Raw genomic sequence first — 56893 nt, forward strand, 5'->3', positions numbered from 1 at the left:
GTGAATCGGCGTCGGTCTCTCCAGGGCCAGGAGAGGCCGGGGCGGGTGCGCCGGAGTCGGATGGCGGCGCGCGGTGCCGTGCCCGGGGAGGAAGGGGCATCTCCCGTTCGGGCGCGGCCGGAGGTCGGGGGAACCGCGCCGCCAACCGGCATCGCCGGACCTCAGAGCACCGCCACGGGTGCGACCGGTGTCCCCGTGCCGCCGACGAAGGGCTCCGGCATCGCCGACAGCAGGAACGCGTAGCGGCCTTCTTGTCCACAGGCTGTGGACAACTCTTCGAGGCTCCAGTTCTGCCCCTGGAGCATCCCCATCTCCACGAGGTCGAGGGCGTGCACGGGCAGCCACAGGTCCTCTGTCTCGGGCGGAAATATCTCGAACGTGAGGGTGTCGTTGGCCACGGCCGCCACATCGCGCGCGTGGAACCACTCCGGCGTACGGATCGACAGACCGGGCGAGGGATAGCCGTACGCGTGCTTGTCGCCGGCGAGAAGGACCTGGATCTGCCCCGTCCTCACGAGCACGATGTCGCCCGCGCGCACGCGCGTGCCCGCGAGTTCCTCGGCCGCCTCCAGGTCCTCCGGGGTGACCGCGTGCCCGCCGTCGAGCCGGGCGACGCCACGCGCGCGTGCCACGTCCAGCAGCACCCCGCGCGAGACGATGTGCCGCGCCTTGTCGATGCCGCTGAACTCGGCGCCGCCGTGCGCGGTGATGGTGCCGGCGGGGCGGCCGTTGTAGAGCCGGCCCGAGTGCGAGACATGGGTGAGCGCGTCCCAGTGGGTGGCCGCCTGGAGGCCCATGGTCACGGCGTCGTCGCTGCACGCCACGGTTCCGGGGCCGAACAGCTCCTGGTTGATCTGCACCATCGTGTGCAGGGGGTTGATGCGCCCGGGGATCATCCCGGTCTGCACGCCGTCCTCCTTCAGGGGCAGCGCGAGCGGGACGCGGCGGCCGGTGCGGACGCAGGCCGCCGCCTCGCGGACGACGTCGTCGGTGATGAGGTTCAGGGTGCCGATCTCGTCGTCGGCGCCCCAACGCCCCCAGTTGTTCACGCGCTTGGCGATCTCGTGGAACGCGTCCGGCAGTGACATGAGTCCCTCCCCGGGGCTTGTCTCCGCGTATCTGACGGGTCGTAGAATCAAGTCGAATCTAACGGACCGTCAGAAACTGCGGGAAGGGGCCGGGGCGTGGGGAACTTCTTGGCAGGCAAGGTCGTCGCCGTGACGGGCGCCGGGCGGGGCATCGGACGGGCGGTGGCGCTCGCCGCCGCGGCCGAGGGCGCGCGCGTGGTCGTCAACGACTACGGGGTGTCCATGGACGGGGCCTCGCCCACGAGCGAGGTCGCCCAGGCCGTGGTCAAGGAGATCGAGGCGGCGGGCGGGGAAGCGGTCGCCGTGGCCGACGACGTCTCCACCATGGCCGGCGGACAGCGGATCGTGGACACGGCACTGTCGTCGTACGGACGCCTCGACGGAGTCGTGTGCGTCGCCGGGATCCTGCGCGAGCGGATGCTGTTCAACATGTCCGAGGAGGAGTGGGACCCGGTGGTCGCCACCCATCTGAAGGGGACGTTCACCGTGTTCCGCGCCGCGTCGGCCGTGATGCGCAAGGCGCGGGCGGGGACGTTGATCGGATTCACCAGCGGCAACCACCAGGGGTCGGTCTCGCAGGCCAACTACAGCGCCGCGAAGGGCGGGATCATCTCCCTCGTGCGCAGCGCGGCGCTCGGCCTGCACAAGTACGGGGTGACCGCGAACGCCGTCGCGCCGGTCGCCCGTACGCGCATGTCCGCCAACGTGCCCATGGAGCTCGCGGAGATCGGGGAGCCGGAGGACGTGGCCGCGCTGGTGGTGTACCTGCTGTCGGACGCGGCGCGGGAGCACGGGGTGACCGGGCAGGTGTACACCGTCGCCGGGCCGAAGATCGCGGTGTGGGCGCAGCCGCGGGAGCTGCGCTCCGCGTATGCCTCCGGCGGGTGGACGCCGGAGTCGATCGCGCAGGCGTTGCCCGGGTCCGTGGGGGTGGATCCGATGCCGATGCTGGCCCGGGTGGAGGCGATGGAGAGGGCCGCGCGGAGCGGGGGCCGACCGAACGCCTAATGGCTCGGGGGGCGTTCGGGGTCGGCGGCCGCGGGTCGTCCGTGGCCGGTCGCGCAGTTCCCCGCGGCCCTGAGGTGGGACATCCGACCGTCGCTTGGGAGGTTGCCGTGGACTTTGGATTCACCGCCGGGGATGAGGAGTTCCGCGCGGACGCGCGGGCGTGGCTCTGTGAGCACGGTGGGGGTGCGCAGGAACGTCGTGCCTGGGAGCGTGCGCTCGGGAAGGCCGGGTGGATCGGGCTCGGGTGGGGGGAGGGCGGGTTCGGGAACCGGGTCGCCACGCTCACTCAGCAGGTCGTGTGGGCCGAGGAGTACGCGCGGTCGGGGGCACCTGCGCGGTCCGGGCACATCGGGGAGAAGCTGCTCGCACCGACGCTGCTCGCGCACGGGAGCGAGGAGCAGAAGGCGCGGTTCCTTCCGCCGGTCGCGCTCGGCGAGGAGCTGTGGTGCCAGGGGTACAGCGAGCCCGGGGCCGGGTCGGACCTCGCCGGGGTGCGTACGAAGGCCGAGCGGGCCTCGGACGGGACGTACCGCGTCACCGGGCAGAAGATCTGGACCTCCCTCGCCCATGAGGCGGACTGGTGCTTCGTGCTGGCCCGCACCGAGCCGGACTCCCGGCGCCACCGCGGACTGAGCTTCCTGCTCGTCCCGATGGACCAGCCGGGGCGTATCGAGGTGCGGCCGATCCGGCAGATGACCGGCACCAGCGAGTTCAACGAGGTCTACTTCGACGGTGCGCGCGCCGAGCACGTCGTCGGCGGTGAGGGCGCCGGATGGCAGGTTGCGATGAGTCTGCTCGGGTTCGAGCGCGGGGTCTCCACGCTCGCCCAGCAGATCGGCTTCGCCGGCGAGTTGGCGCGGGTCGTGGGAGCTGCCGTGCGGTCCGGTGCCGTGGAGGATCCCGTCGTACGGGACCGGCTGGTGCGGCAGTGGGCCGAGTTGCGGGTGATGCGGTGGAACGCCCTGCGGACGCTGGGGAGTTCGGGCGACGCGGGCGCGCCGAGCGTGGCCAAACTGCTGTGGGGCGGCTGGCACCAGCGGCTCGGGGAACTGGCGATGCAGGTGCGCGGGGCGTCGGCGAGCGCCGGGCCGCGGGAGTGGGCGCCCTCGACTCCGTACGAACTCGACGACGCCCAGCATCTGTTCCTGTTCTCCCGCGCCGACACCATCTACGGCGGTTCCGACCAGGTTCAGCGCACGATCATCGCCGAGCGGGTGCTCGGTCTGCCCAGGGAGCCCAAGGGGGTCGTCTGATGCGCGCAGTGATGTTCGACGGCAAGCGGGTCGAGGTCGTGGACGACCTGGAGGTACGGGATCCGGGGCCGGGTGAGGTGCTGGTCGCCGTCTCGGCGGCCGGGTTGTGCCACAGCGACCTGTCGGTGGTGGACGGGACCATACCCTTCCCCGTTCCTGTGGTGCTGGGCCATGAGGGCGCGGGGGTGGTGGAGGCCGTCGGTGTGGGGGTCACCCATGTCGAACCCGGGGACCATGTGGCGCTGTCCACGCTCGCCAACTGCGGTGCGTGCGCCGAGTGCGACCGGGGGCGGCCGACCATGTGCCGGCAGGCCATAGGGCGGCCGGGAAGGCCGTTCCGGCGGGGCGAGCAGGCCGTGTTCCAGTTCGCGTCCAACTCCGCCTTCGCCGAACGGACCGTGGTGAAGGCCGTGCAGGTGGTGCGGATCCCGAAGGACATTCCGCTGCCGTCCGCCGCGTTGATCGGGTGCGGGGTGCTGACCGGGGTGGGCGCCGTGCTGAACCGGGCGCGGGTCGACCGCGGGGACCGGGTCGTCGTGATCGGCGCCGGCGGGATCGGGCTCAACGTCATCCAGGGGGCGCGGATCGCCGGCGCGCTGCGGATCGTGGCGGTCGACGCCAACCCGGCGAAGGAGGCGGTGGCGCGGCAGTTCGGGGCGACGGACTTCCTGACGTCGGTGGAGGGCGTGCGGGACCTGCTGCCGACGGGCGCCGACCACACCTTCGAGTGCGTGGGGCGCGTCGAGCTGATCCGGGCCGCCGTCGATCTGCTGGACCGGCACGGGCAGGCCGTACTGCTCGGGGTGCCGGCCGCCACCGCCGAGGCGTCCTTCCTGGTGTCCTCGATGTACCTGGACAAGTCGATCCTGGGCTGCCGCTACGGGTCGTCGAGGCCGCAGCGGGACATCGCGCTGTACGCCGAGCTGTACCGGGCCGGGCGGCTCATGCTGGACGAGCTCGTGACTCAGACGTACCCGGTGGAGGAGTTCGAAAGGGCGGCGGCGGACGCGGAGGCGGGGAAGGTGGCGCGCGGGGTGCTGACGTTCTGACGCTCCGAGGTCCCGGGGACCACGCGGCGGGGTTTTCCACAGGCCCGGAAAACGGCTGCCGTGTTGTCGGCGGCGGCACTTACCGTCATCTTCATGACCTATCGAGACGTCGCCACCAAGCAGGTGCTGATCTGGGCCTTGACCGCCGTCGCCGCTCGTATGCCGGTCGCCATGACGCCGCTCGCGCTGGTGTTCCTGGTGCGGGAGCGGCCCGGCGGCTACACCCTGGGCGCGACGCTCGCGGCGGCCTATGTGCTCGGCGAGATCATCGGCGCCCCGGTCCTCGGGATGCGGCTGGACCCGGCCCGCGGCCGGCGTCATCTGGTCGTCGGACTCGCGGGCGGGGCGCTGGGGTTCACCGGACTCGGGATATTCGCCGATTCGCACCCCGTGGTGCTGGGGGCGTTCGCGTTCCTGGCCGGGGCCGCCCCCTCGGCGGCCGCCGGCGGACAGCGCGCGCTGCTCACGTCCCTGGTCCCGGAGCGCGCCGTGGCACAGGCGCTGTCCGCCGAGTCGATGCTGATGTCCGGCGTGTGGGCCGTCTCCCCGGTCGCCGTCGCCGGACTGGCCCTCGCGGTGGCGCCGCGGGTGCCGCTGCTCCTCGCGGCGGTCTGCATGGCGTCGTCGATCGCGGGCCACTGGCTGCTGCCGGCGGGCTGGGCCGGCGGCGACCAGGACGGCGACACGGGCCGGGCGAAGACCCGCGTACTGCTGCACGCCTGGCCGGTGTACGTCACCGGCGCGGCCAGCATCACCCTGCTCGGCCTGACCGAACTCACCCTCCCCGCACTGCTGGAGCAGCGCGGCATCGGCGTGGGCTGGTCCGGTCCGATGCTGGCCGGCATGGCCGTGGGGGCGGGACTCGGTGCGTTCCTGTACGGCCTGCGATCCTGGCCGGGGCGGCTGCGCTCGCGCAGTGCGGTGCTGATCAGCGGCATGGCGGTGTTCGTGGCGCTGGTCGCGCTGATACCGGGCGCCGCGGGGATCACGGTCGCCCTCGTCCTCGCCGGCGTGCTCCAGTCGGGCGCGCTGATCACCCGCAACCTGTCCCTGCGCGAGGCCCTGCCACAGAGCGCCCTGGCCGCCGGGTACTCCGTGCTGTACGCGGCCGCCGGCGCCGGCTACGCGGCGACGGGATCCCTCGCGGGCGGCCTGCTCCAGGTGGTCGCGCCGTCCACGGCCGTCCTGGCCGGTGTGTCGCTGACCTTGCTGCTCACCGTGCTCGGCTGGTGGGGCGAGGCCCGGCGGGACGTCTCAGGTGCGCCCGGTGACCTGGCGGTCGGCCTTGCCGGCGGCGCGGAAGGTGCGCCGATAGCTGGTGGGCGTGACCCCGAGTGCCGTCTGTAGGTGCTGCCGCATCGACTGGGCCGTACCGAAGCCCGCGGCGTCCGCGACCTGGTCGACCGAGAGGTCGGTGGACTCCAGGAGGTGCCGGGCGCGTTCCACGCGCTGCTGGGTGAGCCACTGGCCGGGGCTGCTGCCGACCTCCTCGCGGAAACGGCGGGTGAAGGTGCGCACCGACATGGACTCCTGGTCGGCCATGTCCCGCAGCTGGATGGGCTCGTGGAGCCGCCCCAGGGCCCAGGCGCGGGCCGTGGTCGTGGACGACTGCTGCGGGTCGGGGACCGGGCGGTGGATGTACTGCGCCTGGCCGCCGTCGCGATGGGGCGGTACGACCGTGCGGCGGGCCACCTCGGTGGCGATCGCCGTGCCGTGGTCGCGGCGCACCATGTGCAGGCACAGGTCGATCCCGGCCGCGACCCCGGCCGACGTCAGCACGTCGCCGTCGTCGATGAAGAGCACGTCCGCGTCGACCTCGATGCGCGGGAACAGCCGCTGGAAGCGCTCGGCGTCGGCCCAGTGGGTGGTCGCCGGGCGCCCGTCGAGCAGGCCGGCCGCGGCGAGGACGTACACGCCGGTGCAGATGGAGGCGAGCCGGGTGCCGGGACGGATGCGGGCGAACGCGGCGGCGAGCTCGTCGGTCAGCACGCCCTCCTCGAAGACGGGGCCGAGCTCGTACGACGCCGGGATGATCACGGTGTCGGCGGTGGCCAGCGCCTCGGGGCCGTGCTCGACCTGGATGGCGAAGTCGGCGTCGGTCCGCACGGTGCCCGGCGGCCGGATCGAGCAGGTCACGACCTCGTACAGGTGCCGCCCGCGGGCGTCCTTGGGGCGGCCGAAGATGCGGTGCGGGATGCCCAGCTCGAAGGGGAGCAGTCCGTCCAGCGCGAGGACGACCACGCGGTGCGGGCGGAAATCCGACGGCGTACGGTGCTCCGGCTCACTGCTCATGGCTCGATCCTAACGAATGCTGTCCTTCGGGCCAATGGCTCCGGGGTGGCGCAGGCCCGAAGCTCGTTGTCGTGACGCAGACAACCCCCGCCACCGCCGCCAACGCGGCCACGTCCCCGACGAGGCCGCGTCGTCCCCGTATCCACCGCGCCTGGTTCGTCGCCGCCGTCGCCTTCGTGACGATCCTCGGCGCGGCCGCCTTCCGCTCCCTGCCGGGACTGCTCATCGACCCGCTGAACGAGCAGTTGGGCTGGTCACGCGGCACGATCGGGGCTGCCGTCTCCATCAACCTGGCCCTGTACGGCCTGACCGCCCCCTTCGCCGCCGCACTGATGGACCGTTTCGGCATCCGGAGGGTCGTCGCGGCCGCCCTGACCCTGATCGCGGTCGGCTCGGGACTGACGTACTGGGTGACGGCGGCCTGGCAGTTGCTGCTGTGCTGGGGCCTGCTGGTGGGACTCGGCACCGGTTCGATGGCGCTGGCCTTCGCCGCCACGGTCACCAACCGCTGGTTCACCGAGCGGCGCGGCCTGGTCACCGGCATCCTCACCGCCGCCTCGGCCTCCGGCCAGCTGATCTTCCTGCCGGTGCTGGCCCTGATGGTCGACGCGGGCAACTGGCGCCCGGCCGCCGTCACGGTCGCCCTCGCCGCCCTCACGGTCGTCCCCTTCGTCTGGCTGCTGCTGCGCGACCACCCCGCCGACGTGGGCCTTGCGCCGTACGGCTCGCAGGAGTTCGTGCCGAAGCCGCCGCCCGCGCAGGGCGCCGCCCGCCGGGCCGTCACGGTCCTCTTCTCGGCCGCCCGCACCGGCCCCTTCTGGCTGCTGGCCGGCACGTTCGCGATCTGCGGCGCCTCCACCAACGGCCTCATCCAGACCCACTTCGTGCCCGCCGCCCACGACCACGGCATGCCCGTCACGGCCGCCGCCTCGCTGCTCGCGGTCATCGGCGTCTTCGATGTCGTCGGCACGATCTTCTCCGGCTGGCTCACCGACCGCTTCGAACCGCGCCGCCTGCTCGCGGTCTACTACGCCCTGCGCGGCATCTCCCTGCTCTTCCTGCCGATGCTGCTCGCGCCGAGCGTCCACCCGCCGATGCTGTTCTTCATCGTCTTCTACGGCCTCGACTGGGTCGCCACGGTCCCGCCGACCGTCGCCCTGTGCCGTGAGCAGTACGGCGAGGACAGCGCGATCGTCTTCGGCTGGGTCCTCGCCTCCCACCAGGTGGGCGCCGCACTGGTCGCCTTCGTCGGCGGCGTCGCGCGGGACGTCTTCGGCACGTACGACATGGTCTGGTACGCGTCCGGGGCGCTGTGCGCGGCGGCGGCACTGATGGCGCTGGTGATCAGGCGGAAGCCGGTGGCGGTGGGGATGGCGGCTTAGGAACCGGACGGGGCTAAAGGAACCGCCCCTTGTGGAACAGCAGCGGTGGTTCGTCCCCGTCGCTCACCCCGAGGGCGTCCACCCGTCCTACGACGATGAGGTGGTCGCCGCCCGTGTGCACCGCGTGGATCGTGCAGTCGATCCACGCGAGCGTGTCCGCGAGGCGGGGGGAGCCGGACACGGGGGCGGCGTCGTAGGTCACCCCGGCGAACTTGTCCGCCCCGCTCACCGCGAAGGCGCGGCACAGCCCGCCCTGGCCGGCGCTCAGCACGTTAACGCAGAACACGCCCGCGCGGGCGATGCGCGGCCATGTCGCCGACGTACGGCCGACCATGAAGGCGACCAGCGGCGGGTCGAGGGAGAGCGACGAGAAGGACTGGCAGGCGAAGCCCGCGGGAGCGTGCGGGGCCTCGGTGCCGGCCGGGGCCGTCACGACGACCACGCCGGTCGCGAAGCTGCCGAGCACCCGCCGGAACTCGTCCTGCGGGATCGGCGCGCGTTCGTCCTCGCCGACACAGCGCAACGCCGGGCGCGGCAGCGCCTGCACGGGCGGTGCGTCGGCCGACCTCAGATAGCGGACGGCGGCGGCCGCCATCCCTGCGTGTCCCATCACGAGACCCATTGAAACTGACGACTCGTCAGATTGGAAGGGGTGTGCGGGGGTGCGGGAACACCGTGCTCGCGCTGCGCACATGGGGTGGGGGGCACGGCCGACGCTCCGGAGGGCGACAGGCCGGGTGAGAGCGAATCGGCGTCAACGTCCCTTGAACTCGGGGCTCCTGCGCTCCACGAAGCTCGCCACGCCCTCCCGTGCGTCCCGCGTCGTCATGTTGATCTCCTGTGCGGCCGCCTCCGCGGCGAAGGCCGAGACGCGGTCGGATTCCAGGGAGGCGTTGACGAGCTGCTTGGTGAGGGCGAGCGCGCGGGTCGGGCCGGCGGCGAGGCGGTCCGCCCACTCGCGGGCCGTCTTGTCCAGCTCCCCGTCCGGGACGACCCGGTTGACCAGGCCCAGCCGCTCCGCGTCCGCGGCGGTGAGCGCGTCGCCGAAGAACATCAGTTCCTTGGCGCGGTGGGTGCCGGCCAGGCGCGGGAGGAGGTAGGCGCCGCCGCCGTCGGGGACGAGGCCGCGCCGTACGAACACCTCGATGAACCGTGCGGACTCCGCGGCCAGTACGAGGTCGCAGGCGAACGCCAGATGCGCGCCGATGCCGGCCGCGGTGCCGTTGACGGCGGCGATCACCGGCTTCTCGCAGTCCAGCACGGCCGCGATCAGCCGCTGGGCGCCGAGCCGGATCGTACGGGCGACGTCACCGGCGACCCGCTCCGTGCCGGCCGGCGTCCCGCGCAGGTCGGCGCCCGCGCAGAAGCCGCGGCCCGTGCCCGTCAGCACCACCGCCCGCACGTCCGGGTCCGCGGAGGCGCCGGCGAGCAGCTCGATGATGCGGTCGCGCTGGCCGGGGGTGATGGCGTTGAGGGCGTCGGGCCGGTTGAGGGTGATGCGGCAGACCTGACTGTCAGTGGCGTGGTGTACCAACGAATCGACGGAATTTACGGACGCACGGGGGGAATCGGGCATGCTCATCTCACGGTCGGTAGTCATGTCAGCGGCACACCACCAGCGCGTCCAGCGCCACCGCGCCCTGGCCCCTGGGCAGCACCATCAGCGGGTTGATGTCGAGCTCCGCGAGCTCGTCCCCGAGTTCCAGTGCCATGCGCTGCACCCGCAGGACGACTTCCACGAGCGCGTCGAGATCCGCCGGGGGCCGCCCCCTGACCCCGTCGAAGAGGGCCCGCCCGCGCAGCTCGGCACACATGTCGCGGGCCTGCTCCTCCCCGAAGGGCGGCACGCGTACGGCCGTGTCGTTCAGCACCTCTACCAGCACCCCGCCCAGCCCGACCGTCACGGTCGGCCCGAACAGCTCGTCGTGCGTGGCGCCCACGACCATCTCGACGCCCCGCTCGACCATCTGGCAGACCAGGACGCCGTCCAGGGAGACGTCCTCGTAGCGAGCGATGTCGGTCAGTTCGCGGTAGGCGTCGCGGACCTGGCTTGCGGAGGTCAGCCCGATCTTGACCAGGCCGAGCTCGGTCTTGTGGGCGATCCGCGCGCCGGACGCCTTCATCACCACGGGGTAGCCGACCAGCCCCGCAGCCCGTACGGCAGCCGCCGCGCTGGTCACCAACTGCTCGCGCGGAACCCGGATCCCGTACGCCCGCAGCAGCTGCTTCGCCGCGTGCTCGCTCAGCTGCTGTCCCGGGCGCATCAGTGCCTGCGCCTTGCGGCAGGACGGCGAGGGGGTGCGCGCGGCCTCGTCGAAGGGGGAGCGGTAGCCGCTGACGAAGCGGTGGTGGTCGAGGTAGGCGCGCACGGCGGTGATGCAGTTCGCCACCGTGCGGAAGGTCGCCACGCGCGAGGAGCCGAGCAGGACCTCGCGGTAGGCGGGCTCGGTGCCGACCGGCGATCCCCACACCACGCAGACCAGCTTGTCCGTGCGTTCGGCGGCGTCCACCAGGTCCTGGACGAGCCGGTCGCTGAGGGGCGGGAAGGGCCCGGTGATCGGGCAGATCAGCACCCCCACTGCGGGGTCGTCGAGGATGGCGTCGATGATCTTCCGGCCGCGCCAGTCGCCCACTGGGTGGCCGCCGTTGTCGACGGGGTTGGCCACGCTCAGGTACTCGGGTATCCACTGGTGCAGCTCGGCCTGCTTGGCCTCCGACAGCGCCGGCAGCCGCAGTCCCGCCTCGGTCGCCAGGTCGGCGAAGTGCGCGCCCGTGCCGCCGGAGATGGAGTAGACGACGACGCCGTCGGCGCGGGGCGGCCTGGCGCGGGCCAACAGGGCGGCGGTGTCCTGGAGTTCGTCGAGGCCGTCGACGCGGATCACGCCGTACTGCCGCATCGCCGCGTCCACCACCGCGTCCGCGCCGGTCAGCTTGCCGGTGTGCGAGGCGGCCGTGCGGGCGCCGGTCTCGGTGCGGCCCACCTTGACCGCGACGACCGGCACACCGCGGCGGGCGGCGCGGTCGGCGGCCAGCAGGAAGGCGCGGCCGTCCTTGAGGCCCTCGACATAGGCGGCGATGGCGCCGACCTCGGGCCGCTCGGCGAAGTAGGAGATGAAGTCGGCGCACTCCAGGTCGGCCTCGTTGCCGGTCGGCGCCCAGTGGGACAGGCGGATGCCGAGCTCCTGGAGGGCGAAGACGGGACGGCCCTGGTGGCCGGACTGGGTGATGAGGGCGATCGCGGGACCGTCGAGGTCGTCGCGGAACCGCTCGAAGGCGTTGAGGTTGGTGTTGGGGCCGAGGAGCCGCATCCCGGACCGCTCGACGGCGGCGGTGAGCCGGTCCTGCGCCGCGGCGCCCTCCTCGCCGGTCTCGGCGAACCCGGAGGCGAAGACGACGGCGAACTTCACCTTGGTCTCGGCCAGTTCCTCGATCACCGGCAGGGGGTCGGCGACCAGCAGCACGGCGAGATCGACCTGCTCGGGCAGGTCGGCGACGGCAGCGGAGCACGGGATGCCGAAGACGGACGTACGGCTCGGGTGCACCGGGTGGAGCCGGGCGCCGACCCGCTCGGACCAGGCGATCAGCTGGCGGGTGACACCGGTGTTCGGCCGGCCCTCGGCGTCGGAGGCGCCGATCACGGCGACCGACTCGGGCCGGAAGAGACGGTCCAGTTCGGGCACGTCGCAGTACAGGGGACGGCCGCTGACGTCGAGATCGTCGACCTCGGCGGGCCGGCCGTGGACGGCGGGCCCGGGTTGCTCGCCACAGGCGATGACCCGGGCCCGGCGGGAGTCGGTGGTGAGGGTGCCGTGGGTTGATCCAAGCATCGGTCCGCCCGCTCCTGTGTGACAGCGATTAACTGACGCAGTGTCAGATTAAAGGAACTGACACTCAGTCAGGAACGGCTGTGCACGCAAAGTTGAGCGGAACAGCACTCCGCGCCCGGCGGAGCAGGTGCCAGGAGGAGCCCCGGCGGCGCACTCACAGCACCGCCAGCACCTCCTTCGCCACCCGCTCGCCCGACCGCACCGCCCCGTCCATGAAGCCCATCCAGTACGTGGAGGTCTCCGTCCCGGCCCAGTGGATGCCGCCGACCGGCTCGCGCAGGGCGGGGCCGTACCGGGTCAGGACGCCGGGTGCGGCGATGGAGACGGGGCCGCCGCGGGTGTAGGCCTCGTTGTTCCAGCGTTGCAGGACGAAGGAGGTGGGGGAGGCCGCTTTCGCGCCGAAGTACGTCGTGTAGTCCTTCAGCACCGCCGCCCGCACCTCGGCCTCGCTCGCCGCGTCCAGCTTGCGGGCCTCGTCGGCCTCGATGAAGCCCATCAGGGCGCCGAAGGAGGCGTCGGGCGGGGAGTTGTCGAAGGTGGAGCTGATCACGCCGGTGTCGCTGACGACCTGGCCGTTGAGGCCGTCGGCACGCCAGAAGGGGGTGTCGTAGATGGCGATGGCCTTGCCCACCGAGGCCATCGGCAGTCGCTGGGTGAGCTGGTCGCGGGCGGCCGGCAGGAGGGGGTCGTAGGTGATGCGGGCGGCGATGGGCGGGGGCACGGCCACGACGACCTTCCCCGCGGTGACCGTGATGCCGTCGGCCGTCACGACGTAACTGGCGCCGGACCTGGCGATCGTGCGCACCGGGGCGCCGAGCACCACCCGGTCGCCGAGCGTGGCGGCGAGCTTGATCGGCACCAGCTGGGAGCCGCCGACGAAGCGCAGTTCCTGGGCGCCGCCCGCGGTCTCGGTGAGGCGTTCCAGGGTGCCGGGGTTGGCGGAGTTGCCGGCGGCGGCGATGTAGAAGAGCACGAACAGGAAGGAGAGTTCGCTGGGTTCGGCCGAGAAGATCGACGTGCAGGCCACGTCGAAGAGGAACTTGGCGGACGGGATCACGGCGTTGGCGCGCAGCCACGTTTCGAAGGTCTGCCGGTCCCATTCGTCGGCCTTCGCGGCGGTCCAGGGCGCGTCGACCGGGATCTGCTTGGCCAGGTCGTCGAGCTTGGCCTGCACGATCGCGGCGTTGGCGAGCCCGGCCGCGTCGATGGGCGGGACGGAGCCGAGGATGCCGTCGGTGGCGTACGGGGTCCTCCTGCCGTCCTTGTAGAGGAGGTTGTTCCCCGTGTTGTAGGTGGTGAAGGTCTGTACGCCTAGAGAGTCGGCGAGGGCCCGGATGCGGTCCTGGGTGGGGCCGATGAACTCGCCGCCGCCCTCGGTGACGCCGCCGCCCGCCAGGTTCAGGCCCAGCACCCGGCCGCCGACCCGGTCGCGCGCCTCCAGGACGACGACGGACCTGCCGGCGGCCACCAGGTCGCGGGCGGCGGTGAGTCCGGCGAGGCCGGCGCCGACGATCGCGACGTCGGCCTGGCGATGCGCCCCGGCGGCCGAGGCCGGGCCGGCGGCGGTGAGGGCCGCGGCGCCGGCGGTGGCGGCGGCGCCGCCCAGCAGGGAGCGGCGGGAGAGTTGTCTTTCGCGTGCCACGTGCGTCCTCCGTCGTAGCGAGAGGGAGTGGAGCTGGAAAGTGGAGCCGAAAAGCTGAACAGGGCTCACATTCTGGCTCCGCACGAGGGCGCGGTACAGAGATCTCCCGCAACTTATGACTCACAAGTAACAGGAGATCTGCGTAGGAGAGTTGAGGGCGGCTATGTCACCGGCAGCCGGGAGGCCCGTCGGCGGTCGTCGCGGTCACCGGCGATGGCCTTGGCGATCTTCTGGGCGTCGATCGCCATCTCGCGGAGGTTGCCGCTGATGGGGTTGGTGAAGCCGGTGAAGTACAGGCCGGGGGCGTCGGCGGGGGTGCGGCGGCCCCGGACGACCGGTCTGCCGTGCTCGTCGAGGACGCCGAGGTGGCCGACGAGGTCCTCCAGGGCGCGGACGTATCCGGTGGCCGCGACGACGACGTCCGGCGAGACGCGGGTGCCGTCGGCGAGGACGACCTTCTCGCCCTCGAAGCCGTCGACGGCGGCCACGATCTCTATCCGGCCCTTGCGCACGGCGTCGATGAGGCCGACGTCGAGAACCGGGATCGCCCCTTCCCGGACCCGGCTGTAGAGCCCGCTGTCGGGGCGCGGCAGGCCCTGCTCGGCCAGGTCCGGCACGCTCAGCTTCGCCATGGGCCGGGCGAGCCGGTCGACGAGGCGGACCGGCAGCCGCCGTACGAGAATGCTGGTGAACTGGGCCGCCCAGCCGGCGGTGGAGCGGCGGACGATGTGCGGCACGGTCCGTACCGCCAGCCGTACCCGGGAGGCGCCGCCCTCGACCAGGTCCACGGCTATCTCGGCGCCGGTGTTGCCGATGCCGACGACGAGGACGTCGCGGCCGGTGTACGGGGCCGGGTTGCGGTACTCGCCGGCGTGCAGGAACTCGCCGGTGTAGGTGTCGCGGCCGGGCCAGTGCGGAATGCGCGGGGTGTGGTTGTGGCCGGTGGCCACGACGACGGCGGCGCCGGTCAGTTCACGTCCGCCGGTGGCGCGCAGCAGCCAGCCGGAGCCGTCGGGCGCGGGCTCGACGCGGGAGACCTCGACGCCGGTGACGATCTCCAGGTCGTGGTGCTCGGCGTACTTCTCCAGGTACCGCACGACGTCGTCGCGGGTCACCCAGCGTCCGAACCGGCGCGGCATCGGCAGCCCGGGCAGGGCCGACAGCCGCCGGGTGGTGTGCAGTCGCAGGCGGTCGTAGTGCCGCCGCCAGGAGGCCCCGACCCGGTCCGACTTCTCCAGCACGACGGCACGCAGTCCCCGGGCGCGCAGGGCGTGTGCGACGGAGAGTCCGCCGGGTCCGCCGCCTATGACATAGACGGGGCGGTCGGTGACGGGGGGCTCCGTGGCGGGGCGCTCAGCTGCGGGACTGTCCGGGGGTGGGACGTGTCGGGGGGTGTCGGCCATGGTCCGGAGCGTAATCACGTGGGGGGTTGATGGGTCTCGGTCAAGCCCGGAATTGGTTGCGGATCGATCACGGCTGTGGGAGGCGTGGGTGAGATGTGTGACGTAGGTCTCCTGGTTGTGGGGTTGGGGTGGACTTGGCGCGAGTCCGGACATGGCGCCCTGATGCGGTCGGCGGTGGTGGAGTTAGGATCCGGCGTCATGGCCCTGACCACGAACGACGTCGACCGGTTCGAAGCGTCCAGGCCCCGCCTGGAGGCCATCGCCTATCGCCTGCTCGGCTCGGCGAGCGAGGCGGAGGACGCCGTGCAGGAGACGTTCCTGCGCTGGCAGTCCGCCGACGTCGGACGGATCGAGGTCCCCGAGGCGTGGCTGACCAAGGTGCTCACCAACCTGTGCCTCAACCAGCTCACTTCGGCCCGCGCGCGGCGCGAGACCTATGTGGGCCAGTGGCTGCCCGAGCCGCTGCTCGCCGGGGACCCGATGCTCGGCCCGGCCGACACCGCCGAACAGCGCGAGTCGGTGTCGTACGCCGTACTCGTCCTGCTGGAGCGGCTGTCGCCCAACGAGCGGGCGGTGTACGTGCTGCGGGAGGCCTTCGAGTACCGGCACGCGGAGATCGCCGAGATCCTCGACATCACCGAGGCGGCCAGCCAGCAGATCTTCCATCGCGCGAAGAAGCATGTCGCGGAGGGCAGGGCCCGTACCGAGGTGGACGAGGCCACCGCGCGGCGGATCGTGGACGAGTTCCTCGCGGCCGCCACCAGCGGCCGGACCGAGCCGCTCGTCCGGCTGCTCACCCAGGACTCCATCGCGATCGGCGACGGCGGCGGGAAGATCCCGGCCCGCGCGAAGGCGTTCGAGGGGGCGCTCGCGGTCGCCAAGTTCATGCGGGGTCTGTTCAAGCCGAGCGAGGCGAAGCGTGCGCTGACCGGTGGCTCGCCGCAGATCTACGGCTCGTTCGCCAACGGCGACCCGGCGATCCTGGCGGTGCTCGACGGCCGGGTCATCGGCGTCATCTGCCTGGAGGTGACGCCCGAGGGCATCGCCGCGTTCCGCAACCAGGTCAACCCCGACAAGCTCGAACGGGCGACCAGGGTCTGGGCGGCGGAGGACCACGGGGAGCCGTTGCTGCTCAGCGCGTTCTGACGGTCCGGTCGAGGGGCGGCGGCGGGAAGGCCCGCCGCCCGGCGAAATGAGGCGGAGTGCGGTGGGTCTCCGCGATGTGACGTGCTTCACATCGCACACCTGTCAGGGATCGGTGGGCCGCTCGGTTCAAGGGGCGAATCCGCTGAAGAGACAGGAGCACGGACATGCAGCACCGCATCGTCGTCATCGGGGCCGGCTACACCGGAGCCACCGCCGCCGGACGTCTCGCCAAGCGACTGCACAGTGACGATGTCGCGATCACCCTCGTCAACGCCGAGCCCGACTTCGTCGAGCGCGTGCGGTTGCACCAGCTCGCGGTCGGGCAGTCGCTCAAGCCGCGGCCGTTCAGCGAGATGTTCGCGGGGACCGGCGTCACGCTGAAGCTCGGCAGGGTCACCGGCGTCGACGCAGACCGCCGGACGGTCCGCGTGGTCGCCGTGGACGGGGCCGCGGGGGCCAAGGGGCTGGAGCGCGAAGGGCTGGGATACGAGGAGCCGTCGTACGAGGAGTTGGAGTACGACACCCTCGTGTACGCCCTCGGCAGTGGCTGGAACGACCACGGTGTGCCCGGCACGGCCGAGCACGCCTACGAGATCGCCGGCCGCCCGGGAGCGCTGCGGCTGCGCGAACGCCTGGCCGGCCTTGGCGCCGGACAGCCCGTGGTCGTGGTCGGCGGCGGTCTCACCGGCGTGGAGGCCGCGACCGAGATCGCCGAGGCCCGCCCGGACCTCGACGTCGCCCTCGCCGTGCGCGGCGGCCTCGGCGACTGGCTCTCGCCCAAGGGGCGCGGGCACCTGCGGAAGGTCGTCGACAAGCTCGGCATCACGGTCCACGAGGACACCGCCGTCGCCGCCGTCGAGGCGGACCACGTCACGACCTCCGACGGCGCGGTCGTCCCGGCCGCGGTGACCGTCTGGACCGCCGGCTTCGCCGTCCACCCGATCGCGCAGGCCACGACCCTGGAGGTCAACGGCACGGGGCAGATCGTCGTCGACCGGAGCATGCGCTCGGTCTCGCACCCCGAGGTGTACGCCATCGGCGACGCGGCCATGGTGATGGGCCCCGGCGACAAGCCGCTGCGGATGTCGTGCGCGTCGGGCGTCCCGACCGCGTGGCAGGCCGCCGACGCCATCGCGGCGCGGCTGACCGGGGCGAAGGTGCCGACCACGCCGGTGCGTTACTTCAACCAGTGCATCTCGCTGGGCCGCAAGGAAGGTCTCATCCAGTACGTCACCGCCGACGACCGCGCGGTGAGCGCCGCGCTGACGGGACGAGTCGCCGCCGTCTACAAGGAACTCATCTGCAAGGGCGCGGCGTGGGGCGTGGCCAACCCGGCGGTCGGCACGCTGGCCCGGCGGCGCCGGGTGGTGGCGGAGCCGGTGCGGGAGGGCAACGGGCCGGAGGTGAAGGCGGCGGCGTGACGGTTGCGGGGAGCGGGCGCCCGGGGGTGGGGCGGGCGCCCGGGGGGCGGTTGGGGGCCCGCAGGTCGGCCGGGGGTGCGGGAAGCCCTCGGCCGGTACTGCGTCCGGTGGCTCACTCGTCCGGTGAACTCACGCATCCACATGGCTCATTCGTTCGAGTCGAATCCCTCGAACGAGTTATAGGCGGTCAATCCTACGATGTGTGATCAAGAACATCAGGCGAGCCGCGATGACGGCCGCACTCCTCCTCGTGCCCTTTGCGGCACCCACCCCCGCCCAGGCGCAGGATCGTTCCCTCGCTCCGTACACGTTCCCGATCGCGACCTCGGTCCAGCTCCTTCCGGTCGCCGCGGAGATGCGGGACGGCTACGAGCGCACGAGCTTCAAGCACTGGAACGCCGGCCAGATCCCCGGCGACGGCTGCAACACCCGGGCGGAGGTGCTGCTCGCGGAGGCCGTGGACAAGCCCGAGATCCTGCCCGGCTGCAAGCTCTCGGGCGGGCGCTGGTGGTCGTACTACGACTCGAAGTGGCTCACCTCGGCGTCGGCGCTGGACGTGGACCACATGGTGCCGCTGGCCGAGGCGTGGGACTCCGGGGCGTCGCAATGGACCGCCGAGCGACGTGAGTCGTACGCCAATGACCTCGCCGTGAACCCGTCCCTGGTCGCCGTATCCGCGGCCTCGAACCGCAGCAAGGCCGACCAGGACCCGGCGGAGTGGCTGCCGCCGACGGTCGAGGTCTCCTGTCGGTACGCCTCGGAGTGGATCTCGACGAAGCTCCGCTGGGGCCTGACGGCCGACGCGACGGAACGCGAGGCCCTCACCCAACTCGCGGACGCCTGCCCGGTGACGACGGTCACGTACGAGCCCGCACCGTAGAACACCGGCCCCACCTCTCGAACCGGGGTGGGGCCTCGACGGCACTTCGCCGATATTCGCTTGCGCGCCCTGGTCAAGCGGGTCAGCGTCGGTTGACACCTGACGAAGGCAGAGAAGATGACCGTGCAGACCCACCCCGTCGACCACGAACTCGTCCAGGCCGCGGCGGACGTCGCCCGTGCTCGCTGCCGGGGTGACAACCACACCGTGGCAGCCGCGGCCCGCGCCCAGGACGGTCGCGTCATCACCGCGGTGAACGCCTACCACTTCACCGGCGGCCCCTGCGCCGAGCTGGTACTCATCGGCGCGGCAGCCGCCCAGGGCGCCTACGACCTGGACACGATCGTCGCCGTGGGCGACCGCGACCGAGGGGTCGTCCCCCCGTGCGGCCGCTGCCGACAGGTCCTCCTCGACTACTTCCCCGCCCTCAAGGTCATCGTCGGCGAAGGCGACCGCACCAGAGCCGTCCCCATCACCGACCTGCTCCCCGAAAGCTACGTCTGGGCGGACCACCAGCTCGATGCCGACTAAGGGGCGGTAGGGGCTGAGTGGTGTCTACCTGGTCTTCGGGGTGTGGTTGGTGATCCTTGCGATCCACTTGATGAAGTCGCCGGGGTCCGTGTTGGCACCGTGGCCCTCGTCCCAGTAGTAGAGGTGGTCGACCTCGTCGCCGAGGGCGTTCGCGGCGGCGGCGAGGTTGGCGGAGACCGTGTGGGACGTGTCGGAGTCCTTCGTGCCGAGGCGGATCCACCAGTGCTTGGTGCGGTGGGGGTTGGGCTTCTCGGTGAGGAAGGGCATCGGGTTCATCAGGTGCAGCGTCGCGGGGAGGTCGCTGTCCAGGCGGGCGCTGCCGCCGCTTTCGTGGCGGAGGCTGTAGAGCGTGAAGTGGCGGGCCTTGGTGGTGCCCTTGCCGAAGAGGTTGTTCTCGCCCGCCGACAGGTCGAACGCGTCGAAGGCCGGCGTCGACTTCTTGCGGGCGCCGACGTGGGTCAGGAAGTCCGCCCAGGAGAACCTCGCCCTGCCGCCCGACCAGGTGATGAAGGTGTTCTTGGCCAGGTACGACTTCCGGTCGGCGTCGGACAGGGCCGCGAGGTAGCGGGTCGCCGACGGCTCCATGTACTGCCTGACCAGGTACTCGTCGTAATTGCGGGCCGTGAGGGTTCCGAAGCCGTTCAGCCCCTTCAGCCGCAGCGATGCCTGGTACTCGGCGAACTGCGAACGGAGTTCCTTCGAGACCGCCTGGTCCACTGCGGAGCCGGAACTCGTCGGGTTCGAGCCCCAGTTCCACTCGTAGGCGCCGTCCGCGTGCTCCAGGTCGGTGATCGGGCACCACGCGCCGGTCGCGAAGATCGCGTCGCTCGCGTCGGCCGCACCGATCGCCGCGAGCAGCTTGTCGTAGAGCGGGCTGTCGCCGGACGCGCCGAGCAGGGAGGACAGCGCGCCGCCCGCGCTCGTGCCGGACGAGACGATGCGGTCGACGTCGCCGGGTATCCGGCCCTTGTTGGAACGCACGTAGCGGACCGCCGCCTTGAGGTCGACGATCGCCGCAGGGGCCACGCCGTAGTACGTGCCGTCGGCATCGACGAGCGTACGGCCGCGGGCGCCGGGTTCGACGACCACGTACCCCGCCGCCAGCGCCAGCTTCGGGAGGCTGACCATCCCGCCCTGGGCGTTCACCGTGCCGTTGCCGCCGGAAGCCACCTCGCCGGAGGCCGATGCCGAGGGCGCCGTACTGGCAGAAGGCGACCCGCCCGGCATCCCCGTCGCCCCACCCCCGCCCACACCCGTCGCGTCCGCAACCGACGAAGGCATGTACCCGCCCACCGAGTTGGCGAAGAGGATCGGCGCGTCCGTCGCGTCCACCGCCGTGCCGTCGATCCGGACCGGCACGCTGACGTTCAGGCACTGGTACTTCTCGTCGACCGGCGCGGCGACGTACGTGACCGCCTTGTAGAAGCGGTACTCCACCTCGTGGTCGGCGCCGTCGGCGTCGGTGATCGTGGTCGTGAGAGTGGTGTACGCGTCCTTGTCGAAGGTGAGCGCGTTCGACGACGCCGCCCCCGCGGCCCCGGAACCACCGGACGCCGCACCCGTGCCGCTCGACGCCTGCGCGGTCAGTGCGATGCCGCCGGCCGCAGCGACCCCGGCGGTCGCCCCGATCCCCATGACGACGCTCCTGCGCTTGACTGCCCTGTGCTTCACGGTGGACTCTCCTCGGCTGCTACGGCTTCCCTGACTGCTTCCTGGGTCCTTGCGTCAGCGAACGTAATCGTGTGCCGACGAAATTGCCAACAATTCTGTCGGACTCATCGCGGACGCACAGGCGATTGTCAGGTCCCCTTTACCTGACGTACCGTCAGATCCATGGACGCGATCTGGCTCACAGGTGCGGAATGGCTGGCCGTGCTCCGCATAGGCCTCGGGCTGTGGTGGCTGGAGAGCTGGCGGCACAAGGACAAGAAGAGCTGGTTCGAGGGGTCGGGGATCTCCTGGGCGGCCGACGTGGCGGCCAAGCACCGCTGGAACTCCGTACGCTCCGGCTTCGACGTCGTCGTCAAGCCCCGGCCGCGGACCATGGCGTACGTCGTCCTCTACGCGGAGCTCGCCCTCGGACTCGGGCTCGTCCTCGGGTTCCTGACCCCGATCGCCCTGGTCGGCGGGCTGCTGCTCAACCTTCTCTACCTCGTCCTGATGATCCACGACTGGGCCGAGCAGGGACAGAACTCGATGATGGCGCTGATCTCGGTGGTCGCGCTGTTCGGGATGTCCTGGCAGTCGTGGTCGCTGGACAGCGCGCTGGGGCTGTTCTGACCCGGCCGGGATACGAGAGACGGGGGCCGCTTCGATGAGCGAACTGCGCCACGACCTTCCGGAGGCCGACGCCTTCACCCGTACCTACTGGGACGCGGCCGCTGAGGGGCGGCTGCTGATCCGCCGCTGCCAATCCTGTGGACGCGCCCACCACTACCCCCGCGAGTTCTGCCCCCACTGCTGGAGCGAGGACGTCGCCTGGGAACCGGCCTGCGGCCGCGCCACCCTGTACACCTGGTCCGTCGTACACCGCAACGACCTGCCGCCCTTCGGACAACGGACGCCGTACGTCGCCGCCGTCGTCGATCTCACCGAGGGCCCCCGCATGATGACCGAACTCGTCGACTGCCCGAACCCCGGACTGCTGCGGGCCGGCACGGAACTGGAGGTCGCCTTCCGGGACGGGGTGCCGGTGTTCCGGGCCGAAGCGGTGCGGAGCTGATCGTCGGGCGGTTTCAATGAGTCCATGACCATCGCCGGCGGATCACATCACCCTGAGCCTCACCTCCATCCCCTCCCCGAGCTGAATGGGTACGGTCTGCGGTTGCGGGCCTGGGACGTGAAGTCCGAGGGGGACCTCGAGGCGTGGTTCCGGGGGCGTACCGATCCGGAGTTCCGGCGTTGGAACACGCCGTTGCGGATCACCACCGATCTCGACAGTGCCCGCGACTCCCTGCGTACCGCGGTCGAGCACATGAGGGACGGGACCTCGGCGGCGTACTGCGTCACCGACGCCGCGACCGGCGCGACCCTTGGCCACGTCGGCGTCAACGTCATCAACCGGGTCATGAGCTCCGCCCGCGTCGGCTACTGGGTGCTCCCCGAGGCCCGGGGCCGCCGCGTGGCCACCCACGCGCTCGCCCTCGCCGCCCGCTTCGCCTTCACCGAACTCGGCCTGCACCGCCTCGAACTCGACCACGCCGTCGGCCACGAGCCCTCCTGCCGTATCGCCGAACGGTGCGGTTTCCGCTACGAGGGGACCTTGCGGGGCGCCATGTGGGAGGCGGGGCGGCACGACGCGTACCGGGACATGCACATGCACGCCCGGCTGGCCACGGATCCCGACGTCAACCCGTAGGACCGTTCACCGGTGGCCCCCGACCCGGCGGCTGAGCCCGGCCGCTTGTGTCGGGTTCGTGTCCACCGCGGAAATCGGGTGCGCAACCCCTGCCCGTACGAGGGATCATGAGGCATGCGCCCGGACGACTGGTACTCCACCCAGGACCTCACCGCCTTCCTCGCTCACGCCGGCGGCTTCCTGCGCTCACGCCCCGATCTGCACACCGTCCCCCTGACGGTGACCGAGACGCTGCGCACCAACGGGCTGCGCGCGTACGGCGGCGAGGCGCCCGTCTTCGGCGCGCTGGAGCTGGACGGGCAGGTACGGGCCGCCTACTTCCGCACCCCGCCCTACCACCTGAACGTCACCCCCCTCACCCCCGAGGAGGCCGACTCCCTCGCCGCCCATCTCGTGAGCCTCGGCCAGGTGGTCCCCGGCGTCATCGCGGCCCGCGAGACCGCCGAGGCCTTCAGCGCGGCCTGGCGTCGGCACGCCGGTGCCCGGGGTGCGGTCGGGCAGCGCCAGCGGCTGTACCGGCTCGGCAACCTGACCGTGCCGCAGCCCGCCCCGGCCGGCCGCGCGCGGGTCGTGGGCCCGGCGGACCGGGACCGGCTCACGCGCTGGCACGCCGAGTTCGTCGAGGCCGTCGGCCATGTCGCCGCGCGGGACGCCGGGGCGTGGGCCGACTCGCGGATCTCCTACGGCGGCGTCACCTTCTGGGAGGGCGAGGACGGCACCCCGCTCGCCATGGCCGGCGTGACACCCGAGGTCGCCGGGCAGGTCCGGGTCGCGCCCGTCTACACCCCGGCCCCGCTGCGCGGACGCGGCTACGCGGGCGCGGTCACCGCCGCGGTCACGCGGGCGGTGCTCGGCTCCGGCGTGCGCGAGGTGCTGCTCTTCACCGACCTCGACAACCCGACCAGCAACGGCCTCTACCAGCGCATCGGATACCGGGCGGTGGCCGACTTCGCCACCTACGACTTCCGGTGAGGTCCGGGCCTCCGGCTTGGCGCTCACCCGCGCGGACAGTGCCCCGGTCGGTGGCCTCTTGAAGGAGACGGTGCGGAGCCGGGCTCGGTTGTGCGACTCGGGGACCATCCGGCGCGCGCGGCCGTCCATCCATGGACGGACCAGATCCGCCTCATCGATGGATTCGCCCAACTCCACCGCACGAAAGGGTTGATGCGTCCCATACGCAACAACCCCGAGGACCCCCCACGTGCGAAGCAGTCGAATAGCCTCCGTCCTGGCGGCCAGCGTCGTCGCCACCCTCGTGCCCGCGCTCGCACCGGCCACCGCGTCCGCCGCGGCGAACCCCCTGGACCAGTACCTGCGGCAGACCCCGTCCTGGCACCGCTGCGACAGAACGACACCGGCTTCCTTCCAGTGCGCCACCATCAAGGTGCCCCTCGACTACAGCCGCCCCGACGGCAAGAAGCTCGACCTCGCGATCTCGCGGATCAAGACGGGCAACAGGGCCGAGCGGCGCGGTGTGCTGCTGCTCAACCCGGGCGGACCCGGCGGTCCGGGCCTGGACATGCCGCAGATGATGGCGGGCGAGCTGCCGAAGAGCGTGAAGGCCAAGTACGACCTCGTCGGCTTCGACCCGCGCGGCATCGGCAAGAGCTCCGGCGTCGGCTGCGGCATGACGGACGCGGAGCAGAACTGGGAACGGCCGTACAAGGCCGCGACGTTCGCCAAGGACGTCAAGTGGGCGCGGACCGTCGCCGAGAAGTGCGATGCGAAGCAGGGCGACAAGCTGCGCCACATCACCACCCGCAACACCGCCCGGGACATGGACGTCATCCGTGCCGTGCTCGGCGAGAAGAAGATCTCCTACCTGGGGTACTCCTACGGCACCTACCTCGGCGCGGTCTACACGCAGTTGTTCCCCAAGCGCTCCGACCGCATCGTCCTGGACAGCGCCGTCGACCCCGCGCGGATCTGGCGCGGCATGATCCAGATCTGGGCGGAGGGCACCGAGCCCGCCTTCACCAGGTGGACCGAGTGGACCGCCGAGCGCGACGCCACGTACAAGCTGGGCCGGACTCCCGAGGCGGTCCGCAAGACCTTCTACGACCTGGTCGCCCGGGCCGACCGCAAGCCGATCGAGCTCGAAGGCATGAAGCTGAACGGCGACGAGGTCCGCTCCTTCGGCCGCGCCACGTTCTTCAGCGTGCGCGACGCCGCCGAGTGGGTCGTCCAGCTGAAGAACGCCGCCGCGGGCCGGCCCACGTCCGGTGACCGGGCGGACAGGACGCCCTCGCAGGCCCCGCCGTCGTTCGCCCGGGCGGTGCCCGCGGACAACGGCACCGCCGGCTTCTGGTCCGTGGTCTGCGCCGACACCCGCAACTGGCCGCGCGATCCCGAGCAGTACCGCAGCGACGCGATCCGCGACAAGGCCAAGTGGCCACTGTACGGCGACTTCGTCTCCAACATCATGCCGTGCGCGTTCTGGAAGAAGAACGGCAGCGAGCCCGCCACCAAGGTCGACAACAAGGTCGGCGCGCTGATCCTGCAGAACGAGTGGGACTCCCAGACCCCGCTGGCCAGCGGCCAGGGCCTGCGCCGCGTGATGAAGGGCTCGAAGATGGTCACCGTCCTCGGCGGCGTCGGGCACGGCATCTACGGCTCCAAGTCCTGCGCGGACAAGACCGCCACGGCCTATCTGACCACCGGGAAGCTGCCGGCGAAGGACGCGACGTGCAAGGCGGCGCCGGCCGCCCGTGAGCGCGCGAACTCGCTGCCGCTGCCGACGCCGCGAGGTGTTGTGCCGCGGTAGGCCGTCGGTCGGCTGCGGCTACGTCGTGGCTGGTCGCGCAGTTCCCCGCGCCCCTGAGGGGCGCGGCTGAACCGTGGCGTTGCCGGAGCAGCTCAGGGCCACAGCAGTTCCTTCGCCCACCCCTCCTCCGTACGGCGATACAGCAGCCGTACATGGCGGCGAGCCGCGTCGCCCTGGAAGAACTCGACCTCCACCGGGCGCAGGCGGTACAGCGTCCAGGACGGGACCGGGGCGTCCGGCTCGTCCTGGGCGCGTTCCCAGGCCGCCTGCGACTCGCGCGCCAACTCCTCCAGGGAGGCGAGCACTTCGCTCTGCCTGCCGGTCAGGGCCGCAGCGAGCGCGCCGGTGGAGCGTGCGTGCAGATCGGCCTGGGACTCCGCGGACGGGGCCGCCGTCACGGGGCCCCGCAGCCGCACCTGGCGGCCCTGCGCGGGCCAGTAGAAGCCGAGGGCCGCGTGCGGGCGGGCGGCGAGCTGCCGGCCCTTGCTGCTGCCCACGTGCGTGGCGAAGGACCAGCCGGACGCGTCGGCGCCGTGCATCATCACGGTCCGTACGTCCGGCAGCCCGGCCTCGTCCGCGGTGGCGAGGGACATCGTGTGCGGCTCCACCTGCCCGGCCACGACCGCCTCGGCGAACCAGGCCGTGAACAGCGCGAGCGGGTCGGCGGGCGCGGCCGACGGATCGAAGGACGGCAGCTCGACGTCCCACACCCGGAGCGACCTCAGCAAGTCATGAAGATCCGTTCCCATGCCCCGATTGTCACGCGCGGCGCCCGCTCACACCCGACCCAGGTCCGACGACACCCACCGCTCGGGCCGCACGTGCACCACCACCTGCTCGCCGTGGTTCTTCCAGGCGAAGTCGACATAGCCGTCGACCTTCTCGGCCGGGAGGTAGCGGGCGGCGAGCTCCCGCAGGCGTTCGAGGGTGGCGGGGACGGTGCTGATGACCGGGCCCTCCAGCGACACGTACCGGATCGTGGGTTCGGTCCGGTCGACCATCAGGGACAGCCGGCCCGCCGCCTGGATCAGCTCGTTCTTGCGGGAGTCGAGGCCGGTCATGATCCACAGGTCGCCGCCGGGTTCGTACTGGTACCAGATCGGCACGGTCAGCGGCGCGCGCCCGGCGCCCGCGTCGACCGCCAGCGCGGCGATGTGGGGTTCGGCCAGGAACTCTTCACGCTCTTCGCGGGTCAGTGCCATGCCGGTTCCTCCCGGTCGGGTCGACGTACGTCTCAATCCCTCCCCAGTACCAACGTGCCCGACGAGCAGAACCATCCCCCCGTGGCCGAAGCCACCCCCAGACGGGGTAGTTCCCCGGGCCCGCCCGGCCCCCGCACCTGACGCTCCCCGCCCTCCCCGCGCAGCTGCCGCACCGCCTCCACCAGCAGAAACAGCCCCCGCATCCCGGGATGCTGGGCGGAAAGACCGCCTCCGTCGGTGTTCACCGGCAGCTCCCCGCCCCGCACCAGCAGCCGCCCCTTCTCCACGAACGCCCCGCCCTCGCCCTTCCCGCAGAAGCCGAGGTCCTCCAGCGTCACCAGGGTCATGTAGGTGAAGGCGTCGTAGATCTCCGCGAAGTCGATCTCCTCGGGCCGCACGCCCGCACGCTCGAAGGCGAGCCGACCGCTGACCGCCGCCGGACCGGTCGTGAAGTCGGGCCACTCGGACATCGCGGAGTGCGAGACGTGCTCCCCGGATCCGAGGACCCACACGGGCGCGGTACGGCAGTCCCGTACGAGTTCCTCGGCGACCAGCAGCACCGCCGCGCCGCCGTCGGAGCGGATGCAGCAGTGCAGCTTGGTGAAGGGGTCCGCGATCATCGGGCCCGACAGGACGTCGTCCACGGTGATCGGGTCGCGGAACATGGCATCGGGGTTCAGGGCGGCGTTCGCCCGCGCCTGCACGGCGACCTCCGCCAACTGCTCGATCGTCGTGCCGTGTTCGAGCATGTGACGGCGGGCGGCCATGGCGTACTTGGCGATGAGGGTGTGGCCGTAGGGCACCTCGAACTGCAGGGGGCCGCGGGAGCCGAAGGACAGGTTCCCGGTCCGCCGGCCGGCCCTGATGTCCGCGCGGGCCGTCGAGCCGTACACCAGCAGCACCGCCTTCGCGTGGCCGGCGGCTATCGCGTCCGCCGCGTGGGCCGCCATGACCTCCCAGGTGGCGCCCCCGACGGACGTGGAGTCGACCCAGGTGGGGCGCAGCCCCAGGTACTCGGCCACCTCCACCGGGGCGAGCGTGCCGAGACCGGCGGACGCGAAGCCGTCCACCACCTCGCGGCCGAGCCCCGCGTCGGCCAGCGCGCGGCGGGCCGCCTGGGCGTGCAGGGCGTACGGCGTCGCGTCGTCGACCCGGCCGCAGTCGGAGAGGGCCACTCCGACCACGGCGACTTTCCGGCTCCCGGGAGTCATGCGAGGCCTCCAAACCTCTGTGCATCTCGCTATGGCCCTCCTAATATGACGGCCCGTCAGATCTGAGGGGAAGAGCCGGAGGGAAGAGCCCATGGACGCCAGCTTCAGCCCCGAGCAGGACGAGATCCGCCGCACCCTGCGCGAGCTGCTGCACAGCCGCTGCGGACCCCGGGAACTGCGCACGGCCCTCGACACCCCGGCCGGCCACGACCCCGGCCTGTGGACCGCCCTCGCCGAACAGCTCGGCCTGCCCGGGCTCGCCCTCCCGGAGGCGTACGGCGGTGTCGGCTGCTCGGCGACCGAACTCGCCCTGGCCTGCGAGGAGACGGGCCGCGCGCTGGCCCCGTCCCCGCTGCTGGCCACCGCCGTCCTCGCGGGCCCGCTGATCGCCGCACTCGGCACCGACGCCCAGCGCGCCGAACTGCTGCCCCGACTGGCCTCCGGCAAGCTCACCGCCGCCCTCGCCGTGCCGGGCACCGCACTGGCCGCCGCCCTCGCCCTCACCGGCGACAACGGCGGCGACTGGGCCGGCGGCGGGCGCGCCGGGGGAGTGCAGGCACGGCGGGCGGAGGACGGCTGGCGGCTGTACGGGCAGGTCGACCAGGTGCTGGACGGGCACAGCGCCGGACTGCTGCTGGTCGCCGCGCACGCCGGGGGGTTCGCACGGTCCCGGACGCTGCTGTTCCTGGTGCCGGGGGACGCGGCCGGTGTCGTACGCGCACGGCAGACGGCGCTGGACGCCACCCGGCCCCAGGGGCGGGTCCAACTCCGTGATGTGAACGCCGAGTTGCTGGGTGACGAGGAAGGCCGGGAGGTACTGCCGGCCCTCGCCTCGGCCGGGGACACGGCTGCCGCCGTCCTCGCCTGCGAGGCCGTGGGCGCCGCCGACCGGGCACTGGAGCGGACCGTGGAGTACGTCGGGCAGCGCGAGCAGTTCGGCCGGACGATCGGTTCCTTCCAGGCGGTGAAGCACCGCCTGGCGGACGCGTACGTGGCAGTACAGGCGGCCCGCTCGGCGGCGTACTACGCGGCATGGGCGACAACGCCCCGAGGGGCAACGCCCCCAAGGGGCGCGGGGAACTGCGCGACCAGCCCCGGCGAACCCGCGGACAAAGAACAACCCGGCACGGCCCCACCCGCGGCGCGCCTCGCCCTCGCACAGGCCCTCGAAGCCCTCCGCACCGCCGCCGCCGAGGCCATCCAGCTCCACGGCGGCATCGGTTTCACCTGGGAGCACGAGGCGCACCTCTACTTCAAGCGGGCCGCGGGCGACGAGCTCCTCTTCGGCCCGGTCCACCGGCTGCGGGCGCACGCCGCCGACGCCGCCCGGCTCTTCGACACCCAGGAGGTGGCGGTGTGATCGGCGTACCCGTGGTCGTCCGGGCGGTGCAGAAGGTGTCCTCCACGCGGGGCTTCGCCAAGGTCGCCCCGCATGTCATCCCGGCCCTGGACCGTGCCGTGCACCGGCTCACCCGCGGCAGGGTGCTGCTCAGCGCCCAGATGCTGCCCGGCGTCATCCTGACCTCGACCGGTGCCCGCAGCGGACTGCCCCGCCGTGCGCCGCTGGCGTGCATGCCGGAGGAGGAGGGCCGCTCCTGGATCCTGGTCGGCTCCAACTTCGGCCGCCCCGGCCACCCCTCCTGGACCCACAACCTCCTCGCCCATCCCGACGCCGAGGTCAGCTGGAAGGGCCACGACATCCCCGTCACCGCCCGGCTGCTGGAGGGGGAGGAGCGGGCGGCGGTGTGGAGGACGGCACTGTCGTTCTGGCCGCCGTACGCGACGTACCAGGCACGGGTGGACCGGGAGATCCGGCTGTTCCGGGTGACGAGGAGGCCGGAGTGAGTCGCTGAACCGGGTCCTTGCCGGCGCTCAGAGGTCGTCCACGTCGACCAGCCCGTCCTGGACGGCGCGGGCCACCAGGCTCGCCTTGGTCCGCGCGGGGCGGCCGACGTTCGCGTACTTGATCCGTACCCGGTCCAGATACGAGTTGACCGTCCGGACGGAGATGCCGAGACGCTGCGCGACCAGCTCCTTCGACTCGGACTGGAACCACTCGATGAGCACGATCTCCTCGCGCGCGGAGAGCTGGGGGCGGTCGCTGCGGGCGTTCGTTCCCAGCGCCCCGGCCAGCGCGGGCGGCATGTAGGGGCGCTCGTCGGCCGCCGCCAGCGTCGCCTCGACCAAGTGCTCCTGGCCCTCGCTCTTGGTCAGAAAGGTCGCGGCGCCGAGGTCGAGACAACTGAGCGCGGTCTTCTCGTCGTCCCGCATCGAGTAGACGACCACCTGCCGCCCGGCGTCGACGAGTCTTCGGAGGCTGCCGAAGGCTGGGCCGCCGTCGCCCAGTTGCAGATCCAGGACGACGACATCGGCCGTGCTGCCCGGAGCGGTCCATGCCTCCCGTACGGAGCCGCTCGCCGCGACCACGGTGATGGGCCGCGGCGACGCGGCGTACCACATCTCCACGCCCGCGAGGATCGCCGGATGGTCGTCGATGACGACCACGCTGACGGGTGCGCTGCTACTCATGTCAGGTCAACTTCCGGGGCCGCCCGTTTGCTCCAACTGGCCTCCACCCACACACTTCCGCCGCGCGCGGTTCTCGTCACGGACACGTTCGCGGCCGTCGCGGGGCCGGGCGACGGGGAGGCCGCTCCCGGGGCGCGGCCGTCGGGGCGGTCCGTGCCGACCACGCTCACGCGTACCTCGCGCGAGGTCCACACGACAGTCACCCGGGCTGTGGAGCGGGTACGGCCCAGCGTCACGACCACCGGGTCGATCAGCGCTCTGCGTACCTCCCTGGGCACCTCACCCGGCCGGCCCCGTACGGCCAGGCTCACCGCCACCCCCTGGTGCTCGGCCACCTCGACGCACGCACGCAACTCGTTCAGCAGCGGATCGGAGACGGCGTCGCTCTCCGCGAACAGGCGGCGCATACGGGCCGCCTCCACCCCGCACCGCAGCCTGACCTCCTCGTCGTGCGGACTCAGCACACCGTGCCCGAGGCCCATGAGCAGCGGCACCGTCGTCGCCGTCAGCGCACGGTAGCGCTCCTTGTGATCACGCTGCATGTCCTCGTGGATGCGTTCCCGGGTCCGCAGTTCCTCCTCCCGCGCGGCCTCGTCGCCCGCCGCCGGCGCCGTACCGTGGAGCAGGCGCGTCAGGAGTATGCCGACGGAGAACTGGAAGCCACAGGTGGTGATCGCGGCGATCCCCATGGCGGCCGACTCCGCGGCCGTCGGCGCTCCCGACAGGAGCACGGCGATCGCGTTGATCCCCACATGCGCGCCGAGGAAGGCCGCGAACGCTCTGACCGGCAGGTCCGCCAGCAGGAACAGCGCGTGCCAGCCGACCAGTCCGAACGCCCAGTCCTGCGGACCGGTCAACCGCTCCGGAGCGAGCGTGAACGCGCAGACCGCGGAAACGGTCAGCACCGAGGCCAGGCTCCACGCCCGTATCCGCGGCGGGATCTGCCGGCCGCGCAGCAGGAACACGGCCCCGCACGCCGCGACGGCGGCGAGGCAGACGAACGCCGCCGTCTGCGCCCACGCGGGCCGGTAGGCACCCTGGTGGGCGGTGATCTGCTGCAGCGACAGAACGAACTGTGACAGCAGACTGATCAGCAGCGCGGCCAGTTGGGCACCGTGCAGCAACTGCCTGCGGATGAGACGGGCGACGGCCGTGTGCGCCCCGGCGCGGGTCTGGCGCGGCAGGTCCGCCGGCTGCGCCTCGTGGTCTGTACTCGGCGTCCGGGCCCGACTGTGCCAGCGCCACCGCACGCGGGTTCCGGTGCCCGGAGCCGAGGTGACCGTGGCGGTGCCGCCGATCGCGTGCATCCTGCCGATGACGGAACCGGAGAGGCCCCGGCGCCGCTCCGGAACGCACCCCGGGTCGAAGCCCCGCCCCGCGTCGGACAGTTCGACGACGACGGCACCGTCCTGCTCCGTCCACGCCCTGAGTTCCGCTTCCCGCACCCCGGAATGGCGGGCCACGTTGGTGACGGCCTCACGGACCCCGTTGAAGATCGCGAGCCCGGGGCCGGACGGCACGGCGAGCGGGCCGTCGATGCGCGTCTTGAGCTGCACCAACGCCTCGCCCTCACCCCTGGTGCCCTCGGGCACGCAGCCGAGAAGCGCCGCGAGGTCGACGCTCCCCGTCTCGAATCCGGGTACGGCGGACAGCGCCTGAAGATCCTGTCTGGCACGTGGCGGCAGCCACGACCAGTCCCGGGCGTCGCCCTGGGAGACCATCAGCAGCGTCGCGCTCGCCGTGTCGTGCAGGGTCGCCAGGTACTCGCGCTCGGTCGCCCTCCGCGCGGCGGCGACCTCGGCCTCCCGGCGGGCTGCCGCCCCGAGGGCCGCCGACCGGTCGGCGGCCCTGGCCTGCGCCCGGACGATGAGGTAGGCGGCCCTCGACAGGCCCGCCAGGACGACGATGCGCACCAGCTCCGCCGGCTCCGGGCCGGCTCCGGGCGAGGAGAGGATGTCGCCCAGCGCGCAGGCGGCGGTCCCCGTCGCGGCCAGGGCGGCTGCGGCCAACGGGCGGGTCGCCCACTCGTGCTGGAAGGTGATGACGCAGATGCCGATGATCGCCTCCACCGTCACATCCGCGCCGACGCCGCCGAGCACCGGCTGGGACAGCCCCGTCAACACCACGACGGCAGCGTCCAACGTCCAGAGCAGGGCGAGCGGGAGAGGGAACGGGAGCGGGCGGCGAAGCGAGCAGAGGCGCACACCACAGGCGAGGAGAGCGGGCAAGAGCAGGGACACCGCCAGGGGAATCTCCGTCGCGTCCGCCGAGACGACGCCCAGCGCACCGCACAGGCAGACCACGGTGGACCGGAGCCACAGCCCGTACCGCTCCAGAGCCAGGTTCAACAGGCGCTCGCCGGACCCGGGATCGTCGATCGGCCCGGCGGCTCCGCCCCCGTGATCCGCGTACCCCCCAAGTCGCATGCGATCAAGGGTAGTTGCCCGCCCCGAATCGGACGCTCCTTGTGGGGCGAACGACCGGCACACCCGGCGACCTGGGCGAGTTACTGTGCCCGTCGTCCGCCGGAAAAGAAGTCCGTATCCGGTGCGCGAAATCCATCGTCAATCACGGGGAATCTTCATGCAGAAAACGCAGAGACGGCTGACGCTGTTACTTTCCGCGGTGCTGGCATTCGCCTTCACCATGCTCACGGTCACACCGGCCAGTGCGGCGCCGGCCCGGTCGAACGGGTCGGCCAACCGGGTCATCTTCATCCACGGGTTCGCTCCGGGCGGCGAGCACGACTGCTCCGAGTACTTCCGCTCCGCCCGAACGCATTTCGCGAACAAGGGATGGCGGGGAAACCTGCTCACCTTCGGCTATTACGCGGGCAACACCAATTGCTCGTACAACTACCGGGGGAGCCGTGACAAGTCCCTCAATACCGTGGCCAAGGTGTTCGCGAACTACGTCTACGACAACTACTCGCGGCGGAACATCAAGGTCGACGTCGTCGCCCACTCCATGGGCGGTCTGGTGGTCCGGGCGGCGCTGCACCACACCGCCCTCGGCACCCCGGGCTTCCCGGACCGCCTCTACATCGAGGACGTCGCCACGCTCGGCACCCCGCACGGCGCCACCGACTTTCCCTGCCCGAACTGGTGGCAGCAGTGCCTGGACATGAGGCCGGACAGCCCGTTCCTGCGGAGCCTGCCGAACACCATGCCGAACTCGCGCCGAACGGGCATCGGCACCGACTGGACCACCGTTTCGTCGTTCGACGACGCGATCGTCTCCGAGGGATCCGGTATCGCCGGCAGTGCGCAGCACGAAGTCCAGTACGACGACGGAATCGGTCACAACGAACTCAGGACCATCCGCTCCGGAAGGTACAAGAGCAGGATCAAGCACACCGCGCGGGGCAACGCGTGGAGCAGCTGGACCCAGCGCGTCTCTCCCCTGGAGCAGGCACGCCTGGCGGTGCTTTTCCAATCCACGACGTGATCTCGACTCAGAAGGAACAACTGCCTTGCGGAAATTCAGAACTGCACTGATCGCTCTTGGTGCCACGGCCGCCGTCGTCGGGGGCGGCCTCGTCGCCGCACCCGCCGCCCAGGCCGCGGCCACCTGGCAAGCCCACGACAAGAACTGCAAGACCTTCACGGACATCAACGCCCAGACCCTCGGCTCGGTCTGTGCGGAGGTGCAGAAGCGGGTCACCGACACCGGCTCGGTCAACGGCTACCGCGCAAGAGTCACCGCCACCCCCGCCGCGGGTCACTGGATGAAGCCGACCACCTATGTCTGGAGCTCGGACGGCGCCGTGAGCCAGGTCTGCTCGGGCGGGTGCGCCCAGCGGACCTCCGCGTGGACCTCCGCATGGTCCCCGGTGAAGACCACCGCCGGGACGTACGAGGTGCGGGGCGAGAGCTCCGGCGGCTCCCTCTCCGAGGTCGGCGCCTCCTGGAGCGATTGGGCACCGGTCGCGGCGAAGTGCTCCACCTACGCCGCCGGCAAGTTCTGCGTCCACCGGCACGAACGCGGCTACCGCGACACCATGCAGGAGCGCGGCAAGCTGTCGGTGGCCCCGGCCGCCGGCAAGTGGATCGAGCCGCGGTGGGTCCGCGTCGGTGACGTCATGAACGGCACCGACACCCATCTGACCCGTGACCTCTGCGACCCGTCCTGCACCCGGCGCACCACCGGGTGGTCCGCCACCGTCTCCCGGACCCTGCCCGGTCTGAGCAGTCCGCTGGAGCTCTACGCGTCCGCCCAGGTCGCACTCCCCTCCGGAGAGACGAGGACCATCAGGGCCTCGCTCTTCGACTGACCCCCGGCACCACCGAAGGGCCCGGCCCGTCGCCCACCGGCGCGCGGCCGGGCCCGTGACGTTCGGGCGGACATCCGCGACCGCTACAGCGTCGCCAGGCGCTGGACCAGCAGGAACGCGCCGATTCCGAGCATCGCCGCGCCCGATGTGCGGGCGACCGCGCGGGCCGCTGTCGGGCGGGCGCCGAGGACCGCTCGGGCGGTGAGGCCGACCGTGAGGTAGACGGCGGCGCAGCAGGCCATGTGGAGCAGGCCGAGGACGGCGGTCTGCGCGGGGACCGGCAGGTGGTCGCCCTTCGTCAGCAGGAACTGCGGCAGCACCGACAGGTAGAGCAGCAGGCCCTTGGGGTTCAGGCCGCTGATCGTCGCGCCGCGCAGGAAGGCTCGGGCCCCACTCGTGGCCACGGCCTCCTCGGCCTCGCCCGGCGTGCCCGGTCGGCGCAGCACGCTCCAACCCAGCCACACCAGGTACGCGGCGCCGGCGGCGGTCAGCGCGGTGAGCAGACCCGGCTCGCTCGCCACCAGCACCGCGAGGCCCGCCACCGCGAGGACGGTGTGCAGCGCGTACCCGGTGACCAGGCCCGCCACCGCCGTCACCGGCGAGCGGTCGCGCAGCCCGGCGGATATCGCGTACGCCCAGTCGGCGCCCGGCACGCAGACGAGCAGCAGGTCGATGGCGAGGAAGGAGATGAGCAGTCCGGAGTCCATGGTGGGGACATTAGGCGGGAATGGCCCGAAAGTGTTGTCGAAGTTTGCCCATGATCCGGGGTAGTGGGGGAAGATCTGCCCCATGGACGACGTGGACAGACAGATTCTTGCCGAGCTTCAGCAGGACGGGCGGCTGACCGTGACCGAGCTGGCCGCACGGGTGCGGCTGAGCGTCTCGCCGTGCCACCGGCGGCTGCGGGAGTTGGAGCGGGCCGGAGCCATCAGCGGATACCGGGCCGTCGTGGAGCCGGCCGCCGTGGGGCTGAACTTCGAGGCGCTGGTCTTCGTGTCCATGCGGCAGGAGGACCGGGACACGGTCGCCGAGTTCGAGGGCGCGCTGGCGGACATCCCGCACGTGGTGGAGGCGCAGCGGCTGTTCGGGGAGCCGGACTATCTGCTGCGGGTGGTCGCCGCGGACCTCGCCGCCTACCAACGGCTGTACGACGACCGGCTGGCCACGCTGCCGGGGGTGCAGCGGCTGACCTCGACGCTGGTGATGAAACACGTGGTGGACGACCGGCCCCTGCCGGCGTGATGTGAGCCGCCGTGAACGGGCGGCAGGCGGCGGCCCCGCGTGGACCACCGCCTGCGAGACAGGACCCCGGCGCCGCTACTTCGTCGGCTTCTTGCCGGTCACGCCCAGGTGCACCAACAGCGCCAGGTTCGGCTTGAGTTCGGCCTGCTTCACACCCCAGGTCTGGAAGCCCTTCTGGTGCGAGGCCACCGCCGCGAGCATCGCGACGAGCGAACCCGCCACCGCGGCCGGGTTGACGTCCTTGTCGACCTTGCCCTTGGACTGGAGCTGAGTGACGGCTTCCGAAAGGGAGTTGTTGACGGAGTTCAGGATCTTCATACGGATCTTGTAGAAGCGTTTGTCGCCCTCGGACGCACCGAGGTCGACGACCCTGAGGATCGCGTCGTTCTTCCGCCAGAACTCCAGGAAGCCGTCGACGAGTTCCTGCGCCGTCTGCCAGCCGGCCTTGCCGACCCAGCTGCGGCCCTCGACGAGCTCGGTCAACCCGGCCCCCTCGGCGGCCATTTGCTCGGCGATCTCCAGGACGGCGCCCTCGACGTCCGGGAAGTACTGGTAGAAGGTGGCGGGCGAAGTGCCCGCCTTCCGGGCGACATCGATGACTTTGACGTCCCGGTACGGGGAAGAGCTGAGCATCTCGCTGAGGCAGTCGAGCAGCTTCTGCCGGGTCGCCTGCCCACGCCGGCCGGCCACGCGGCCGTCGACGGTACGCACTTGTCCTGTCATGTCGTCAGCTTACCGAGGGGTGATCGGAGCGCGATTCGGCCGACTGCAAATGGGGTGCACGAGGAGCACGGGCCTGGTGTGCCTGGTCTGCGGCGTGTGGGGGAGACGGCTACTTTTGCCGCATGGCCGAAAACAGGGCATCCGCGAACGGAACGGGATACACGGAAGGCGTCCCGTGCTGGGTCGACGCACAGCTCGCCGACGTACCGGCGGGTGAACGCTTCTACGGTGAGCTCTTCGGGTGGGACTTCGAGGAGGCGTACGACTCCACCGTGTGGGCCCGCCTGGACGGTGACCGCGTCGCCGCGCTCTCCCGCAAGACGGACGGGCGGATGCCCACCGTGTGGACGGTGTACTTCGCCACCCCGGACGCGGAGGGGCTGGCCGGGCGGATCCGGAACGCCGGCGGGCAGGTGGTCACCTCGCCGACGCCGGTCGGGCCGGACCTGGGGACGGCCGCGCTGGTCACCGATCCCGAGGGCGCGGTCTTCGGGCTGTGGCAGGCCGACGGGCACACCGGATTCGGGCGCCGGCACAAGGTCGGCAGCTTCGCCTGGGCCGAGCTGTACACCCGGGACACCGAGGCCGCCAACACCTTCTACGGCGGGCTCTTCCACGACGCCCTTTTCGGGGAGGACGCCGAGCCGGACTTCGGGCGGGCGGCCGTGGGCGAGGTGTTCCCGGCGATGATGCCGCCTCATTTCGTCGTCCACTTCCGGGTGGCGGACTGTGCTGAGATCCTCGGCACGGTGAACCGGCTCGGCGGGCGGGTGCAGGTGCCGCCCTTCGAAACGTCGTACGGCACGGTCGCCGTGGTCAGCGACGACCAGGGGGCCTCGTTCGCGGTCCTGGAACGCTGACGGCACTCCGGCATCCGGCGTCCCACAATGCGAACCGGCGCTGTCCGTGGACGCCGGAGTGTGGTTTTGTCCCAAGACACCCCGTTCCGCCCTCGGGTTCGCAACCACGCCCTCGGACAGGAAGAATCGGGGTGCGTGCCGCCAAGGCGGTGCGGTGGTGAGACGCTGCACGGGGTCGCGTACATATGTGGGTGGACGGGGCCCGTACGGGGAGGTGGCAGGCAGAGTGGTGGATCAGCTGACGCAGCACGATCCGCGCAGGATCGGGCCGTTCGAGGTGCTCGGACGGCTGGGTGCCGGCGGCATGGGGCTGGTCTATCTCGCGCGCTCGGCTTCGGGCCGGCGCGTGGCGATCAAGACCGTCCGTACGGAGCTCGCCGAGGACCAGCTGTTCCGCGTCCGCTTCACGCGTGAGGTGGAGGCGGCCAGGGCGGTCTCCGGGTTCTACACGGCCGCGGTCGTCGACGCCGACCCGCGCGCCGCGGTGCCGTGGCTGGCCACCGCGTACGTTCCCGCACCCTCCCTCGAGGAAATAGTGAACGAGTGCGGGCCGCTGCCGGCCCAGGCGGTGCGCTGGCTCGCGGCCGGCGTGGCGGAGGCCCTCCAGTCGATCCACGGCGCCGGGCTCGTGCACCGCGACCTGAAGCCGTCCAACGTGCTCGTGGTCGAGGACGGTCCCCGCGTCATCGACTTCGGTATCGCGTCCGGCGTTTCGAACACGCGTTTGACGATGACCAACGTCGCCGTCGGCACGCCCGCCTACATGTCGCCGGAGCAGGCGAAGGACTCCCGCAGCGTGACCGGCGCGAGCGACGTCTTCTCGCTGGGCTCGATGCTGGTGTTCGCCGCCACCGGACACCCCCCGTTCCACGGCGCCAACCCGGTCGAGACGGTCTTCATGCTGCTGCGCGAGGGCCCGGACCTCGAAGGTCTCCCGGACGAGCTGCGCCCGCTGATCGAGTCCTGTATGCAGATGGAGGCCACGGCCCGGCCCAACCCGGCCGACCTCCAGTCCCAGCTCGCGCCCCACCTCTTCGGCTCCGGCTCCGACGACAGCGGTACGGCGTCCGCGTGGCTGCCCGAGCGCGCGGTGGGCCTGATCGAGACGCGCAGAGGCGGCCGCCCCGCGGCCAAGCCCGCGCCCGCCTCCGGCCGCAGCGCAGGCCGTATCGCCCCCGCGCCGCTGCCGCCCCCGCCCGCGCACGACCCGGTGGTCCCGGGCCCGCAGCCCGTCCCGGTCGGCGCCCCCGACACCGGCCCCGTCCGCCTGGCGGGCGCCGCGGTGCCCATCGGCCCCGGCCCGCGCGTGGCCGACGCCCGCGCCGCCGCCATGAAGGCGCCCCCTCCGGAGGCCGGCCTGGTCGCCTCCTGGTCCAAGCCCCGCCCCGGCGTCAACGGCACCGACCCCGCCGTCGGCCCGGCCGTGCCGCCCGTGCCCCCGGAGAACGCGGCCGGCTGGCGGCCCTGGCGTTTTCGCATGTCGAACGACGTCTGGGGCACCCCGGCCGTCGACGGGGACCTCGTCTACGTCACCTCCTTCGAGGTGCACGCCCTGGACGTGGCCACCGGCCGACGCCGCTTCAAGACCCGTGACGTCGCCTGGTCCATGGCGGTGGCCGACGGCCGTATCCACGCCTCCGACGGGCCGACCCTGTTCGCCCTGGAGTGCCGCGAGGGCGCGGACCTGTGGCGGCTCCAGACGGACGCCTGGGTGTACTCCCTCAAGGCCGAGCGCGGCACCGTCGTCACCGGCACGCGCGGCGGCGGCGTCCAGGCCTGGGAGGCGTCCAGCGGCCAGAAGCTGTGGGAGCTGACCGGGGCGCAGACCGACTTCGAGTCCCCGGAGGCCGGGCCGGCGCTGTACGACGGCACGGTGTACGTCTGGCAGGACGCCCGGCTGCGCGCCCTGGACGCCCGCACCGGCGACGAGCGTTGGTCGTACCCGATCGGCGACGCCGCCTCCTGCGGCGGGGTGCCGGTGCGGGTGGCGCAGGCCCACGACGGCTATGTGTACGTCTCGGCCGGCACGCGCGTGCTGGCGATCGACGTGATGAGCGGGCACGTTCGCTGGCACTTCGAGGCCCCCGCGGTCTTCCTGTGCCCGCCCGCCTTCGTGCCGGGCCCGGCGGTGACCGGCGGCGGCGTGTACCTCGCCGACTACCTCGGCACGGTCTACGCCCTGGACGCCACCGACGGCCGCGACCGCTGGCGCATCGCGACCGAGTCCCGGTCCTCGATCGAGCCGGTGCTGGTGGCCGGGGGCCATGTCCATGTGGGCAGCGGCAAGGGCCTGTACACGCTGGACGCGGTCACCGGGACGCCGAAGTGGCGCTTCCAGGCGGGCGGCGACCTCGTGGGCGCCCCGTCGGTCGCCGAGGGCCGGATCCACTTCGGCTCCACCGACCATCTGCTGTACACCCTGAAGGCCGACGACGGCCGGCTGCGCTGGAAGCTCGCCACGGGCGGCGAGATCACCGGCTCGCCCGTGGTGAAGGACGGCGTGGTGTACGCGTGCAGCAAGGACCGGTGCGTGTACGCGCTGGACGCGGAGAAGGGCACGGGCACGGCGCGAACGGCCTAGCCACGGCTGTGTGACGGCCGTCGTGCCGGTGCACGGAAGGGGCCGGACGGCGCCCGTCCCAGGGGAGCGGTCATCTTCACCGCTCTTACACGAGACGCTACGCCGGGTGAGCGCTTACCGCCATGCGGCCGCTGCTAACGTGACGTGTTCACGATCGCGACAACGGGGGTTGAAACACCGTGAAGCTTCGCCATGTCCGTGCTCTGGCCGTCTTCGCCTGTGTACTGGTCGCCCTGACCGGTGCCCGGCGCTCGCACGGCGGCGGGTGCGACGACAGCTCCGGCTCCAGCAGCTCGTCGAGCAGTTCGGGCGGCAGCACGCACCACTACGACGACGATGACGACTACGACACCGGGTCGTCGTCGGGCGGCGGTTCGTCCGCGACCGCGTCCGCGGAGCCGACGAGCGACGTGCGGATCACCAGCTGCGCGTACGACCCGAGCCGGGGCATAGTCGCCCGTGTCGAGGCGACCAACACCAACACCTTCAGCACGTACACCTACGAGTTCGACGTGGTCTTCAAGGACCCCGACGGCGCGCCCGTGCGCACGAGTTCGTCCGCCATCCCGTACGTCGCGGCCGACTCCACCGAGACCCTGGACGTGGCCGCCGCCTACGTCGCCGACTCGGGCGCGAACACCGCCGGTGTCACCTGCGCCCTGGACGACGTGACGCGCGAGGCGCAGTAGTTCAGCGCAGGCGGTGCTCGCGGCGCCGCGACCGGAAAAGCTCCGTCTGCCGCTCGCCCGGCAGGTTCCCGAGGGCGATCAGGTGCGGTGCCTGCGCGAACGCCTGGGCGAGGGCGGCCTCCCTGGCCGCCCACAGCGCCCGCACGGTCCCCTGCACCCCGGCCGGCGGATACCCGGCGAGTACGGCCGCGCAGTCGACGGCGGCCGCCAGCGCGCCGCCGGCCTCGGTGACTTCCGAGACCAGCCCGATCTCGTGGGCCCGCCGGGCCGACAGCCGTTCCGCGCTCCCCATGAGAGCCATCCGCGCGGCCTCCCCGTACGGCATGCGCAGCGCCATGAGCATCGACTCGTAGGCGCTGACCATGCCGTAGGTGGTGTGCGGGTCGAAGAAGGCGGCGGTCGGGTCGGCGATCAGGAAGTCCGCCTCGCCGAGCAGATAGAACGCGCCCCCGCAGGCCATGCCCCGCACGGCGGCGACGACCGGTTTCCACAGGTCGTTGGACTTCGGCCCGACCCGCAGCAGCGGGTCGTCCGTCATGTAGGGGGAGTCGGGCTGCGGGACCACGGCGTCCCGGTCAAGGCCGGTGCAGAAGGCCCGCTCCCCGGCACCGGTGAGGACGACGGCCCGTACGGTGTCGTCGAACCGCAGATCCCGCCAGGCCGCCACGAGTTCGTCCCGCATCGGCAGGTCGATGGCGTTGAGGCGGTCCGGCCGGTCGAGCGTGACGACGGCGACCGCGGTGTCCTTGTCGATGGTGACGTCGAGGCTCATGGCCGCTCCAGGACCCACTGCGGCAGCCCGGTGCCGCCGAGGACGGCCTGCACCTTGGCGCCGATGCGGATCCGGTCCGGGGCGAAGGAGCCGAGGGCCGCGCCGGGGCCGGTGACGAGGTTGCCGACCAGACGGATGCGGGGCGCGTCGGCGAGCTCGACGACGATCACGTTGTACGGCGCCTGCGCCGCGTAGTCGGGCAGCAGGGGCGGGTGGGGGACGACGTAGGACCAGATCCGGCCGTGCCCGCTCATCAGCCGCCATTCGCTCGCGAAGGACTGGCAGTGCGGGCAGCACGGGCGGGGCGGGAAGCGGGGTTCGCCGCAGTCGGCGCAGGACTGGACGCGCAGCTCGCCCCGGGCGGCGTACTCCCAGAACGGGGCGCCGTCGGGGTCGGTGACGGGGGAGAGCATCCTTCGATCAACTCCTCAGGAGCAGCGCGGAGGTGGGGACGCCTTCGCCGGCGGTGACGAGACAGGTTGCGGCGCCGGGGACCTGGGCGGTGCTGGTGCCGCGCAGCTGTTTGACGCCCTCGTTGATGAGGTTGAAGCCGTGGACGTAGGCCTCGCTGAGCCCGCCGCCCCCGGTGTTCATCGGCAGCCGTCCGCCGATCTCCAGGGCGCCGCCCTCGGTGAACGCGCCGCCCTCGCCGCGCCCGCAGAAGCCGTAGCCCTCCAGCGAGAGCGGTATGAGCGCGGTGAACGCGTCGTAGATCTGGGCGACGTCCACATCCTGTGGAGTGAGGTCGGCGTGCTTGAACAGATGCCGGGCGGCGGTCCAGGCGGGGCCCGTGAGCGGGTCGTCGTTCCAGTAGTTGACCATGCCGTGGTGCTGGGCGGGCAGGCCCTGGGCGGCGGAGTGGACGTAGACGGGGGTGTGCCGGCAGTCGCGGGCGCGCTCGCGGCTGACGATCACGCACGCCAGGGCGCCGTCGGTCTCCAGGCAGTTGTCGAAGAGGCAGAGCGGCTCGCTGATCCAGCGGGAGGTCATGTACATCTCGCGGGTCAGGGGGCGGTCGTACATGATCGCGTCCGGGTTCTGGTTGGCCCGGTTGCGGCAGGCGAGTGCGACGTTGAACAGGTGGTCCCGGGTCGCACCGTACTCGTGCATGTAGCGCCGGGCGAGCATCGCGATCTCGTCGACGGGCCGCAGCAGGCCGTAGGGCCTGGTCCACTGGGCCGGCGTGGGCAGCTGGGCGGTGGTGTTCCGCCACGGCCGGGGGCCGCTGCCGCGCTTGCGGGACCGCCAGGCGACGCCGACCGACGCCTGGCCGGTGGCGATGGCGGTGGCCAGGTGCGCGACGGTGGCGCACGAACCGCCGCCGCCGTAGCCGACCTTGCTGAAGTAGGTGAGGTCACCGAGACCGACCGCCTTCGCCAGCTCGACCTCGTCGGTCTCCTCCATGGTGTAGGAGGCGAGGGCGTCGACCTCGCCGGGGGCGATGCCGGCGTCGTCGAGGGCGGCGAGAACGGCACGGCAGGCCAGGGTTCTCTCGTCGTCCGGGAGGTTCTTGGCGAAGGGGGTCTGTCCGATGCCGACGATCGCGGTGGCGTCCTTGAGGCCGGTGCCTGAGGTCATGCTGCGCGCACCTCCGCATGCTGAAGCGGCTGCTGACAGGGCGTCAGGCTACAGCTAATCTGACGGGTAGTCAGCTAGTGGGTCTGGAGGCTGTGGTGCGCGGTGACTTGGAGTGGGACAGCATCCCGGAACTGCTGCGGTCCGCGGCCGAGCGGTACGCGGACGTCGAGGCGGTGGTGGAGGGCCGCAGCCGGACCACGTACGCCGAACTGGGCGCCCGCGTCGAGCGCTCGGCCGCGGCCTGCATGGCGAACGGCATCGAGCCGGGCGACCGGGTCGCCATCTGGGCGCCGAACACGCTGGACTGGATCACGGCCGCGCTGGGCGCGGTGTCGGCGGGGGCGGTGCTGGTGCCGCTGAACACCCGCTTCAAGGGCGGGGAGGCGGCCGATGTGCTGCGCCGCAGCGGGGCCCGGCTGCTGTTCGTGACCGGCACGTTCCTGGGGACGTCGTACGTGGCGTCGCTGCGCCGCGCGGTCGCGGAGGGGCCCGGGCTGCCCGCCCTTGAGCAGGTGGTGGTGCTCTCGGACGACGCCCCCGCGGACTTCCGTACCTGGAAGGACTTCCTGGCGAGCGGCGACGGCGTGGACGGGGCCGAGGTGCGGGCGCGCGCGGAGGCCGTCGAGGGCTCCTGGGCCTCGGACATCGTCTTCACGTCCGGCACGACGGGCCGCCCCAAGGGCGCGGTGATCACCCACGCTCAGACGCTGCGGGCGTACGAGGTGTGGAGCGACCTTGCGGGACTGCGGCAGGGCGACCGCTATCTGATCGTGAACCCCTTCTTCCACACCTTCGGCTACAAGGCCGGGGTGATCGCCTGTCTGATGCGGGGCGCGACGATGATCCCGCAGCCGGTCTTCAACGTCGGTACGGCGCTGGCGAACATCGCGGCGGAACGGGTGTCGGTGCTGCCGGGCCCGCCGACCCTGCACCAGTCGCTCCTTGACCACCCGGCCCGCGACACGCACGACCTCTCGGCGCTGCGGCTGGTGGTCACGGGCGCCGCGGTCGTGCCCCTGCGACTGGTGGAGCGGCTGCGCGGGGAACTCGGCGTGGAGACGGTCCTGACGGCGTACGGCCTGTCGGAGGCCAGCGGCATCGTGACGATGTGCCGGCGCGGCGACGACCCGACGGTCATCGCGTCGACGTCGGGCCGCGCGATACCGGGCACGGAGGTCCGCGTCGAGGCACCGCCCGGCGAACCCGGCGAGGTGCTGGTCCGCGGCTTCAACGTCATGCGGGGCTACTACGAGGACGCGGCGGCCACGGCCGAGGTGCTCGACGAGGACGGCTGGCTGCGCACCGGGGACGTGGGCGTGCTGGACGACGGCGGCAACCTGCGCATCACCGACCGCATCAAGGACATGTTCATCGTCGGCGGCTTCAACGCCTACCCGGCGGAGATCGAGCAGCTGCTGGGCCTGCACCCCGACGTCGCGGACGTCGCGGTGATCGGCGTGCCGGACGCGCGGCTGGGGGAGGCCGGGAAGGCGTTCGTGGTGCGACGGCCGGGGTCCGTGCTGACCGGGGACGACCTGATCGCCTGGGCACGCCGGGAGATGGCGAACTACAAGGTGCCGCGGGCGGTGGAGTTCGTGGCCGAACTGCCGCGGAACGCGAGCGGGAAGGTGGTCAAGGGGGAGCTGCGGGGGAGGGCCTCGGAGTAGCGAAGGGCCCGCGGACGCCGGGGCCCTTCGCTGACTCGGTGGCCTGCAGCAGCCGGAGATGCTCTGCACCGCAGCGCTTCATCCGATCAGTTGACAGGCTGCTCCCGGTCCGGTCCAGGCGGGGTGATCAGCAGGCCCCTACGCGCAGGGAGCTGATGTTGTCGTTTCGGTTGTACTGCGAAGTGTTGCCCTGCCAGTTCCCCACGGGCCAGGTGGCACCGTCGCGGTTGATGTTCAACCACGTGCAGAACGTCCTGCCCGTCCTGTTCCAGACCGAGGAGATCTGGTCGTTCAGGTTGAAGTCACGCAGGTCGTCCGAGCCCGTCTGGAAGCGCGCCATCCTGCCCCAGCCACCGGCGTCTTCCCATGCGCAGAACCAGCCGACCGGGCAGTCCTGGTACGCGGTGATCGTCACGTCCCGTTCGACAGTCGCCGTAGACGCCTGGGCGATCGGCGCAGATGCCACTACTGCGGCCGCAGCGAACCCTAACGCGGTACAGAGGCTGGTGAATCGTCGCATGAGGATGGATCTCCTTCTTCGATTCGCGCAAAGCCGGGATATCCGGCCGTTGCCTGTTCCTTCGGGAAGCGCGGCTTCCTCGCTTTCCGGTCCCCTGAACTATGGGGAAAGGCTGTGTCGGATGACGAGCTGTTAAGTCCTGACTTAAAACCAATGGGGTTTCCCGTCCTCACCGAGGAATGATCAGATATCGGACCTTGAACTGCCGTCCGTTATGACGTCTGGCTCGGGAGTGCCTCTTGGGGTGTGCCGGGTCGGGGCATGCTGAGGGTGCGCTCACGCGCTCTATCGCGATGGCAGGGGGTTGGTTGGTGTTACGCATTCACTTCACGGCGGAAGACCTCGCCCGGACACGGGTGGCCGCAACGATCGGCGTCGCGGCGGAGATCTACTACAGCCTGGAACTGCTGAGAGAGAAGCGGGACCTTCCGCACCTGCGCTCGTGGCGGTCGGCGGTCGCGGGCCGGATGGGAGCGGACACGCGCCCCCTGACGTCCCTGGTTCCGGTGCGCGGCCCCGGGCTTGATCTGCTGGCGCTGATGGGTGATGTGTCTTCTCTGGACCACGCCGTGGACAATCTGCTGCACGCCCCGGTGCCCCGGCTGCGACGCGAGTTCGAAGGCCTCGACTTCCACCCCGAACACCTGCCATGGGCCAGGCGAGTGTCCGAGGGAGACCGCGACGCACGGCGGGAGCTCGCTGAGGCCGTGCGCGCCTGCCATCGGCTGACTGTGGAGCCCTACTGGCACCAAGGGCGGTCCGAGCTGGTCGCGCTGTCCACTCGTTGCGCGAACCTGATGTTGGAGGGGGGCATCGATCTGCTGCTGCGCTCGATCTGCGCGCCGCTGGTCCGCTGGCGTCCTCCAGTGCTGGAAGCTCCCTACCCGCGACGGGTCGAGGTGCGTCTGCAGGGCAGGGGGCTGATCATCACGCCCACGGTCTTCTCGAAGCTCCCGGTGAGCTTTCTGTGGGACCCACTCGACACCGCCCAGCCACCCCGGCTGACCGTGCCGGCCCTCCGCCGACCGTTGACCGGTACCGGGCCGGGCGAACCGGACGATTCAACTATCCGGAACCTGGAGTCTCTGCTCGGCCGCACGCGAGCTGCCGCCCTGCAGGTGACAGAGGAAGGCTGCACGACGACCGAGCTGGCACGCCGTCTCAACGTAACGGCCGCAGCGGCCAGTCAGCACGCCACCGTGCTGCGGAACACGGACCTCATCACCACCAGCCGCAGAGGTGGGTCCGTGCTGCACCTCATCACCCCTCTCGGGCTGGCCCTGTTGAGGACAGGCGCCCAGCCGCAGCGGTGAGCCGCCGAGGGCGCCGCAGCATCAGCCCGGCGGGCCGAGCATCGGCTACCGCGAATGCCGCCGGGTTGTCGTGAAAAGGTGCGCACGGTGCCGCGCCTTCCGTCATCACGCACCTTTTAGACCGTGTCCTGCATGGTCGGCATCCGGCACCGCATTGCCCGCAAGGGCCTCGATAGCTCTCAGCGACTCGGTCGACACCGCTGGACATTGAACGGACCACAAATGAGATGACTTGTTAGCCGGCGGCGCCGACGCGCTGGGGGCCGTGGCGGGGGTGTTTGGGCCGGGCCGGGGCGAGGGCCGGGGTGGTGCCCGTGCGGTCGCGCCAGGTGGCCGGGGTCTCGGCCATGATCACCGCGAGGGCGCACCAGAACAGGGCGTCGATGCGGTCGAGGTTGGCCGGGTGGTCCATCATGCTCATCAGGAAGAAGCCGGTGAGGGCCGCAAGGCCGACCGTGCCGATCACCGACTTCGCGCGGGCGGCGCGGGCCGCGCAGGACACCGCGATCACGGCGACGGCGGTGATGGCGAGGAGCCCCAACGGGCCTGCCTCCACCAGCCAGTTGAGCCACAGGTTGTGGGCGTGGACGAAGGTCCGCCCGCCCGGCGCGGCGGCGGATATCGCGGCGCCGGAGCGGCCGAGCCCGACGCCGAGGGCGTTGTCGGCGGCCAGTCTCAGCGCCGCCTCCCACGCCTGGCCCCGCACGCCGAGGGAGTCGCCGGCCCGGGACACGGCCCAGATGGCGCCGGCCGCGCCGAGCAGGGCGAGGGTGCCGAGGACGGCGAACAGCCGGCGTTGCGCGCGGTCGGCGATCCTGGGCGCCAGCCAGTAGGCACCGCCGAGGACGAGGAGACCGGCGGCGCCGGCGACGTACCCGGCGCGCGAGAAGGTGGTCAGCAGGGCGCCGTATCCGATCACCACGAGCAGGACGACCGCCGTACGGGCCGTGCGCTCGTCCACGCACACGGTGGCGAGCAGGGCGAACGGCAGGAGCAGCACCAGGAAGGCGGCCAGCAGGTTCGGGTTGGCGAAGGTGCCGGTGGCGCGGATCAGGACGCCGTCGCCGGCCGTGTCGCAGGCGACGTCGGTGAGCAGTCCGGTGCGGCAGAAGCCGGTCGGCGTCTCGTTGGTCACCTGCGAGAACGCGCTGGTGGCGGCCGCGGCGACGCCGGTCAGCGCGAGGAGGGCGATCGCGCGCCACGACTCGGGCCGGGTGCGGCGGACCGCGACGACCAGGTAGTGGCAGGCGATGACGGTGAGCAGGCCGCGCAGGGGTGCGGTGGGGTGTCCGCCGCGGTACGTGGTCGCGGCCGACACCGCGACCAGCAGGCCGATCGGCAGGTCCAGGCGCGTCCGGAAGTCCCGCAGCCGTGCCCGCGGCCGGCCCCGTACGGGCACGACCAGGGCGATGACCCCGAGCAGCAGGGCGAGCCTGGTCGGCGTCAGGATGCCCGCGAGGGGGTCGTCCGGGAAGAAGTCCGTGGCGGAGTCGAGCAGCACGACGGCCACCGCGCCCAGCGGCACGAACTGAACGAACCTGACGAGCGCCGACGGCTGTCCGGCGCCCGCCGCCGCGCTGTGCTCGGATGCCATGACACCCGAGCGTGCCGGTCGGGTGCGACGACCGGGTGTCGGGAGGGGGAACGACGCACAGAGACCGCGGGGACACGCCATTGCGCCGGCCTCACGGCGGACGCCGCGAGCGCCGGCGCCCGCCGGACACACGTCGGCCGCGGTGGCTCCCCCTCCGAGCCGCCGCGGCCGATCCCCGTGCGATGAGGCCTACTTGTCGTTCAGCTTCAGCTTCGCGGGCCCCGCCGGCATGGCGTTGTTGAGCGTGGTGATCTCCTCGTCAGCGGCAGCCGGCTCGCTGGGCATGGCGTTGTTCAGGGTGGTGATCTTCTCGTCCGCGGCGGCCGGCTCGCCCGGCATCGCGTTGTTGTCCGGAGAGACGGTCGCGTCCTTCTTCTTGTCGCTCATGGGCTCGTGTTCCTCTGTTTCGGCGATGAGTGAGGAACGCCCGCCCGGGGATTCCCCCGCGGATCGCCGGACGGGCGTTCGGAGCCGCACAGTAATCGGTCGGGCTCCGGGTCCGACCGTCTGCCCCCCGACGCGACGGTCTGACAGGTATGAGACTGCCGGGTGGAGATAAACGAACGCTTAACGCTCACAATCCCCAGGTCAGCGGCCCGGGTTACGCCGCCGCGGCCGAGCTGAGCAGTGCGCGCACCGCGTTGGCCTCCCCGGCGCCGTTCTGCTCGTACAGGCTCAGGGCCTCACGCCAGCAGGCCCGGGCCCGGTCCGCCTGACCGAGCGCGTAGAGCGAACGCCCCAGCAGGGTGAGGACGTTGCCCTGCATCCGGTCGCCGCCGATACAGCCCAGCGCGAGCGCCTGTTCGGCGTGCTGGGCGGCCTGCGACGGGCGGCGGTCGGCCGCGTGCACCTCGGCGATGCGGAAGTGGGTGACGCCCTCCCACAGCCGCTGCCGATGGCCGTTGAAGATGCCGAGGGCGTCGGAGAACTGGCTGAGCGCCTCGGTGTAACGGCCCGCGCGGGTCAGGGCGACGCCGAGCGCGAAGTGACCGTTGGCCAGGCGCACCGTCCGGCCGATCTCGGTGTGCACGGCGAGCCCGTGCTGCGCCATCTCCACGGCCTTCGCGATGTTGCCCATGCCCAGGTGGGCGCGGGACAGGTTGCCGAGGACGGTGGCCTCGAAGGGCCGGTTCCCCGCCGCCCGCAGACCTTCGAGGGCCTGGTCGAAGAAGACCTTGCCGTCGGCGAACCGGCTCTCGTGCAGGCAGATGAGGCCCCGGTTGTTGGCCACCCAGCTGAGGGCGGTGGAGTCCTGCGCGCTCCCGGCGAGTTCCATGGCGACGCGGGCCTCCTGCTCGGCCGGCTGGATGCGTCCGGAGACCAGCAGCACGTCGCTGAGCACCGTCCGGGCCCTGCCCTCCGCCCGGTCGTGGCCGTCCGCCCGGGTGGCTTCGCAGGTCGCCCTCGCCGTCATCTCGTACTGATGCGAGTTGGCCCCGGACTCGGTCAGGTCCTTCGCCGCCCAGAGCAGATCGACCGCCCGCCGCAGCCGCTCCGTTCCCGCCGCCTGCCGTACGCAGGCCAGCAGTTGCCCGGCCTCCGTGTACAGCCAGTCGAGGGCCGCCGTCCCCTCGTCGAAGCTCAGCCCCGGATAGCGGGTCGGCTCCAGGTCGTCGGTCAGCCGGTCCCCGGGGTGCTCGATGGCGTACACCTGCGCGGTCGTGGCCAGATAGAAGTCCAGCAACCGCGACAACGCCCCCTCCCGCTCGCTCGGCGGCTGTTCGTCGCGTTCCGCGCACGCACGCGCGTAGAGTCGCACCAGATCGTGGTACCGGTACCGGCCCGGTGCCGCCGACTCCAGCAGGGATGTGTCGACGAGGGCCTCCAGCAGGTCCTCCGTCTCGTCCACCGGCAGGTCCAGCACCGCGGCCGCCGCCGCCAGCGAGATGTCGGGGCCGTCGGCGAGGCCCAGCAGGCGGAAGGCGCGGGCCTGGGCGGGGTCCATCGCGCCGTAGCCCAGCTCGAACGTGGCCTTCACCGCGAGGTCGCCTGCCTGGAGTTCGTCGAGGCGGCGGCGTTCGTCCGCGAGCTTCGCCGCCAGCACCGACACCGTCCACGTGCGCCGCGCCGCGAGCCGGGACGCCGCGATGCGGATCGCCAGCGGCAGGAAGCCGCACGCCGCGACCACGTCCAGCGCGGCCTTCCGCTCGGAGGCCACCCGCTCCTCGCCCACGATCTTCGTGAACAGGGACAGCGCCTCGTCCGGGGACATCACGTCCAGGTCGACCAGATGGGCGCCCGCGAGGTCGACCATGCGGACCCTGGAGGTCACCAGCGCCGCACAGCCCTCCGTGCCCGGCAGCAACGGCCGTACCTGGGCGGCGTCCCTGGCGTTGTCCAGCAGGACCAGCACCCGCCGGCCGTCCAGCACCGAGCGGTAGAGCGCGGCACGCTCCTCCAGGGAGTCCGGGATCGCCGAGTCGGCGGTGCCGAGGGCCCGGAGGAAGGAGCCCAGCACCGTCTCCGGCTCCGCCGCGCGCGGGCCTGCGCCCTGGAGGTCGACGTAGAGCTGGCCGTCGGGGAAGGCGGAGCGCGCCTGGTGCGCCACATGGACCGCCAGCGTCGTCTTGCCCACACCGCCGATGCCCGCCAGCGCCGACACCGCCATCACCCGCCCCTCGGCCGAGGCGAGGACCTCGCCGAGCTCCGAGACGAAGGAGGCGCGACCGGTGAAGTCGGGCACCGTGGCGGGGAGTTGGGCAGGACGGACCGGGACCGCGGCCGGTTCGGCAGCGGGCGCCGACGGTTCCGCGAGAGCCGGGTCCGCCTGGAGGATGCGCTGCTGGAGCTCCTTGAGGCCGGGGCGCGGGTCGACGCCGAGCTCGTCCGCCAGCAGCCGGCGCGTGTCCGCGTACACGGCCAGCGCCTCCGCCTGCCGGCCGCTGCGGTACAGCGCCAGCATCAGCAGCTCCCGCAGCCGCTCGCGCAGCGGGTGCTCGGCGGTCAGCGCCGTCAGCTCCGAGACCGCCTCCGCGTGGCAGCCCTGCTCCAGGTCCATGTCGAGGCGGGATTCGAGGAGTTGGAGGCGCCACTCCTCCAGGCGGACCCGCTGGGCCTCGGCGTACGGCCCCGGAACCCCCGCCAGCACCTCGCCGTCCCACAGCGCCAGTGCCCGCGCGAGCACCTCCCGCGCCTGGCACAGATCCCCGGCGCCGCGGGCCTTCTCAGCCTCCGCCGCCAGCTCCTGCGCCACCCCGAGGTCCAGCGCGCCCTCGGGCAGCCCCCGCACCGCGTAGCCGCCGGACTCGCTGACCAGGACACCGGCGTCGAGGATCTTGCGCAGCCGGGAGGCGTACGTGCGCAGCGCCGCCAGCGCCTGCGACGGCGGCTCCTCGCCCCACACGGCGTCGATCAGCTCCGCCGCGGTCGCCGTACGGCCCTCGCGCAGCAGCAGGGCGGCGAGCAGGGCGCGTTGCTGGGGGGAGCCGGTGGCCAGCTGTTCCTCGCCGCGCCACGCGCGCACCGGACCGAGCACGCCGAAGCGCAGCGCCGCCGCCGGCTCCGCCGCATCTTGCGCGGAGCCGGGACGCCTCTGCTCCGGCACTCGCGGTACCCCGTCCATCGCAGTCCCCCTAGGGCCCGTTTACATCTCCGCCAGTTTGCCTTGTTCATGGCAGATGCGTCAGCCGGGGAGAGGCTGATCACAGCCAGGCGCGCGGGATATCACAAGGCCCTCACGAGGTCTTCGCACGGCGGGGTGTATCACCGCACAGCTGACGGACCGTCAGATCGGCGCTACCGTGGGCGCCATGGACACCGAGACGACGTTTCCCCTGATCATCTCCGTCGACGACCACACGGTGGAGCCGCCCACGGTGTGGCAGGACCGGCTCCCGAAGAAGTACCAGGACATCGGACCGCGCATAGTCCGCGCGCCGCTGAAGGAAATGACCTTCCTGGGCGGGCGGTTCAAGCCCGTCATGGGACGGCCGGGCGACGACGGGCCGATCGGCGACTGGTGGGTGTACGAGGACCTGCACCGGCCCCTGACCCGCCTCGACACCGCCGTGGGCTACAGCAGGGACGAGATCAAGCTGGAGGTCATCACCTACGAGCAGATGCGCCGGGGCTCGTTCGACGTGCCCTCCCGGCTCGCGGACATGGACGTCAACCACGTCCAGTCGGCGCTCTGCTTCCCGACCTTCCCGCGTTTTTGCGGCCAGACCTTCACCGAGGCGCAGGACCACGAGCTGGGCCTGCTGGGCGTCAGGGCGTACAACGACTGGATGGTGGAGGAGTGGTGCGGGCCCGACGCGCGCGGTCGGCTGATCCCGCTCACCCTCATCCCCCTGTGGGACGCGGAGCTGGCCGCCGCCGAGGTCCGCCGCAACGCGGCCCGGGGCGTACGGGCCGTCGCCTTCTCCGAGATACCCCCGCACCTCGGGCTGCCCTCCGTGCACACCGACTACTGGGACCCCTTCCTCGCCGCCTGCGCCGAGACCGGCACGGTCGTCGCCATGCACATCGGCTCCTCCAGCCGGATGCCCTCCACCTCCGCCGACGCGCCGCCCGCCGTCGGTTCGACGATCACCTTCGCCAACTGCTGCTTCTCGATGGTCGACTGGCTGATGAGCGGCAAGTTCGAGCGCTTCCCGGGCCTCAAGGTCATGTACGCCGAGGGCCAGATCGGCTGGATCCCGTACATCCTGGAGCGCGCCGACGTCGTCTGGGAGGAGAACCGGGGCTGGGGCGGGGTCGCCGACAAGGTGCACCGGCCGCCGTCGGAGCTGTTCGCCGATCACGTCTACGGCTGCTTCTTCGACGACGCCTTCGGGCTGAAGAACCTCGACTCCATCGGCGTCGGCAACGTGCTCTACGAGACCGACTACCCCCACTCCGACTCCACCTGGCCGGAGTCCCGCCAGGTCGGCGAGGCGCAGATGGGACACCTGGACGCCGACGTGGTCGACCGGATCGTACGGCGCAACGCGATCGAGCTGCTGGGGCTGACGGGCGACGGGCTCTGGCCGGGCGGTGCATGAGGGAGCCGCGGCCCCCGGCGGGGGACCGCGGCCCATGGCCGCGCCGGGGCGTCAGCCGAGGAACACCGACGAGATCCTGTCGTCGAAGCCGATCGAGTTCAGGTCGGCGATGTTGCCCTGCACCACCTTGGACTCGCCCTTGCAGTCCTTCCCGGACCAGATCTTCAGGGCGCCGGATGCCTGGAGGGAGGAGGCGGAGTCGTCCCGGCCGACGTTCTGGCAGCCGGAGCCGGCCAGCCCTTCGGAGGGGTCGCCGAAGTTGATCTCGTCCGAGAGCGTGACGCTGCTCGCCGGGGCGGCGGTGCCGTCGCCGCCCTGCTCCGGCGCCTCGGCGGCGCCCGCCTTCTGCCCGTCCGGCGTCACGCCGAACCAGGTGCCGCCCACGCCCTGCCCGTTGGTGTCGCCGGGCTCGAGGTCCTTGCTGAAGCGGTAGACCGGCCAGCCGCCGATGGTGACCTGGAGGTTGCCGTCGTCGCGCTTGACCACGCCGACGTCGGACTTGGCCACGCCGTCCACGAAGATCTTGCCGCCCGGCGCGACCAGGACCGGCGGCCAGGTGGTGGCGCACTCGCCGGAGCAGTTCGACCTGGAGGGGTCGGCCGTGTCCTTGTCGAAGCGGTAGAGGGTGAACCCGGCGCCGTTGACCACGACCGGGTCCAGGTCGCCCGCGGACGACGCGCTCAGCTGCACCCACTTCTTGGCGGCCGGCTTGCTCGCGGGCTTGCCCGGGCGGGTCGCCCAGTCGCCGGTGCCGGGGGCCGCGTTGTTCTGCTTGGCCGTGCCGCTGCCGAAGTTCAGGCTCTGCAGGGCCGATCCGGCGCCCTCGCGGGCCGCGGAGGCGGCGTCGTCGGCGGCGTTGCAGGCGGTCAGCAGCAGGGCCGCGGCGGCGGTGGTGGCGGCGATCGCGGCGAAGCGGTTGCGGATCATCTCGGTATCTCCCCGTGTCTCGGCGCCCGGACTTCCCGGGCCGCCGCCACCCAGTACGAGCCGCCCCCGGGCCGCCCTCACCCGGTGACACCCCTGAGACACGAGCAGGACGACCCCCGGTCAATCGCACGAAGATCGCGATAATCCGGGCGCCTCCGGGACGCGGGGCCCCTCCCGCGCGGGATCGGCCCCACCCCTTGTCTGTTGCGCCGCCAGACCGGACGATGGCGCCCGAGCATGAATGTGACGGACCGTCAGATCGAGGAGGGCGTGTGGCCATCCAAGTCCCGCCGGACGGACGGACGCTGTTCGGGATGCAGCTCCCCGTCCAGTCGCAGAGCACGATGTACGCCGAGCCCTGGGAGGCCGGCGCCGGACCCGACGACCTCGTCGCCCTGGCCCGCGCCGCCGAGCGCGCCGGCTTCGACTACGTCGCCACCTGCGACCACGTCGCCATCCCGCGCCGCCTGGCCTCCGCGATGAGCACGGTCTGGTACGACCCGGTCGCCACCCTCGCCTTCCTCGCGGCGGCCACCGAGCGGGTCCGCCTGCTCAGCCATGTCGCGGTCGTCGGCCTGCGCCACCCCCTGCTCAGCGCCAAGCAGTACGCCACCCTCGACCACCTCAGCGCGGGGCGGCTGATCCTCGGCGTCGGGGCCGGGCACGTGCGCGAGGAGTTCGAGGTGCTCGGCGTCGACTTCGAGCGGCGCGGCCCCGTCCTCGACGAGTCGATCGACGCCCTGCGCGCAGCGCTCGGGCCGGAGGAGTTCCCCGAACACCACGGCAAGCTCTACGACTTCGAGGGCCTCGGCCAGCTGCCCCGCCCCGCCCAGGAACGCGTCCCGGTCTGGGTCGGCGGATCCTCGCCGGCCGCCGTGCGCCGGGCCGCGCTGAAGGGCGACGGATGGCTGCCGCAGGGCGACCCGCGCGACCGGCTGCCCGCGCAGATCGCCCGGATCCGGCGGCTCAGGCAGGAGGCGGGCATCGAGGGGCCGTACACCGTCGGCGCCATCGTCGAGCCCCTGTACGTCGGCACGCCCGCCTGGGACGTCGGGCGCCGGACGCTGACCGGGACGCCGGACGCCCTCGCCGAGTCGCTGCGGGCGTACCGGGCGATGGGGGTGGACCAGATCCAGGTGCGGTTCCGCAGCCGCGGCCGCAGCGAGCTCGTCGACCAGATCACCGCGTTCGGGGCCGAGGTCGCGCCCCGCCTCGACTAGGGAGAGCCATGGGCAAGCTGGACGGACGGACGATCATCGTCACGGGCGCGGCCCGCGGACAGGGCGAGCAGGAGGCACGGCTGTTCGTGGCCGAGGGCGCGAACGTCGTCGTCGCCGATGTGCTCGACGACCAGGGCGGGGCGCTGGCCAAGGAGCTGGGGGCGCTGTACGTCCATCTCGACGTCGGAAGCGAGGAGGACTGGCGTGCCGCGCTGGCGGCCACGAAGGAGGCGTACGGCCGGGTCGACGGGCTCGTGAACAACGCCGGGATCCTGCGGTTCAACTCCCTCGTCGACACGCCGCTGGACGAGTTCATGCAGGTCGTGCGGGTCAACCAGGTCGGCTGCTTCCTCGGTATGAAGACCGCGGCTCCGGAGATGGAGGACGGCGGCACGATCGTCAACACCGCCTCCTACACGGCTGTCACGGGCATGGCGGCCGTGGGCACGTACGCCGCGACCAAGCACGCCATCCTCGGCCTCACCCGCGTCGCCGCGCTGGAGCTGGCGCCGCGCGGCATCCGGGTCAACGCCATGTGCCCCGGCGCGATCGACACCGCGATGTCCAACCCGGCGCAGCTGGACCCGGAGGCGGACGCGGAGGAGACGAGCCGGGCCCTGGACGGGCTGTACCGCAAGCTCGTGCCGCTCGGCCGGATCGGGAGGCCGCAGGAGGTGGCGCGGCTGGCGCTGTTCCTGACGTCCGAGGACTCCTCCTACATCACCGGACAGCCGTTCGTGATCGACGGCGGGTGGCTGGCCGGGGTCAGCGTCATCTGACTGACCATCAGGTATTGACCCTCCATGCCGGTGGTGCCACAGTCGTTCAAAACTGACGGTGCGTCAGAAAACTTCGGAACCGGGGACGGTGAACCGCCTTGGAATTCGGGCTCTTTGTACAGGGATACGTGGGCAAGCGCGCCGAGACCGATCCGCTCGCGGAGCACAAGGCGCTGATGGAGGAGACCGAGTACGTCATCCAGGCGGACAAGTCAGGCTTCAAGTACGCGTGGGCCTCCGAGCACCACTTCCTGGAGGAGTACTCGCATCTCTCCGCCAACGACGTGTTCCTCGGGTACCTCGCGCACGCGACCGAGCGGATCCATCTGGGATCGGGCATCTTCAACCCGCTGGCCCAGGTCAACCATCCGGTGAAGGTCGCCGAGAAGGTCGCGATGCTCGACCATCTGAGCGAGAACCGCTTCGAGTTCGGCAGCGGCCGGGGTGCCGGCTCGCACGAGATCCTCGGGTTCATACCGGGCGTGACCGATATGAACTACACCAAGGAGATCTGGGAAGAGACGATCGCCGAGTTCCCCAAGATGTGGCTCCAGGACGAGTACGTCGGCTTCCAGGGCAAGCACTGGCAGCTGCCGCCGCGCAAGGTCCTGCCCAAGCCGTACGGGAAGTCGCATCCGGCGATGTGGTACGCCGCCGGGTCGCCGCCGTCGTACGCGATGGCCGCCCGCAAGGGGCTCGGGGTGCTCGGCTTCAGCATCCAGAAGGTCTCCGACATGGAGTGGGTGCTGGAGCAGTACAAGACGGCGGTCGTGAACGCGGAGCCGATCGGGGACTTCGTCAACGACAACGTCATGGTGACGACCACGGCGATCTGCGCGCCGACGCACGACGAGGCGATCCGGATCGCGGTGAACGGCGGGCTGCACTATCTGCCCTCGCTGGTGTTCCGGTACCACGACACCTTCCCGCGGCCCGAGGGGTTCCCGGTGTGGCCGGAGACGCTGCCCGAGTACACGCCGGAGTTCGTGGAGCTGCTGATCGAGGAGGAGCTGCTGATCTGCGGTGATCCGGACGAGGTGCTCACGCAGTGCAAGCGGTGGGAGCAGGCCGGGGCGGACCAGCTGAGCTTCGGGCTGCCGGTGGGGGTGCCGAAGGAGGAGACGTTGCAGACGATCCGGCTGATCGGGGAGCACGTCATTCCGAAGATCGACACGGATCCCGTTCAC

At 71.8% G+C, this 56893-nt stretch carries 51 protein-coding genes (1 of these 51 running past the window's edge); 28 read left to right on the forward strand and 23 right to left on the reverse strand.

The window, feature by feature from the left end; all coding sequences use genetic code 11:
• Positions 1 to 161 precede the first annotated feature (161 nt).
• Positions 162 to 1088, reverse strand: coding sequence for a cyclase family protein (locus CP983_RS24090; protein WP_150501708.1), 927 nt, complete (start codon positions 1086 to 1088; stop codon positions 162 to 164).
• A gap of 96 nt (positions 1089 to 1184) precedes the next feature.
• Between CP983_RS24090 and CP983_RS24095 the strand changes: the two genes are divergently transcribed.
• From CP983_RS24095 to CP983_RS24110, 4 genes are all read left to right on the forward strand, one after another.
• Positions 1185 to 2096: an SDR family NAD(P)-dependent oxidoreductase gene (locus CP983_RS24095; RefSeq protein WP_150501710.1), complete on the forward strand. Its 912-nt coding sequence runs from the start codon at positions 1185 to 1187 to the stop codon at positions 2094 to 2096.
• Between the two features lie 107 nt (positions 2097 to 2203).
• Positions 2204 to 3349, forward strand: coding sequence for an acyl-CoA dehydrogenase family protein (locus CP983_RS24100; RefSeq protein WP_150501712.1), 1146 nt, complete (start codon positions 2204 to 2206; stop codon positions 3347 to 3349).
• A complete protein-coding gene (locus tag CP983_RS24105) occupies positions 3349 to 4398 on the forward strand; it encodes an alcohol dehydrogenase catalytic domain-containing protein (protein WP_150501714.1) in 1050 nt (349 codons plus the stop codon). Before CP983_RS24100 ends, CP983_RS24105 begins: the two co-directional genes overlap by 1 nt.
• Positions 4399 to 4491: 93 nt before the next feature.
• Positions 4492 to 5745: an MFS transporter gene (locus tag CP983_RS24110; RefSeq protein WP_107906273.1), complete on the forward strand. Its 1254-nt coding sequence runs from the start codon at positions 4492 to 4494 to the stop codon at positions 5743 to 5745.
• Here CP983_RS24110 and CP983_RS24115 read toward each other — a convergent pair.
• Positions 5653 to 6690 carry a GlxA family transcriptional regulator gene (locus CP983_RS24115; RefSeq protein WP_150501716.1) on the reverse strand — a complete coding sequence of 346 codons (1038 nt, stop codon included), beginning with the start codon at positions 6688 to 6690 and terminating at the stop codon, positions 5653 to 5655. The genes CP983_RS24110 and CP983_RS24115 overlap by 93 nt on opposite strands.
• Before the next feature lie 71 nt (positions 6691 to 6761).
• Here CP983_RS24115 and CP983_RS24120 point away from each other — a divergent pair, with 71 nt between their 5' ends.
• Positions 6762 to 8072 (forward strand): MFS transporter, encoded by a 1311-nt coding sequence (locus CP983_RS24120; RefSeq protein WP_150501718.1) that lies wholly within the window; start codon positions 6762 to 6764, stop codon positions 8070 to 8072.
• A 13-nt stretch (positions 8073 to 8085) separates the two neighbouring features.
• Here CP983_RS24120 and CP983_RS24125 read toward each other — a convergent pair whose 3' ends face one another.
• The 5 genes from CP983_RS24125 to CP983_RS24145 form a co-directional block, all read right to left on the reverse strand.
• A complete protein-coding gene (locus tag CP983_RS24125) occupies positions 8086 to 8682 on the reverse strand; it encodes a flavin reductase family protein (protein ID WP_229914809.1) in 597 nt (198 codons plus the stop codon).
• 144 nt (positions 8683 to 8826) lie between these two features.
• Positions 8827 to 9648: an enoyl-CoA hydratase/isomerase family protein gene (locus CP983_RS24130; protein WP_150506840.1), complete on the reverse strand. Its 822-nt coding sequence runs from the start codon at positions 9646 to 9648 to the stop codon at positions 8827 to 8829.
• A gap of 25 nt (positions 9649 to 9673) precedes the next feature.
• Positions 9674 to 11899, reverse strand: a complete 2226-nt coding sequence (locus CP983_RS24135) for an acetate--CoA ligase family protein (protein WP_150501720.1) — start codon at positions 11897 to 11899, stop codon at positions 9674 to 9676.
• A gap of 154 nt (positions 11900 to 12053) precedes the next feature.
• Entirely contained in the window at positions 12054 to 13541 is a 1488-nt protein-coding gene (locus CP983_RS24140; RefSeq protein ID WP_150501722.1) for a flavin monoamine oxidase family protein, read from the reverse strand.
• Between the two features lie 161 nt (positions 13542 to 13702).
• Complete coding sequence (locus CP983_RS24145) at positions 13703 to 14944, reverse strand: flavin-containing monooxygenase (RefSeq protein ID WP_150501723.1); 1242 nt, start codon at positions 14942 to 14944, stop codon at positions 13703 to 13705.
• Between the two features lie 198 nt (positions 14945 to 15142).
• Between CP983_RS24145 and sigJ the strand changes: the two genes are divergently transcribed.
• The 4 genes from sigJ to CP983_RS24165 all read left to right on the forward strand — a co-directional run bounded on the left by sigJ (position 15143) and on the right by CP983_RS24165 (position 18922).
• Complete coding sequence (gene sigJ / locus CP983_RS24150; RefSeq protein WP_150501725.1) at positions 15143 to 16090, forward strand: RNA polymerase sigma factor SigJ; 948 nt, start codon at positions 15143 to 15145, stop codon at positions 16088 to 16090.
• 164 nt (positions 16091 to 16254) lie between these two features.
• Positions 16255 to 17511: an NAD(P)/FAD-dependent oxidoreductase gene (locus CP983_RS24155; protein ID WP_150501727.1), complete on the forward strand. Its 1257-nt coding sequence runs from the start codon at positions 16255 to 16257 to the stop codon at positions 17509 to 17511.
• Positions 17512 to 17713: 202 nt separating this feature from the next.
• The gene (locus tag CP983_RS24160; protein ID WP_150501729.1) at positions 17714 to 18391 is read left to right on the forward strand and encodes an HNH endonuclease family protein; all 678 of its coding nucleotides are present in this window, start codon (positions 17714 to 17716) and stop codon (positions 18389 to 18391) included.
• A 117-nt stretch (positions 18392 to 18508) separates the two neighbouring features.
• Positions 18509 to 18922 carry a cytidine deaminase family protein gene (locus CP983_RS24165; protein ID WP_150501731.1) on the forward strand — a complete coding sequence of 138 codons (414 nt, stop codon included), beginning with the start codon at positions 18509 to 18511 and terminating at the stop codon, positions 18920 to 18922.
• A 24-nt stretch (positions 18923 to 18946) separates the two neighbouring features.
• Here the strand turns inward: CP983_RS24165 and CP983_RS24170 are convergent, their stop codons facing one another.
• Positions 18947 to 20557 (reverse strand): subtype B tannase, encoded by a 1611-nt coding sequence (locus CP983_RS24170; protein WP_150506842.1) that lies wholly within the window; start codon positions 20555 to 20557, stop codon positions 18947 to 18949.
• Between the two features lie 198 nt (positions 20558 to 20755).
• On the opposite strand from CP983_RS24170, the gene CP983_RS24175 reads away from it, so the two are divergent.
• From CP983_RS24175 to CP983_RS24195, 5 genes are all read left to right on the forward strand, one after another.
• Entirely contained in the window at positions 20756 to 21202 is a 447-nt protein-coding gene (locus CP983_RS24175; RefSeq protein ID WP_150501733.1) for a DoxX family membrane protein, read from the forward strand.
• Between the two features lie 34 nt (positions 21203 to 21236).
• On the forward strand, positions 21237 to 21644 hold the full coding sequence (locus tag CP983_RS24180; protein WP_150501735.1) for a Zn-ribbon domain-containing OB-fold protein: 408 nt from the start codon (positions 21237 to 21239) through the stop codon (positions 21642 to 21644).
• A gap of 24 nt (positions 21645 to 21668) precedes the next feature.
• On the forward strand, positions 21669 to 22280 hold the full coding sequence (locus CP983_RS24185) for a GNAT family N-acetyltransferase (protein ID WP_150501737.1): 612 nt from the start codon (positions 21669 to 21671) through the stop codon (positions 22278 to 22280).
• Between the two features lie 114 nt (positions 22281 to 22394).
• Positions 22395 to 23252, forward strand: coding sequence for a GNAT family N-acetyltransferase (locus CP983_RS24190; protein WP_150501739.1), 858 nt, complete (start codon positions 22395 to 22397; stop codon positions 23250 to 23252).
• A gap of 229 nt (positions 23253 to 23481) precedes the next feature.
• Entirely contained in the window at positions 23482 to 25044 is a 1563-nt protein-coding gene (locus CP983_RS24195; protein WP_150501740.1) for an alpha/beta hydrolase, read from the forward strand.
• 92 nt (positions 25045 to 25136) lie between these two features.
• Here the strand turns inward: CP983_RS24195 and CP983_RS24200 are convergent, their stop codons facing one another.
• The 3 genes from CP983_RS24200 to CP983_RS24215 are packed head-to-tail and all read right to left on the reverse strand — an operon-like array spanning position 25137 to position 27457.
• The gene (locus CP983_RS24200; protein ID WP_150501742.1) at positions 25137 to 25793 is read right to left on the reverse strand and encodes a pyridoxine/pyridoxamine 5'-phosphate oxidase; all 657 of its coding nucleotides are present in this window, start codon (positions 25791 to 25793) and stop codon (positions 25137 to 25139) included.
• 27 nt (positions 25794 to 25820) lie between these two features.
• Positions 25821 to 26246 carry a pyridoxamine 5'-phosphate oxidase family protein gene (locus tag CP983_RS24205; RefSeq protein WP_150501744.1) on the reverse strand — a complete coding sequence of 142 codons (426 nt, stop codon included), beginning with the start codon at positions 26244 to 26246 and terminating at the stop codon, positions 25821 to 25823.
• Positions 26247 to 26278: 32 nt separating this feature from the next.
• The gene (locus CP983_RS24215) at positions 26279 to 27457 is read right to left on the reverse strand and encodes a thiolase C-terminal domain-containing protein (RefSeq protein WP_150501746.1); all 1179 of its coding nucleotides are present in this window, start codon (positions 27455 to 27457) and stop codon (positions 26279 to 26281) included.
• Positions 27458 to 27548: 91 nt separating this feature from the next.
• Here CP983_RS24215 and CP983_RS24220 point away from each other — a divergent pair, with 91 nt between their 5' ends.
• Both CP983_RS24220 and CP983_RS24225 read left to right on the forward strand, forming a co-directional pair.
• Positions 27549 to 28817: an acyl-CoA dehydrogenase family protein gene (locus CP983_RS24220; RefSeq protein ID WP_150501748.1), complete on the forward strand. Its 1269-nt coding sequence runs from the start codon at positions 27549 to 27551 to the stop codon at positions 28815 to 28817.
• Positions 28814 to 29302, forward strand: a complete 489-nt coding sequence (locus tag CP983_RS24225) for a nitroreductase/quinone reductase family protein (protein WP_229914788.1) — start codon at positions 28814 to 28816, stop codon at positions 29300 to 29302. The genes CP983_RS24220 and CP983_RS24225 overlap by 4 nt, the downstream gene beginning before the upstream one ends.
• Before the next feature lie 27 nt (positions 29303 to 29329).
• Here CP983_RS24225 and CP983_RS24230 read toward each other — a convergent pair whose 3' ends face one another.
• Both CP983_RS24230 and CP983_RS24235 read right to left on the reverse strand, forming a co-directional pair.
• The gene (locus CP983_RS24230; RefSeq protein ID WP_189748780.1) at positions 29330 to 29986 is read right to left on the reverse strand and encodes a DNA-binding response regulator; all 657 of its coding nucleotides are present in this window, start codon (positions 29984 to 29986) and stop codon (positions 29330 to 29332) included.
• The gene (locus CP983_RS24235) at positions 29983 to 32412 is read right to left on the reverse strand and encodes a sensor histidine kinase (RefSeq protein WP_229914787.1); all 2430 of its coding nucleotides are present in this window, start codon (positions 32410 to 32412) and stop codon (positions 29983 to 29985) included. The genes CP983_RS24230 and CP983_RS24235 overlap by 4 nt, the downstream gene beginning before the upstream one ends.
• 121 nt (positions 32413 to 32533) lie before the next feature.
• Here CP983_RS24235 and CP983_RS24240 point away from each other — a divergent pair, with 121 nt between their 5' ends.
• Together CP983_RS24240 and CP983_RS24245 are read left to right on the forward strand one after the other, a co-directional pair.
• Positions 32534 to 33433: an esterase/lipase family protein gene (locus CP983_RS24240; RefSeq protein ID WP_229914786.1), complete on the forward strand. Its 900-nt coding sequence runs from the start codon at positions 32534 to 32536 to the stop codon at positions 33431 to 33433.
• Between the two features lie 25 nt (positions 33434 to 33458).
• Positions 33459 to 34259, forward strand: coding sequence for a hypothetical protein (locus CP983_RS24245; protein ID WP_150501750.1), 801 nt, complete (start codon positions 33459 to 33461; stop codon positions 34257 to 34259).
• 83 nt (positions 34260 to 34342) lie between these two features.
• On the opposite strand, the gene CP983_RS24250 is transcribed toward CP983_RS24245, so the two are convergent.
• Entirely contained in the window at positions 34343 to 34966 is a 624-nt protein-coding gene (locus CP983_RS24250; RefSeq protein ID WP_125528279.1) for a LysE family translocator, read from the reverse strand.
• Positions 34967 to 35048: 82 nt separating this feature from the next.
• Here CP983_RS24250 and CP983_RS24255 point away from each other — a divergent pair, with 82 nt between their 5' ends.
• A complete protein-coding gene (locus CP983_RS24255; RefSeq protein WP_107905964.1) occupies positions 35049 to 35501 on the forward strand; it encodes an Lrp/AsnC family transcriptional regulator in 453 nt (150 codons plus the stop codon).
• Between the two features lie 75 nt (positions 35502 to 35576).
• On the opposite strand, the gene CP983_RS24260 is transcribed toward CP983_RS24255, so the two are convergent.
• Complete coding sequence (locus tag CP983_RS24260) at positions 35577 to 36212, reverse strand: TetR family transcriptional regulator (RefSeq protein ID WP_107905963.1); 636 nt, start codon at positions 36210 to 36212, stop codon at positions 35577 to 35579.
• Positions 36213 to 36346: 134 nt separating this feature from the next.
• Between CP983_RS24260 and kbpA the strand changes: the two genes are divergently transcribed.
• The 3 genes from kbpA to CP983_RS24275 all read left to right on the forward strand — a co-directional run bounded on the left by kbpA (position 36347) and on the right by CP983_RS24275 (position 40354).
• Complete coding sequence (gene kbpA, locus CP983_RS24265) at positions 36347 to 37084, forward strand: AfsK-binding protein KbpA (RefSeq protein WP_125528280.1); 738 nt, start codon at positions 36347 to 36349, stop codon at positions 37082 to 37084.
• A gap of 226 nt (positions 37085 to 37310) precedes the next feature.
• Positions 37311 to 39665, forward strand: a complete 2355-nt coding sequence (gene afsK / locus CP983_RS24270) for a protein serine/threonine kinase AfsK (RefSeq protein WP_107905960.1) — start codon at positions 37311 to 37313, stop codon at positions 39663 to 39665.
• Positions 39666 to 39844: 179 nt separating this feature from the next.
• On the forward strand, positions 39845 to 40354 hold the full coding sequence (locus CP983_RS24275) for a hypothetical protein (protein WP_107905959.1): 510 nt from the start codon (positions 39845 to 39847) through the stop codon (positions 40352 to 40354).
• 1 nt (position 40355) lies between these two features.
• Here CP983_RS24275 and CP983_RS24280 read toward each other — a convergent pair whose 3' ends face one another.
• The 3 genes from CP983_RS24280 to CP983_RS24290 are packed head-to-tail and all read right to left on the reverse strand — an operon-like array spanning position 40356 to position 42704.
• Positions 40356 to 41126 (reverse strand): enoyl-CoA hydratase/isomerase family protein, encoded by a 771-nt coding sequence (locus CP983_RS24280; protein WP_150501752.1) that lies wholly within the window; start codon positions 41124 to 41126, stop codon positions 40356 to 40358.
• Positions 41123 to 41539, reverse strand: coding sequence for a Zn-ribbon domain-containing OB-fold protein (locus CP983_RS24285; RefSeq protein ID WP_107905957.1), 417 nt, complete (start codon positions 41537 to 41539; stop codon positions 41123 to 41125). The genes CP983_RS24280 and CP983_RS24285 overlap by 4 nt, the downstream gene beginning before the upstream one ends.
• Positions 41540 to 41546: 7 nt before the next feature.
• Positions 41547 to 42704 carry a lipid-transfer protein gene (locus CP983_RS24290; RefSeq protein WP_150501754.1) on the reverse strand — a complete coding sequence of 386 codons (1158 nt, stop codon included), beginning with the start codon at positions 42702 to 42704 and terminating at the stop codon, positions 41547 to 41549.
• Positions 42705 to 42799: 95 nt separating this feature from the next.
• Here CP983_RS24290 and CP983_RS24295 point away from each other — a divergent pair, with 95 nt between their 5' ends.
• The gene (locus CP983_RS24295; RefSeq protein ID WP_229914785.1) at positions 42800 to 44371 is read left to right on the forward strand and encodes a FadD3 family acyl-CoA ligase; all 1572 of its coding nucleotides are present in this window, start codon (positions 42800 to 42802) and stop codon (positions 44369 to 44371) included.
• 127 nt (positions 44372 to 44498) lie between these two features.
• On the opposite strand, the gene CP983_RS24300 is transcribed toward CP983_RS24295, so the two are convergent.
• Positions 44499 to 44891 (reverse strand): peptidase inhibitor family I36 protein, encoded by a 393-nt coding sequence (locus CP983_RS24300; protein WP_150501756.1) that lies wholly within the window; start codon positions 44889 to 44891, stop codon positions 44499 to 44501.
• Positions 44892 to 45202: 311 nt separating this feature from the next.
• On the opposite strand from CP983_RS24300, the gene CP983_RS24305 reads away from it, so the two are divergent.
• Positions 45203 to 46204, forward strand: coding sequence for an ArsR/SmtB family transcription factor (locus CP983_RS24305; protein ID WP_167537895.1), 1002 nt, complete (start codon positions 45203 to 45205; stop codon positions 46202 to 46204).
• 235 nt (positions 46205 to 46439) lie between these two features.
• Here CP983_RS24305 and CP983_RS24310 read toward each other — a convergent pair whose 3' ends face one another.
• From CP983_RS24310 to afsR, 3 genes are all read right to left on the reverse strand, one after another.
• Positions 46440 to 47798, reverse strand: coding sequence for an O-antigen ligase family protein (locus CP983_RS24310; protein WP_150501758.1), 1359 nt, complete (start codon positions 47796 to 47798; stop codon positions 46440 to 46442).
• A gap of 189 nt (positions 47799 to 47987) precedes the next feature.
• Positions 47988 to 48185 carry a regulatory protein AfsS gene (afsS, locus tag CP983_RS24315; protein WP_150501760.1) on the reverse strand — a complete coding sequence of 66 codons (198 nt, stop codon included), beginning with the start codon at positions 48183 to 48185 and terminating at the stop codon, positions 47988 to 47990.
• A 214-nt stretch (positions 48186 to 48399) separates the two neighbouring features.
• Positions 48400 to 51360: an SARP-family global regulator AfsR gene (afsR, locus tag CP983_RS24320; RefSeq protein WP_150501762.1), complete on the reverse strand. Its 2961-nt coding sequence runs from the start codon at positions 51358 to 51360 to the stop codon at positions 48400 to 48402.
• A 187-nt stretch (positions 51361 to 51547) separates the two neighbouring features.
• Here afsR and CP983_RS24325 point away from each other — a divergent pair, with 187 nt between their 5' ends.
• Positions 51548 to 52780, forward strand: a complete 1233-nt coding sequence (locus tag CP983_RS24325; protein ID WP_150501764.1) for an amidohydrolase family protein — start codon at positions 51548 to 51550, stop codon at positions 52778 to 52780.
• A gap of 51 nt (positions 52781 to 52831) precedes the next feature.
• Here CP983_RS24325 and CP983_RS24330 read toward each other — a convergent pair whose 3' ends face one another.
• Positions 52832 to 53707 (reverse strand): hypothetical protein, encoded by an 876-nt coding sequence (locus CP983_RS24330; RefSeq protein ID WP_150501766.1) that lies wholly within the window; start codon positions 53705 to 53707, stop codon positions 52832 to 52834.
• Between the two features lie 314 nt (positions 53708 to 54021).
• Between CP983_RS24330 and CP983_RS24335 the strand changes: the two genes are divergently transcribed.
• From CP983_RS24335 to CP983_RS24345, 3 genes are all read left to right on the forward strand, one after another.
• Positions 54022 to 54927, forward strand: coding sequence for a TIGR03619 family F420-dependent LLM class oxidoreductase (locus tag CP983_RS24335; protein WP_229914808.1), 906 nt, complete (start codon positions 54022 to 54024; stop codon positions 54925 to 54927).
• An 8-nt stretch (positions 54928 to 54935) separates the two neighbouring features.
• Positions 54936 to 55706, forward strand: coding sequence for an SDR family NAD(P)-dependent oxidoreductase (locus tag CP983_RS24340; protein ID WP_150501769.1), 771 nt, complete (start codon positions 54936 to 54938; stop codon positions 55704 to 55706).
• A 98-nt stretch (positions 55707 to 55804) separates the two neighbouring features.
• On the forward strand, positions 55805 to 56893 hold the 5' portion of the coding sequence (locus CP983_RS24345; protein ID WP_125529631.1) for an LLM class flavin-dependent oxidoreductase. Its footprint extends 30 nt past the window's final position; the window shows 1089 of its 1119 coding nt (coding positions 1–1089); it begins with the start codon at positions 55805 to 55807; its stop codon lies off the right edge, out of view.

Source organism: Streptomyces chartreusis (assembly GCF_008704715.1).
Lineage (GTDB): Bacteria > Actinomycetota > Actinomycetes > Streptomycetales > Streptomycetaceae > Streptomyces > Streptomyces chartreusis.

Bases quoted from the DNA above. Each gene is read 5' to 3' on its own strand.
- CP983_RS24090 (WP_150501708.1), bottom strand. From the start codon at position 1,088: ATGTCACTGCCGGACGCGTTCCACGAGATCGCCAAGCGCGTGAACAAC.
- CP983_RS24105 (WP_150501714.1), top strand. From the start codon at position 3,349: ATGCGCGCAGTGATGTTCGACGGCAAGCGGGTCGAGGTCGTGGACGAC.
- CP983_RS24110 (WP_107906273.1), top strand. From the start codon at position 4,492: ATGACCTATCGAGACGTCGCCACCAAGCAGGTGCTGATCTGGGCCTTG.
- CP983_RS24115 (WP_150501716.1), bottom strand. From the start codon at position 6,690: ATGAGCAGTGAGCCGGAGCACCGTACGCCGTCGGATTTCCGCCCGCAC.
- CP983_RS24125 (WP_229914809.1), bottom strand. From the start codon at position 8,682: ATGGGACACGCAGGGATGGCGGCCGCCGCCGTCCGCTATCTGAGGTCG.
- CP983_RS24130 (WP_150506840.1), bottom strand. From the start codon at position 9,648: ATGCCCGATTCCCCCCGTGCGTCCGTAAATTCCGTCGATTCGTTGGTA.
- CP983_RS24135 (WP_150501720.1), bottom strand. From the start codon at position 11,899: ATGCTTGGATCAACCCACGGCACCCTCACCACCGACTCCCGCCGGGCC.
- CP983_RS24145 (WP_150501723.1), bottom strand. From the start codon at position 14,944: ATGGCCGACACCCCCCGACACGTCCCACCCCCGGACAGTCCCGCAGCT.
- sigJ (WP_150501725.1), top strand. From the start codon at position 15,143: ATGGCCCTGACCACGAACGACGTCGACCGGTTCGAAGCGTCCAGGCCC.
- CP983_RS24155 (WP_150501727.1), top strand. From the start codon at position 16,255: ATGCAGCACCGCATCGTCGTCATCGGGGCCGGCTACACCGGAGCCACC.
- CP983_RS24165 (WP_150501731.1), top strand. From the start codon at position 18,509: ATGACCGTGCAGACCCACCCCGTCGACCACGAACTCGTCCAGGCCGCG.
- CP983_RS24170 (WP_150506842.1), bottom strand. From the start codon at position 20,557: ATGGGGATCGGGGCGACCGCCGGGGTCGCTGCGGCCGGCGGCATCGCA.
- CP983_RS24175 (WP_150501733.1), top strand. From the start codon at position 20,756: ATGGACGCGATCTGGCTCACAGGTGCGGAATGGCTGGCCGTGCTCCGC.
- CP983_RS24180 (WP_150501735.1), top strand. From the start codon at position 21,237: ATGAGCGAACTGCGCCACGACCTTCCGGAGGCCGACGCCTTCACCCGT.
- CP983_RS24185 (WP_150501737.1), top strand. From the start codon at position 21,669: ATGACCATCGCCGGCGGATCACATCACCCTGAGCCTCACCTCCATCCC.
- CP983_RS24190 (WP_150501739.1), top strand. From the start codon at position 22,395: ATGCGCCCGGACGACTGGTACTCCACCCAGGACCTCACCGCCTTCCTC.
- CP983_RS24200 (WP_150501742.1), bottom strand. From the start codon at position 25,793: ATGGGAACGGATCTTCATGACTTGCTGAGGTCGCTCCGGGTGTGGGAC.
- CP983_RS24205 (WP_150501744.1), bottom strand. From the start codon at position 26,246: ATGGCACTGACCCGCGAAGAGCGTGAAGAGTTCCTGGCCGAACCCCAC.
- CP983_RS24215 (WP_150501746.1), bottom strand. From the start codon at position 27,457: ATGACTCCCGGGAGCCGGAAAGTCGCCGTGGTCGGAGTGGCCCTCTCC.
- CP983_RS24220 (WP_150501748.1), top strand. From the start codon at position 27,549: ATGGACGCCAGCTTCAGCCCCGAGCAGGACGAGATCCGCCGCACCCTG.
- CP983_RS24230 (WP_189748780.1), bottom strand. From the start codon at position 29,986: ATGAGTAGCAGCGCACCCGTCAGCGTGGTCGTCATCGACGACCATCCG.
- CP983_RS24235 (WP_229914787.1), bottom strand. From the start codon at position 32,412: ATGCGACTTGGGGGGTACGCGGATCACGGGGGCGGAGCCGCCGGGCCG.
- CP983_RS24250 (WP_125528279.1), bottom strand. From the start codon at position 34,966: ATGGACTCCGGACTGCTCATCTCCTTCCTCGCCATCGACCTGCTGCTC.
- CP983_RS24255 (WP_107905964.1), top strand. From the start codon at position 35,049: ATGGACGACGTGGACAGACAGATTCTTGCCGAGCTTCAGCAGGACGGG.
- kbpA (WP_125528280.1), top strand. From the start codon at position 36,347: ATGGCCGAAAACAGGGCATCCGCGAACGGAACGGGATACACGGAAGGC.
- CP983_RS24280 (WP_150501752.1), bottom strand. From the start codon at position 41,126: ATGAGCCTCGACGTCACCATCGACAAGGACACCGCGGTCGCCGTCGTC.
- CP983_RS24285 (WP_107905957.1), bottom strand. From the start codon at position 41,539: ATGCTCTCCCCCGTCACCGACCCCGACGGCGCCCCGTTCTGGGAGTAC.
- CP983_RS24290 (WP_150501754.1), bottom strand. From the start codon at position 42,704: ATGACCTCAGGCACCGGCCTCAAGGACGCCACCGCGATCGTCGGCATC.
- CP983_RS24300 (WP_150501756.1), bottom strand. From the start codon at position 44,891: ATGCGACGATTCACCAGCCTCTGTACCGCGTTAGGGTTCGCTGCGGCC.
- CP983_RS24310 (WP_150501758.1), bottom strand. From the start codon at position 47,798: ATGGCATCCGAGCACAGCGCGGCGGCGGGCGCCGGACAGCCGTCGGCG.
- afsS (WP_150501760.1), bottom strand. From the start codon at position 48,185: ATGAGCGACAAGAAGAAGGACGCGACCGTCTCTCCGGACAACAACGCG.
- afsR (WP_150501762.1), bottom strand. From the start codon at position 51,360: ATGGACGGGGTACCGCGAGTGCCGGAGCAGAGGCGTCCCGGCTCCGCG.
- CP983_RS24325 (WP_150501764.1), top strand. From the start codon at position 51,548: ATGGACACCGAGACGACGTTTCCCCTGATCATCTCCGTCGACGACCAC.
- CP983_RS24330 (WP_150501766.1), bottom strand. From the start codon at position 53,707: ATGATCCGCAACCGCTTCGCCGCGATCGCCGCCACCACCGCCGCCGCG.
- CP983_RS24335 (WP_229914808.1), top strand. From the start codon at position 54,022: ATGCAGCTCCCCGTCCAGTCGCAGAGCACGATGTACGCCGAGCCCTGG.
- CP983_RS24340 (WP_150501769.1), top strand. From the start codon at position 54,936: ATGGGCAAGCTGGACGGACGGACGATCATCGTCACGGGCGCGGCCCGC.